The following is a 57,671-nucleotide window of genomic DNA, read 5'->3' as shown; positions in this document are numbered from 1 at the left end:
CCGAACATCAGCCTGGTGGAAACGGATGATATGGAGTATCCCGATGTTTTATTTGAAAATGCCACTGCGCTGATCTTTCCTGCGGTATGGTACGATCCCTTTGGGAGTATGGTCATCCGGGCTTTTTCCAGTGGGCTGCCGGTTATAGCGTCAGGCGCCGGTTATATCCCTGAAATGGTGACACATGGATTTAATGGGTTGCTGTTTGAGGCTGGCAGTGATAAAGACCTGAAATCCAAGATCAGTATATTTGAGGCATTAGACTGGCTGGAATGCAAAAGTTACCGTGCAAATGCATTACAAACCTATCATGATAAATATGGTCCGCAAGGCGCGTTTTCAGATCTCTCCGGCATATACCATGCTCTTGTTCAAAGGCATGCATAGGGTAAATTTACAAACTGATCAAACTTACCCCCATTTTAGGGGATAAGTTTGATCAGTTTTGGGGATATACTATGAATAATGTTATCTCCATATTTGTATTACTCATTAATGATAAACACAGGATGAGAGCAGAGGTAAACGAAACTGGCCAAAGCTGTTAGTAGTGTGAATGTCTTTATCGGTTCAATAAATTTAGTAAGTTTTAGTTCAGTATATGGCTCCTCTACCGGGAGCCATTTGCTGTTTGGACCGGTTTGACCAGTACGGCTATCCCCAATTGTGGGGATAAGAATCCCCGTTTTAGGAGATAGGAGTTAAAAGGGGATATACCGAAATTTGACCTATGGCGGCTACAGCAAAAGAAAAGGCGAATGTTAAAGTGAATGGCTCAGATCGAAGCGATTTCAACGGCATGATGGAAGTTGAATACAGCTATCTTTTTGAATGTCTCAGAAAAAACAAGGAAGATTATATCTATTTGTCAGATCTCATTAATGCCCTGGAGGCAGTGGGGATCAGGGAAAATGACCCGAGGTTAAAGCTGGACCCCGCCGAACTGGACATTGCCCCGCAGGTAGTACTGGACTATGAAAAATTTAAACATATTCTAAAGCACAGCTTCGGCGGACTGATCAAAGATGCGATCCAAGGAAATCTTATTATTCCTGACTTTGCCAGTTTCTGCAGGGAAATTACCGAGATTTATGAGCTGACAAATAAAAATAAGAATGGTAATGTTGCTACCTATATCCCTCAGCTGGGAAGGGTAGATCCGGATAAATATGCAATATCAATCTGTACAGTAAGCGGTCAGCAGTTTTCCATTGGGGATAGCAATGAAGATTTCTGCATCCAGTCTATCTGTAAGCCGATCAATTATTGCATGGTACTTGAAGAACACGGTGAAGATATTGTGCATCAGCATGTAGGAAGAGAGCCGAGTGGGATCGGTTTTAACGGGCTGGTACTCAATGAGAATAGTTTGCCGCACAATCCCATGATCAATGCAGGTGCAATAATGACCTGTTCTATGGTTAAACCAGAAATGGATATGGCAGACCGTTTTGAATATGTTTTAAATTTCTGGAATAAGATCACCGGCAACCAAAATTCACTGGGATTTAACAATTCAGTATATCTGTCAGAGAAAGAAACCGCAGACAGGAACTTCGCCCTTGGCTATTACATGAAGGAAAAAGGTGCATTCCCGGAAAATACCAACTTGTTAAGTACGCTTGAATTTTATTTTCAATGCTGCTCTATTCAAACAGATACAAATGCGATGGCTATTGCTGCGGCCACACTGGCAAATTCTGGTATCTGCCCGATCACGAATGAGCGGGCAATGGAGAACAATACAGTTAAAAACTGCCTTTCGCTGATGAATTCATGCGGAATGTATGATTTTTCAGGGGAGTTTGCTTTTACGATCGGACTGCCCGCAAAAAGTGGTGTGGCAGGAGGGCTGATGCTGGTTATTCCCAATCTGATGGGAATTGCAATATGGTCGCCTAAACTGGATAAATCGGGCAATTCGGTAAAAGGTATAGAATTCTCCAAGGAATTGGTAAAGCGTTATAATTTTCACATTTACGACAGCCTCACCCTAAATAATCCCGATAAAAAAGATCCCCGTTTAAAGAGGAACGAGGCCAAAATTGACGGTGCAATCAGCTTAAACTGGGCTGCATCTGAAGGTAATCTGCTGGAGGTTCAGCATATTTATGCCCGCGGGATCGATATCAATATGGCCGACTATGATGGCAGAACAGCGTTACATCTGGCGGCATCTGAGGGGCATGAACATATCATTGCTTACCTGATAGATAAAGGCGTCAATCTAAACCCGCGTGACAGGTGGGGCAATACGCCGCTGCAGGATGCCTACAAAGGGAATCATGATGCTACCATCCTGTTACTGGAAGCTAACCATGCCCTGAAATAAAATGTCCCCGCTATTGAGGATAAGAAATGCCGCTTTTGGGGATATAGCCTGAGTCTAATGAAACGATCATGATCTTTCAGATGATATAATCAACTGTTCCAGGATCCTGATAGCTTCATAACCGGTAAAAAAAACAATATCATCTAATGAAAATAAATTCAATGTATGTGGGCCTGATTAGCGCGCATACATTGAATTTATATTTTACCTTTGAACAATATTTTAAAATCAGTGGTTTAGGTTGAGTAGTTATTTATTGGAATTTATCAATTTTAGTAATTTTACTTTCAATTAATATTCCTATAAGGGATACTCGCCTTATATTTAGAAATTTGCAATAATGAATTACTTGGGTAAATTTAATATGCATCGCATAATTCTGGTGTTCTTTCTGCTATTTGTAAATTCATTTTATAGTGTTGCGCAGCAGGAAGACCGTTATTTTTATTCAATCAGTACGGATAAGGGTCTGTCACATCATAAAGTAAATACGATATTTCAGGATAGCCGCGGATTCATGTGGTTTGGTACTGAGGATGGGCTGAACAGGTATGACGGCAAGTATTTTACCGGATACAGCAATGATATAGCGAACAGGAGCTCCGTCTCCGGGAATATCGTTACTGATATAGTTGAAGATGAACAGAAATTTTTATGGATCTCGACCGCTGAGGGAGGGTTAAGCCGTTATGACTTCAGGCAGCCGGCACTGAGCCAGTTTAAGCAGTTCAGGCACGACGAGAATAATAAATACAGTATCCCTGAAAACCGGATAAATTATATTAAAGATGATAAAAGAGGGCACCTGTGGCTTGCTACAGGCCGTAGCTTCCTGGTACGTTTTAACAAAAAAACCGAACGTTTCGACTCGCCTATTCCTGTCGGATCACGCGGGATCTCCGGTTTATGCCTCGATGAAAAAGGAATTCTCTGGGTAGCCAAAGTTGGCGGCGGTGTACTGAAGATCAATACAGCAACGCTAAGTTATGAGCTGGCCCCTCATGAATCAGTATTCAGCAAGCATGTATCACTTACACGTAAGGCCTTCGCCAGGGATGAGATCAAATGTTTTGCTGAGGATAGCTCCTATCATGTCTGGATGGGTGGAGTGGAAGATTCCGGTTTGAAGATCTATGACAGAAAAACAGGAAAGTTCAGCAGTTATCTGTACAATCCCCTTAAAGAAGGATCCTTAGTAAATAATCATATCAACTGCATTTTTGTAGACCGCTCGGGTATTGTATGGGTTGGAACGAATAACGGGATCAGTGTGTTTAACCCTTTGTACCAGCCGTTTGAAAAGATGTATCTGCCGGGTCAGAAAAATGATGTTGTCATCTACGATTTTTACAGGGATGCAACCGGCCACCTTTGGATAGGTACCAGTGACGGCCTGTTTATCAGGGACCTCCGGTCCGGAAAATTTGAGCACCGGAAATTAATGTATAAAGGAACCCCGCTTGCGGTTACCAAGTTTTATAGTGACGTAGACGGAACTTTTTACCTGGGAACAAATTATTCGCTGTTCACCTATGACAGGCAGAAAAATATCCTGGCAGTGCTGCCAAATACGGAGCTGGATCCTGTAATGAGCAGAATTACAGACTCCAGGATCGTTTCTATTGTGAGGGATACTATCGGCTCGCATCCCGTCCTGATCGTTTCCCCCTACGGGCAGTATATTACTTATTATGATTTTGTAGATAAACGCTGGGTCTCAAAAGCAGACCCGGTAAAAAAGATCATCAAAAACTTCAATCTTAAAGACAACCTGATCCATAAATTATATAAGGCAAATGATGGAGATATCTGGGTGGCTACTGCAAAATATGGCCTGGGCGACTGGAATCCGAACGGTGCAGGTAAAATTAAATACCAGCGGGAGAACAGGGACACAGCAATCTCACTGAATGAAGATGACGTATTTGATGTACAGGAGGGGGCCAACGGCAATCTTTGGGTGAGTACTTATGGTGGCGGGTTAAAATATTATAACTCTTCAACCCATCATGTTTTTCATATCAATGAGTCCAGCAATTTATCGGAAGGAATACAAACGGATGCTGACGGCAGTATATGGATGGTCTGTAACGGCCATATGCATAAATATGACCCGAAAAAGGTAGAATACAGCTGTTATGAAGCTCCGGGTTTGCACCGGGACAGCGGCCTGAGCGGCTATATTTATAAAGACGGCGATGGTAACATGTATGTTGGAGGAACGAATTACTTTATTGTTTTTAATCCTGCCACGGTTGCAGATATTAATCATTCTCCTAATGTTTATTTTACTGATTTTAAGGTATTTGACACTTCATTTAATGAGCTGCTGTCTGAAAAGAATATTGAGCTCCAATATGACCAGAAGTATTTTTCGGTAGAGTTTTCTGCCCCGGAATATGATGGAGACAACATCCAGTATGCTTATATATTGGAGGGAATGGATAAAAAATGGATCAAATCCGGTAAAAGGAATTACGCTGTGTACGCTAACCTGCCGGCCGGTGAGTATATATTCAAGGTAAAAGCAGGTAACTGGCAGGGCACCTTCGGAAATAATGTAACTGCCATCAGGATAACTATTCTTGAACCGGTCTGGGCAACGTCATGGTTCTATACACTCATCGGATTGTTCATCATCGGTATTGCAGTTGTTTTATACCGTTACCGGATTAAGGAACTGCTGAACAGGCAGGAAGTCAGGAACCGTATCGCTGTAGATCTTCATGACAATATTGGCTCTACTTTAAGCAGTATTTCTGTATATAGTCAGGTAGCCAAGATATATCAGCAGCAGCAGAATAACTACCAGCTGGATAAGGTACTGGATACCATTGGCGAAACCGCTAGCGAAATGATCAGTGAAATGGGCGATATCGTTTGGGCAATCAACCCTAAAAATGACCACCTGAGCAGTATTTACAGTAGGATGGATTCTTATGCAAGACCGGTTTGTAAAGCAAAAAATATCAGTTTCGACCTGCATACCGACCCTAAAGTGCCATTCCTGAAACTTGAAATGAATGTCAGAAAGAACATTTACCTGATCTTCAAAGAAGCAATCAACAATTCCCTGAAATATTCCGAATCCACTGCCATAGCCGTTAAATTATATCTTAAAGACGGAAACCTGATCCTGAGTATCTATGATAATGGAACCGGCTTTGACCAGAACGAGCGCAGCGAGAACGATGAAGCTTCGCTCTCCGGCAATGGCATGAGAAATATGAAAATGCGTGCAAATGAGATCAGCGCACAACTGAAAGTTTTTAGCTCGAAAAACGGGATGGGAACCTTGATTGAAGTGCGTTATAAAATCCCGTGATAATATCTTAATCATCCAATAAAAAAAATATTATGAGTTTACGAGTAGCAATTTTTGACGACAATAAAAATATTAGGCAAAGCATAACTTTACTGATCAGTACCAATCCGGATATGGAAGTAGTCGGATCTTTTGGTAATGTCCTGAACTGTGTGAACGACTGTCTGAAGTGTGAGCCTGATATTGTACTGATGGACATCCAAATGCCCGGAATGAGCGGCATTGAAGCGGTACAGATACTTAAACATGAACTGCCCACGATCCAGATCCTGATGCAGACCGTTTTTGAAGATGACGACAGGGTTTTTGATGCCATCTGTGCAGGCGCTTCAGGATATGTATTAAAAGACGACCTGAAGAACAAGCTGATTGATGCTATTAAGGAATTGCATTTCGGAGGTTCTCCTATGAGCCCGAGCATTGCCCGCAAGGTGATCAATAAACTGCAGATCCCTGAGAAGATCAATAAAGCATCAGTTAATGAATACAAGCTTACGCCGAGAGAGAAGGAAGTATTGCTCTGTATTGTTAACGGATTGAGCTATAAAATGGTTGCTGCTGAACTTTTTATCAGTTATGAGACAGTACGTAGTCATATTAAGAAAATTTATGAGAAACTGCACGTAGCATCACTGACGGAAGCGGTAGCAAAAGCGATCAAACAGGGGATCGTTTAGATCCCTTTACATAAACATGAATTGTATGCCAGCAAAAGGAAAAATTATAACTTCTGACGGCGATCTGGAAAAAGCTGCGGGGATAATTGTCCGGGAAAAATTCCTGCACGCCGGGCAACATTGCGCTGCTCCTGACTATGTGCTTGTTCAGGAAAAGCAGAAAAATGCTTTTGTTGCACAGCTGATGTTGAAAACCAGGGACCTTTACCTCGAGAACAGTTATGAGCTGAACATGGACCGCTATTGCAGGATCAAAAATGACGTACATTTTGAACGGCTCAGGCAGATATTAAATAATGCGGTGAGGCAGGGGGCCGCGATGGTTATGGGAGGTACATTCAATGCCCCGGAACGTATCTTCCATCCAACTATTTTTACGGATGTACCTGATGAAAGAGAGATCTTGAAGGAAGAGATATTCGGGCCGATTCTATTTGTACTCACTTATCAACATATGGACGAACTCGTCCATCACAGCGATCTCAATGCTGATCTTACCACGGGCAGGTGACCGGCCTGTAAATTCTATTTTGCAGTATACCCATGTCATCCAGGCAGACTCAGCTTTGGCCGGAAATCTTACCAATGCTTTGCAGGTGGCAATGGACCGGAACAATAACCTGAACAAATTTATGTGCAACCTTGCTGATGTGGTGCGTTTGCCGGAGCCAAATAAGATGCCGATGGATATCCATGAACTTGTTTTTGCTGTAGCGATCTTAATGGCAGAAACTGCATCGAGAAAGGGAATTGATACTGAAGTTGCAGGGAATCTCTTCAGTCCATTTTTCAGCACCAAAGCCGATGGTCAGGGGTGTAGGTTTGACGCTGATCAAAGATGTGCTGATCAAAGATGGCTTTCAGTTTAACCTGGCCGGGAATGCCGATGGATAAACTGAGTTACCATCACCGTTTAAATGTTATTCAGCGTGTAATAAAAAAAGCAGTCCAACCGGACTGCTTTTTTTATTTGTCAATAGATATCTCCAGGGGAAGAGCATGCTTTAAGTTCTCCCGCTGATCTTTTTACAGGCCGAATGAATATGCTACCCTTAATCCGAGTAAGCCATTACTGCTGCCGTTATCAGTAAATTTACTGTTGTTTTCATACCTGAAACCAGCATCTATACTGTTTTTTCCGCCTACGTTAAATACATAACCGATTTGCGGCGCATAAACAAATGTGGTGGATTTATTGAATCCTGCGTCTGATTTGTTGGTGATAAATGTGGCACCAGCCTCACCCTGTACATAGAAATTTTTAACGGGGAAGTATTTCAAACCTGCTTTTACAGGAATTAACTGTAAATCTGGTCCGCTATTGCTGTTATCTGCAAATACATTATTGAAGCCTGCATTTACTGTATAGTACAACTGCTCCTTAATGATCGGGAAATCTGCCTGTACTGATCCACCCAGGCTCCAGGTGTAGGCATTGGAGAAATTGCCGACAGGTAATCCTGCATCAGCACCTACACTTAATCTGATTCCTGATCCGTAAGTAACTGCTTTTGGCGTGGTATCCTGTGCGTTTGCACTGATGGTAAAAAATGCTAAAAATGAAAGAGCTAAAACACTGATTTTAATCGAATTTTTCATGATATTAATTGTTATATATAGTATTACTGTTGTAATCTTTTTTATCTGTAAATTATACTGAGAACCCTAAAGATCCCGAAATAAACAGGTAGTAATTTTCCTTTAATGTTTTGTATATTTTCTGAGTTCATGAGCTGTTGTTTCGTATTGACATGTCAAAGATAGGACGGATCTGAAGGCACAGCAATACCAATAAATCGGTTAGAAAGACCAATTTTTCTGATTATTCACCTGCTGTATCACAACAGTGTCAGTACAGGGATTATTTGCTGTTTTTGAACTGGGAAGGATTGAGCCCTGCGAATCTTTTAAAGAAACGGCTGAAGTGTGAGCTGTTATCAAATTTGAGCTGGTCAGCTATTTCTTTTACACTCAGAGAGGATGAGGACAGGAGATACTGGGCTTCCAGAAACAGTCTGTTATGGATGATATGCAAAGCATTCTGCCCCGTTTCGTTTTTAACAATTTCGGTCAGGTGTTTAGCAGATACTGACATTAGACTGGCGTATTCCTGTACCGTTTTAAAAGTCAGGAAATGTTCCTGTACTAATTTTTTAAATTGATTTACCAACTGGTACTGCCTGCTCAGGTGCCGGGTAGAATTTATCAGACATTTTTCACATGCCCGGTTCATTTCGTACAGGAGTTCCATGAGCATTAAACGTATCATCGGCAATTGAAATGCATTTTCTAACTGGCTTTCATGCCTTATCTTTTCATACAGTGCTTTAAGGGCAGTGAAATGCTGTTCGGTAACACCATAGATGGGAGGGTAATCCGGATTTACTTCCAGCAGGTTATCCACGGTATTTTCTTTGAAAAAATTATTGGTAAGGAATTCCTTTTTGAACAATACACGGTATAGCACAAGATCCTCCGAAGGAGCTTCACTGGAATGGATAAATGCAGGGGAAAGCAGATGAATGGAATGCGGGTAGACATCAAATATAAAAGGACCTATGGTCTTTTTATAAGTTCCGCTCAGACAAAAAACAAGTTCATAATAGTCTGTCTTTTCCGGTGCCTGATCATAAGTGGGATGATGGTCAAATAAAATAGCGAAATCTTCAATTGAGCTGCCAGGTTTGGGAATTTCCTGTGTAACCCGGGGAATATTTAAAACTGATAAACTCTGGTCCATGTTAATTGTCTTTTGTAAAAATAAACAACAATTACTGCCGATTTTTTATCATTTGAACCTTTAATCCAGAAATGATACTATCATGGCATATCTTATAATTAGCATTCTATCAGAATCGTATCTTTTGGTGTATGATATTTATTAATAGGTAGCAATATTGTTGTTTTTTATTTAAAATGTAATTATTAGTAATTAATTCGATTGAATTTTAATAAATTAGATGTACAAGTAGAAACGTTATACTAACAGGATAATTATTGAAAAAGGGAAATAACTAAAATAAGTTAAATCAATAAAATTACGCATGGCCGTTCAACACTATGAAAGTAAAGATATAATGCCGATGGTCCTATCAGTATTAACTATTGCAGTGTTTAATCTGACGCATGTTGCTTTTAAGGTGGCAATTGAAAAAGAATTCCCGGATATCAAAGGTTTAATCTCTACAGATATACTTGATAAGCCAGCGCTGGAAATGTTAGAGACCATGCCTGAAAATGAGTGGTCTAAATTGATCAGCGAATGCATCCATTCGATAGAGAATAGTATTACTACACTTGCTTTTTATTATGATCAGGACTGGCACCAGGAATTTAAAAAGACAAAACCTATTGATATGTCGATCGATTTTTTAAAAAAGATAGGTTTTTACAGAAATGACGATGAATTTGAAAATCACTGGGATGAACTGGAGAACATTACCCGGTTCTGCAGTTATGTATTTTATCTGCTTTGCAAAATAATTCTTTCCGGAAGGATAGACTTCGATGTTTATTATGAAGGGTACGATATTGATTTTGCAAGGCTTTACATGGAAGATCTGGCCGTTCTGGCCAATGGAAACCAGCAGGATGTACTTGTACTGAGCAACCTTGGGTTTGAAATGCTGGATTATTATGTAAGACTGGTGCAATTGGAGAGCAGGGATGGTTTGCATTGAGGAAATGCAGAGGTGTTACTCAACTTTAACCCATCCTATTTCATTGGACGCGTATCTTACCAACTGATAAGTTTGAAAATCTCCAAGCAGTTCGACGGTACTCCCTGGCTTGAGGTTTGATTTCAGGCATCCGGAAAGACTGTCCGGATGATCATACAGTTCTTTCGCCGAGCTGAACTTTAGTTTACGCAGTGGCTTGATGATACTTGCAAGGACTTTGCCGGGAATAAATCCTGGTTTGCCGTCGGGCAGTTCTACTTTATACCAGTTGCTGCTTGCTGCATTGACCTTAACTATCGTACCGGATTTTAAGGAAATGATTTTCCGGGCATTGCTTTCAGGAGATGCATAGATAAATGACGCGCCGGACGTACGCAGTGTTGCATTTAAATTGATGAGCGAGGCACTGACTTTAGCGGCAGTTTTAACGGTCGTATTCACAAAGGGGAAAGGGTCTACCGTTCCGCCGGAGGTATATATTCCGAAATGCAGGTGGGGCAGGGTCGTCTTTGCATTCCCGGTATTGCCAACCAAACCTAAGGTGTCACCGGTAACCACAACCTGTCCTTCTGCTGCCAGCTGCTGATCCAGATGGGCATAATATAAGATATAGTCTCTATCTTTCGGCCGCAGCCAGACTACCTTACCGCCAAGCTTATTGTCATTCACCCTGACCACGGTTCCTTCCGCTGAGGCCACTACCGGAGTATGATAGGGGGCGAAAATATCTATTCCTTCGTGTTTCCTGGAATTTGCATCTCTACCATCACCAAACAAGCTTTTGATATGGCTGCTGTTTGACGATTTCACAGGGAAGGCCAGGGAAGGGCCTGCCGTGATTTCAAGGGTATACTGGCCGCTGCGTAACAATTCCGGCTGAAGCCTGATAAAAATCATTCCTCCGGTTTTTACGTCAAACATGAGGGCGTTGCCAACCGTGTCAGCAGAAACGAGGTGTTTCATCTGACCATCTTTTGACTGTTCCCATACGTCAGTATAGATCATAAACTGGTTTTCTGGTTTTTTTGAGATCCTGACGCTGATTTTTTGCCCCTGGACTACACTTAAACGGTATGCCGCTGCAGGAACAGTTTCAGCAGCGAAATAACCGGTTTCTCGATAGGGGAGCTCAACAGTTAATGCCTTCTGAAGAATGGACAGGGACGACACAATCCAGGCAGAGCCAATGGCCGTTTTATCAAGACCAGCCGAAACAAGTTTATGCTGGTACTGCTCATGCGGGGATGTAGGTTTGAAAAGATTTACTGTTCCTGACTTGCATGAAAACAGCAGGATAGAAAAAACGGTCAGATAAAGTTTAACCATGTGCAAACTGGCTTGTGTAGAAATGCATTTTGTAATCATAGGGTAGCTCTTGTGTTATAAACAACAGTAAAGCAACGAAGTTTTTGAAATTCTACGGCAGGGTGGATGGTTTTAATGAAAGATTTGATAGTCTTTATTGGAAATATCATCAGCTTATCTATATGAATGTGTTCAAATTCGTAAAAAATAAAGAATCACAGGATATCCTTCAAGATGTGTTCGCCACGCTGTGGGAAAGCAGGAAAGCATCAAACGAAAATTAAGGCACTCTGCTGCCCAGGATAAGGTATTATCTGTATATCATGCACATCATGAAGAGGAGGATGCCGATTAAGCGTGTGTTCGCTACAGAGAATCCTTTTTGGCCTTTTTGCCGGTTTCAGGAACTTTGTATTTTTTCTCGGGATAGATATTCCAGTCTGTACCCAGATCTGTCTGAAAGCCTTCAAGGCATGAGTCTTCAATTTCAACCAAAGCAGTGTTTGGTAAAAGGCTGCCATCCAGTACACGTACACCATGTGCATTTAATATCGCGGTCATTTTTTTGATGTCCGGTTCGGTGGTTTCCTTATGTTTTAGAATGAAGTTCGTCATTAGGGTATAACATTCCTTTTCCTTCAAAGTTAGCACCAAATCCTAAAAGTTTTGTATAAATCGCAAGATATTTCACCATTTCGTCTGCCCGGATCTGATTTCTGGCCATATTGAGGATTTGGGGGTTGCCAGCCAGTATACGGGCGGCCATTCCGGTGGCGGCGGGGCAGGCCATACTTGTACCGTCCATGATTGCATAGTGATCGCCGGGATAGGTAGAGATGATTCCGACACCTGGGGCGGTAAGGTCAGTTTCGGAACCCTGGTTAGAAAAGTCTGCAATAAAATTATTTTCATCCTGTCCGTAAGGCTCCTGAACGGTACCTGATTGTATGCTGTCATCAGGGAAGGTACCTTTTCTGCCCATGGCAGAAACAGCAATGGCCAGGCTGTATGCCGCCGGAAAGCTCAGGGGGCCACGATTATCATTGCCACTGGCGGCAAAACAGAGGATTCCTGCGTTATACGCATCTTTAATATAACTGCTGATCGCTTCATCGTCATGCGCTTCTCCCAAACTCATATTGATCAGGTCACACTTATCCTTGATGGCCTGGTCGATGGCTTTCATTATATCAAAATTGGAAGCTCCCTGTCCTTTCGGGAAAACACGGTAACTCATGATATCCGCACCCACGGCTACTCCCTTAAGATTGCCCAGGGCCCCTATGATCCCGCCAACATGTGTTCCATGCCCCTCATCATCATTGTAATCAGCTTCATTTTCACCCCTGACCATATTCCGGCCACCAAGTATCTTCAGGTCTTTATGTGGCCCAACACCGGTGTCTATAATTCCTATCTTTACTTTATGTTCAATGGGCGCCCATCCTGAAGTATCATAAAAATACCTTAGCGCATCTGTATGGCCTTGCGAGATTGGTTGCAGTTTAAAGGTCATCTCACTGCTGAGCGCCACGTTTGTCTGAAAACATCCCCAGTAGCTGTGTTCAGAGTAGATATAGACCCTTTCGGCGATTTTACTGTTGATTTTCAGGACAACTGTTCCTGTCTTGTCGGTAATGCCGGAAGCACCTCTGCTGGCTTCAAAATCGCTGAAAAATACGGCAGTGGCACCTGCTATGGCTTTGTTTTCCTGGTCGGTAATCTTCAGGGTAACCGATGCAGAAGCCTGCGCCTGGCTTAACTGGATCTTTATTCTCTCTCTGGCGCATACGGCAGGCCTGTAAAAGCGTTCGGGAATGATTCTTATACCGGGGTAAGAGAACCTGAAGTTCGCTAGTTCTTCATTGCTGATGTTGATCAGTTTGGCACCTTCGGTATCAATGGAATCCAATACTTTAACGGCAATTTCATCGCCGGGCTGTGCAGCACTTTTCCGTACATTTAAAGTGATCGTTGTGGTTGCTTCAGAAGATGACTGAAGCTCAGTAAAAAATTTTGCTACTTTCGGACTCTCTTGTGGGTTCACATGTGTTTTAGATACGGGTAGCAGAATGTAATTTTCCGAAAATTTGCTTTGGTTTTTCATAGAATTAAAATTTGAGAAATGCGCTTAAATAGACTTACTACCATTTGGTGTTGAACCGCCTTGGATATCTTCGGGTTTGTCGCAAGCCGGCAGGTTGTATATCGCCCGTACCTGCTTTTCCTATGACCTGGTTTGTTCCGGTAGCCGTTGCGTAAATAAGAAAGCCGTTTAAAAGGGCAATGATATATTTAAGTAAATGGCCATCGTTAGTCGCGGTAACAGCGGCCGCGAGGAACGAGATGAGGATGGAAACCAGTAATGCCAGCCATTTGGGATTGTAATTAAATACCTGTTGTATGGTTCCGCAAATGATATATACGGCACCTGTAGCACCTGCTAATGTGCCAAGGGAGGCAGTTGTGAAAAAATCTCCGGGAATTCCCGGTTGAGGATCAAGAACTTGCATAGATTGAATTTAAATAGTTTATAATACTGCCGGGTCATTCAGGGAAATCCCTGCTCATGATGGTGCCAAAGGCGTACTTGGCAGTTATGCCGAAGGATAGCCGCTCATGGAAACGGTCTGTGCTGTGCAGATGATTGAAAAGGTCGTTAGACTGCGCGTAAAGTCCTCCGGCAAACTTTCCTTCACTTTTGTAGAAGTTAATTGCTGTACCAGCCTGGATGACCTTATTGATCCGGCTTTCGTTTAAGGGAAAGATCCAGCGGGTATATAAAGTATTCCATACCAGCCTGTATGCATCGCTTACTTTTGCAAAATATAAGGCATCTGTTCTAAAGTTAACCCTGTTGTAAGCAACATAATCTCCACTGTAAGCATGGTATTTCACTTCGGTAGACAATTGTGAATTCCCGATAGTAGTGATATTGGTCAGCTTATAATCTGTACTGAGCAGGGAATCGATGTTGTTATAGCGTTCATAACCTGCGGATATACCAAGTGTCCATCTGGAACCATATTCATAATTGATACCAATGTCTGCAAATGCCCCGCGAAAGCTGATGTTGTTAAATCTGGCCGCCAGTGAACTGTTATCCTGATCAGAATAAAGCTTGAAATTATCAGTATTTAACCCAGTATTTAGATAGATATCCAGCGCTTTGGAGGGCTGTTTTTTCCGGCCGGCCTTCACCTGCTCATTCAGCTGCCTGATCACATTCATGGCTTCCTCATTTGGAAAGCCTTCTGATGTCTGAATTTCCCGGATCCTTTTCAATAACTCAAATGCTGAAGTCTGGTAACTCTTCCTCAGGCCGATGAATCCGCTGATCCTGGATTTCGGGGTAAACTGGCCGCCGTTGAATAACTCAGACAGGCCCTCGCTGTTACTGCCCCTGGCTGACAGGCCCCAGAGTATTTGCTGTGGCTTTTCTATAGCCAGGTTTCTAAAGTTATTCCAGTTTGCAGAAAGTGCTGCTTCTGAAAGGTTAATGGAAATGCTGGAAGCATTGAGCAGGATAGAAGATTTGCCACTGGCATCTTCAGCTACCAGTTGTCCGGAGGCCGTCAGGTGTATGCCTGCCGCCAGAAGGAGGATGATGAAAAATGCTTTCATAAGGCTCAGCTGATCAGGTTATCATAATCCAGGTGTCCCTTGCCATCAGTTTCTACGCTGACAGGATTGGCGGCAACTGCCTTTCCGTCGATCTCGAGTTCCAGTGTCCAGAAATCACCGGTCTTTCCTTCGGCATACAGTGTTACCCGGAGGCCGCCTTTTTCCATCAGGCAGCGATAGGATTGTGCTCCCTTTGTTGAAAAACCATTGGGGTCAGCATCCTGGTCCTTTTGAAGATCAATATTTACATAACCAATGCTGAATCCATTTTCGAGGATGGCTGCAAAAGCAGATTTCTTTAATCTATAGGTGACGGAAACCGTTTTCCCGGGAGGTTTTACCGCTTCAGTGTGATTTTGTTTCAAGGTTCTCATACAGTCCGTTTTGGTACCTATTAAGTTAACAAAAACGAAAGATAAAAACAATAGTTTATGTTGTTTAGGTCAATTTTATTGAAAAATAAAATTGTTTTATTATAAATAATTTTATCCTAAGGTTATATGTCGCTATGTATAGCGCATTTCTGTCTGTTTAGGGGATAAACCCGTCTGCTGCTGCATCCTGAAAACAGCCTTGTCAGCGCAAACCGAAACCCATTTTAATACCGCAAACAGAAAAAGCCTTTTCTTTTTAATACCTTAATGCCCGGTAAAGAGGTTGATCATGAATACCTTTTCATAATGAACGAAAACATGGGTTTAGAATTAAACGGAAAGCTCTGGATAGAACTGAACGGCACCAGATTAATAGGACCGGGCAGGGTGGAGCTGCTGGAGCGTATCCGGGAATGCGGATCTATCCGTCAGGCGGCTATTCAGATGAGCATGTCGTACAGGCAGGCCTGGCAAATGATAGAAGATATGAATGCCCGGCTGGATTCCCCGGTAGTCGTTTCACAACGTGGTGGTAAGGGCGGGGGCAATGCTATAGTTACTGAAAAAGGACTGCAGGTTATTGCAGAATTTAAGCTCTTTTATACGAAGTTCCAGCAGTTTCTGGAAAAGAACACCCTGGCTATTAAACTATAGAATTTTTTTATAAAAATTAAAACAATATCTTCATCTTCGTTATTCCTGAATATGTATAACGAAGCGCTATGAAGAAACAACTACTCTCAGCTATTTTCCTGTTTGTTCTAACCTTAGCTTACTCAGGCTTAGCTCAGGCACAAACTATTGATACTACCAGGTCATCCGCAAAGAAAACTCTCAAACCGGCAAAAATACAAGATACACTACACAGACTTTCTGAAGTAGTAATTACTGCCTCCAGAACGGAGGAAAGTATTCTGCGTTCACCTGTAAGTATAGAACGTGTGGATACTTCGGCTTTTAAACTTTCGGCAGCACCCTCTTTTTTTGATGCCCTTGAGAATATCAAAGGCGTTCAGATGATCACCCCGAGCCTGGGTTTCAGGATCATCAATACCCGTGGTTTTGCAAATACTACTAACGTCAGGTTTACGCAAATGGTGGACGGTATTGATAACCAGGCACCACATATCGGTGCCCCGATCGGAAATGCAATGGGTCCCAGTGATCTTGATATCGAACATGTGGAAATTATTCCCGGCACTGCGTCTGCACTATATGGCCTCAATGCCATCAACGGGCTGGCTAATTTTATGACTAAAGACCCATTCACCAGTGAAGGGATCAGCATTCAGCAAAAGGTGGGTTTGAACCATGTAAATGACCAGGAAACTTCGGCGAAATTATTTAATGAAACCAGCATAAGGATTGCCCATAAGATCAGCAACCGGCTGGCCTTTAAAGTTAACGGTACTTTTACCAAGGGGTACGACTGGATCGCAGATGACAGGACGGACCTGAATGCGAAGGCGAATACCGCGGTAGGTATTGCAGGCGGTACCGCAAACCCGGCCTACGATCCTGTGAGTGGCTACGGAAATGAATCCTCTAACCGCAAGACGGTCACACTGGACGGCAAGCAGTATGTAGTTGCCAGAACCGGCTATTACGAAAAAGAAGTGGCAGATTATCACCTTCAAAATATAAAGGCAGATTTTACCCTTGCTTATAAAATCAGTCCTAAAGCATTGCTAACCTATACCTACCGTTTTGCTGATCTGGATAATATCTACCAGCGCTCTAACCGGTTCAGGTTACAGGATTACCTGTTGCAGCAGCATGCCGTAACTTTTAAAAATGATATCTTCAGGGCAAGTGCTTATGTAACTACCGAAAATACGGGTAAATCTTATAACCTGCGTTCTGCGGCAGAGAATGAAGACAAAGCGTTTAAGTCTGATACCCAGTGGTACTCAGATTTTACCAAAGGTTTTAATCAGTCGAGAGCCCTCGGCATAGCAGTGCCACAGGCGCTTACGGCAGCAAGACAGACTGCAGACCTGGGCAGGTTACAACCCGGTACCGCTGCCTTCCAGAATACGCTAAACGAACTTTCTGAAGTAAACAACTGGGACATCGGATCTGCATTACGTGTGAAGGACCAGATGTTGCACGTGGAAGGACAGGCAGATCTTTCCAAACTGATCGGGCCGGACTTTAAGCGCCGTACCGGTTTGGACCTGCAGGCAGGCTTCGACCACCGCAGTTATTTTATTCAGCCGGACGGAAATTACTTTATTAACCCCGATCCGGCAAAAACCGGGCAAACCTTTTCGTACAGTAAAACAGGTGGTTTTATCCAGGTTGGAAGAGAATTCTGGGACAATAAGCTGAGGCTTACCGCAACCCTCAGGGCAGACCGTAACGATTACTTCAGCACTAAATTCAATCCCCGTTTCACAGCCGTTTTTTCTCCTGTAGAGGAACAGAATATCAGGGTATCCTTCCAGAGCGGATACCGTTTTCCGAGTATCTTCGAGGCTTTTTCCAACGTGAACAGTGGCGGGGTGAAACGGATAGGTGGGTTGAAGATCCTTTCCAATGGGGTGCTGGAAAACGGTTACCTGAAAAATTCGATAGATGCTTTCCAGGCCGCGGTCACCAATGATTTCAATGCGGGCTTGTCTACCAGCGCCGCAATAGAAAAAAATAAAGGCCGTCTGGTCAAAAACTCTTATGATTATATTAAACCTGAGCATATCAATTCATTTGAGATAGGGTACAAATCTTTGTTTCTCGACCGTAACCTGAAACTTGATGCAGATTTTTATTACAACAAATACGAAAACTTCATCGCCCAGGTGGAGATGAGTGTTCCCAATACCACTGTTCCCGATTCTATCCCATACGCGCTGAATGACAAAGCCAAACAGAGCAGATATAGGGTTTGGACAAACTCTCAGAGTACGGTTTATAACTACGGAGGAAGTTTTGGGCTGTCTTACCGGATCATGAGGAAATATACGCTCGGGGGGAATGTTACCTATTCTAAGCTTGACCGTACTACCAATAACGACGGCCTCGAAGATGGCTTTAATACACCTGAATGGATCTACAACCTGTCCTTTGGCGGAGAAAGATTATACGGGAGGCTGGGTTTCAATGTGTCTTATAAATACCAGAGCAGTTATTATTCACAAACATTTTTGGTGAACGGAACGGTTAAAAGTTATGGAAATACGGATGCACAGGTAAATTATGATCTTTTCAGTCACAAGCTGAACGTGAAGGTTGGCGGAGCAAATGTTTTCAATAAATACTATTATTCATATCTCGGCGGCCCTTCTATAGGAGGTTTTTATTATACTACCTTTACTTATAGCATGTAACCTCATTCTGATTTAACTTTTTACCAGCATCGATTATATCCTGATATTAAATGGAATTTTAATAAATTAGGGCTATACTATTTTTGATGAACGTTGGAACCAGAATTGTAGTATTATTGCCGACATACAGTGTAGAATTAGCTTAGATGAGTAAAGTATTTACAATTACTGAAGGTCTGGAGAACATGGGAGCATTGCGAACAGGTGGCCAGGGTTCAGTATATAAGGGGCGGCGTTTTGGCCCCATTATCACTGCAGTAAAACTGCTGCCTACGCCTGTTCATATGGAAAACACTGAAGATAAGAATTTCAGGAGTTTTCAGAACGAAGTAGAAAAACTAAAGAAAGTAAATGAGGAGCCCAATCCGAATGTGGTCAAGATCCTGAATTCAGGGATTACTGAAAGCGGGTCTTTCCCTTTTATAGAGATGGAATATATTGACGGCCCTGACCTGGAGGAACTGCTGAAGGAGCCCCATGAACGGATCTTTACGGTGAAAGAGGTGATCAAGGTGGCCGATCATCTGGCAAATGCCCTTGCGCATTGCCATAAAGTGACCGTGAAACACGGTGATATCAAAAGCAATAACGTAAAATTTAACATCCATACCGGCAATTATGTGCTGCTTGATTTTGGCCTTGCGGCCATGTCTGACGAACAAAGGAGAACCAGCATCAGGCATGCCGGCGCCATTGAATTTATGGCACCTGAGCAGAGTGAAGGGCAGATGCTGTTTGAAACGGACGTCTATAGCTATGGTGTGATCCTGTATGAATTACTGGCAGGACAGGTGCCTTTTCCTTTAACGGATAACGGACAGAAGTCGCGCAATGAGGTACTTGTTGGCCACCTGGAATTAGCTGTGCCCGATATACTGGAGTTACGGCAGCGCAATATACCCGAGAGCTGGTCCGAAGCAAAAAAGACGCATGAAATGCAGGTACCGGGCTGGCTGCTGACCGTGATTGAAAGGTGTCTGGAAAAACTGCCGCAGAACAGGTACGCTGATGGCATAAAATTGCAGGAATCAATTGTGAAAAACAGTATCGCAGATGCCGGAAATACCGGTACAGCTGTCCGTATTGCTGATGCACCTGATACCTCTTTGCTGCAAATGGAGAATGACAGGCTGCAAACGCTGCTCCGCAATTACCAGGATACAGCCGGTGGAAAAGCAGATTCTGGCATAGTAGTGATCTCTAAACCTGTATTTTTTGTGCTGATCATGGGCGTAGTGCTCATGGCCGCATTTCTCAGTTACTTTTTATTGTTTAGAAACACAGATCAGAAAGTCAGGAGATCACAACCCGACCGCGTAGTTGTTCCTGATACTTCGGGCAAGTCTGAACGCAAGGGCTACAGCTGGGACAGGGAAAAGGAGCGCGATACAACTGATGCAGATACGACAGGAAGGGCTTATTATGAAGGAGAAGCCAGACCGGTGCAATTGAAGCCCGTCCCGCAACCAAAACCTGATACCACCGCGATGGACCTGGATACAACAGTACATTTTTAGGTTTTATAAACAGAATTAAATGGCAGAAAAACCAACCTTTTGGAAAAAGACAGGCCTTCAGGACCTCTTCCTTCCTTCAGAAAAAACGCAGAAGAAACAGATATACAGATCTTTAACGCCGGATGAAGTGTACAAATATATACTGGACAAATTTAAGGAGTCTATTGCAGAGCTGTCTTTCGCAAACCGCATTGTTTTTTATCATGAATATATCATCTGTTTTAATGACGAAGATTACAAAGAGTTCCTTGCCCATAAACAGGGGCTTTTCGGGATTATTGTTCATGAATCAGTAAACCAGTTCTACCAGTTGCTGGATGAGTACCGCAAGGCGGGAAAAACGGTTGAGCCATCAAGCTCCAAATGGGTATTCCGGCTGGTCTCTCATCCCGATTATGAAAGGGGAGATAAAGGCTTTATCGGAAAACTTTTACCAGGCACCAATCAGAAGGCTGAAAACCTGCGGGTTACTTTTATTCCACGGCAGACCGGCGTTGCCGAAACACTTGATGTGAACCAGGAAATATTAAACGGCTTTACCTACTACAGTGAAGGGTATTATGAAATACCTTATGCGCCGGATTCCGGAAGCAGCAAACAGGCAGATCAAACGCGGCAAAAAGGTTATGCCAGGCTGGAAACCATTATGCCTGACGAGAATTTCAGGGGTAAGAAACTGGAATACCTGATGAACAGCGAACAGATCACCGTCTCAGGTAAGGACGAAAGCAGGAAGGAGCCTTCGGTTTTCATTGTTCCGTCCGACTGGGTGAACACCCCGCACCTGAGCATCCGCCATCAGGGAGAGGGCAAATTTCAACTGGCTTCTTTTGGTGAAAAAACGATCGTGAATGAGATTGAAGTACCGCGGAGTGAAGAGGATGCCCCGGAATGGGTTGATTTACCCTTCAACTCCCGGATACTGCTGAACGGAATTATTGGCATAAATATTTTTAAACCTTAAAGGATGGTAAGTTATTTGTTTGGCATTACAGACACCGGTATGGTGAGGGATAATAATGAAGACGTATTCATTGCGCAGGAAGTAATGGATGCGCGGTTCCTGATTGCCGGTGTAATTGATGGGGTAGGTGGTTATGAAGGAGGAGAGATTGCGGCAGCGCTGACGAAGGACGCAGTGCTGACTGAACTGACGGTGATCGGGCCTGATGTGCTCACCCAACTCGAAATTTCCTTTAACCTGGCCAATGAAGAAATTTATGCAAGGAAACTGGAAGACAAACAGCTGGCGAATATGGCTTGTGTGGCCACAGTTGCGGTGCTTGACAGGCAAAATAATCTCCTGCATTATATCCATGTCGGAGATACCAGGCTCTACCTCTTCAGGGACAATTCTTTGATCAAGCTGTCCAGCGACCAGTCGCCCGTTGGTTTCCTGGAAGATTCCGGGCGTATCTCAGAGGAGGCCGCAATGCAGCATCCTAAACGGAATGTCATCAACCAGGCACTCGGACTCGGTACACAGGACGAGATGGCTGAAAGTTATTTTGAAACCGGATCCTCACCTTTTTTACCCGGAGATCTCATCCTGGTCTGCAGTGATGGCTTAACTGATATGGTCAATAAAGAGCAGATCATGGCGGTACTCAGTACTTCTGCACCTTTAAAGGCAAAAGCGGAGAAGCTGGTTGCAGCAGCAAATGCGGCTGGCGGAAATGATAACATTACCATTGTGCTGGCTAAAAATGATAAGGTTCCCGTGGTGCACCCCGTTTTAAGGCCTGTGGCAGATCTGTTTTCGCAGGGCACCCATGATGTTCCTGCTCCTAAGGCAATAACAAAGGAAAACGATCCTGTTGTAAAAGAAAATATGGCAGCAGAGGATAAACGTTCTGAGATTTCATCTGCTGACAAGGGAGCTGAAGATATTAACGCAATGCCAATGGATAACAGTCCCCGGATTGTGCCGGTGGAAAATGATAATGTAGAAATAAGGCCGGCTAACAGACAAAACAATCCTTTTTTAAAGCAGGAACATGCTGCTGCCTCAGGTAGCCTTGCAGAAAGTGCGCATGGTTTGCCCAAGAGCAATAAAGGCCTGCTGATCCTGCTTTCGGTATTGTGCGTTTTGTTTTTGGCCAGTACCTCCTGGTTGTTCTTTACCAATCCCCCGGTAAAACTGAAAGGTTCCGGCAGCCTTAACGCTGTACAGGCAGCCGGCCCGAACAGACAGGAGAAAATGATCAGCGATACCTTGTCCAAACTAAAGGGAGACACATTAACGCTTTCTGCAGCGCTGTTTAAAGGCCCGGTACGTCTGAGCCGCTCGTTAACCATTAACCGTGATACCCTGCTGATCAAAACCTCCGGAGACGTAATCTTTCAGCGCGACTCCGTATATAAAGGGCCTGCGCTGGTGTTGTCCCCGGTATGTAAATATATAGTGATTGACGGACTGGTGCTGGAGAATTTCGAAACCGGGATCATATCCTATAAAAATGTGCTGGATTTGAAAAATGTCCGCTTTAACAATTGTAAATACCCGCTGCAGGTATTATTTGAATTTCCTGACCATTCCTATGTCAATGGAAGGGTCTCTAAACGTGCTTTCCAGGCAGATTCGCTGGTAAAGAAATAATGATGGATAAACAACAAAAGCAGTCTGGCGGAAGGATGCAGGAGCGGATCAGTATTGTGCTCATCGCAGTGGTATTACTGGCAGCGTTCTTCAGGCTTTCCGGGGTATTGCAGGAACGGATGAAAGATGTGAATAAAGGTCTGGCAAACGGAACGGTTGTTAACCTGAACGCCCCTGATCCTGCGAATGCAGTTAAAGCATTGCTGGCCACGGGTTATTATCTGGATGACCCTGCCGATATTGATATGATAGGGGCAGTAATTGCCGACAGGCAAATGGCTGATCCATTCAGTAACATCGGCGACCTGAATAAAAGAAAATTTAACGTGTCAGCCGATGAAGCGGCAAAACATGGCGGCATCTCTTTTAAAAAAAGGGTAGCTGTATCAAGAGCGCTGCTGGGCTTCACGGGCAATGATGAAAAACGTTTTGAGCAGGAACTCAGTGCCCCGCCATCCATGCCTGCTGTGCAGGATCTTGGATCGGGAACAGGGGTGCTAAAGGGAAACGTTACCCATGCAGGAACGGAAGTACCCGGAGTATTGCTGCGGCTCAGGACGGTTTTACCGGCTGACAGTGTAGATGCAAAATCCTTTACGGCTTATGCCAGAACTGATGCAGACGGGCACTATGAATTTACCGGGCTGCCTGAAGAAAAAGCCTATGAAGTCATCCCTTTAAAACCAGGTGCCGAATTCGGACAGGTGAAAGGTGTTCAACGTTTAAACGGACATAAAACACTGAACTTTTCTGAAAGTATCCACACCATCCGGCTGCTCTCCTCTAGAGATTTTAATCACCTTAAAAATGATGCTGCGCTGGTAGTACGTACACCTGAGGATTTTAACAGGTGGTACTGGCTGCTTGCCGGTAGTATATTGTTTTCCTTTCTGCTGTTGCATATCCTATTGTCTTTGCGTTTTCCGGCTGCAGACCAGGTGATACTGCCCCTGTTAATGCTGCTGACAGGCTTTTCCTTTCTCACCCTTCTGAGTTTGCAGGACCCTGTGCGCGACCGCTTTCTGGCAACCGGCTCCCTGCTGTTTCTATATCTTGGCGTGGCAGGGATTTGTATATTGTTATCATTTAACTTGAAACACTTTACGGCAGATTCAAAGTTGTACAGGCTATTTCTTTTTACAAAAAAACGTTCGGCAGCCAATGGCTGGCCATGGATTACCCTTGCTATTGCCCTGCTAACGGTCATGCTCCTTTTTGGTGCGGGACCTGAAGGAAGCGGCGTGAAGGTGAATTTGCTTGGCATTCAGCCCAGCGAGGTGGTGAAGTACATCGTTGTACTTTTCCTGGCCGGGTTTTTTGCCCTGAATGAGCAGTTTATTGCTGCATATTCCAGTTGGAAAAAACGCTGGTCGTTCTTTTCATTTGCACTCGGTGCCATCGTATTTACCCTGCTGCTGTTTTTATTGCTTGGTGATCTCGGCCCCGCAATAGTGATCTGTTTTACGTTTATAGTGCTGTTCTCTTTTTCAAGAGGAGATTTTATGGAAATGGCCGCTTTTGTGATCCTCTATATCATCGTGGCCTGGTTTATACAGAACGTATGGCTGGATGCGCTGCTCACCTTTGCTGTATTGTGCCTGTACCATGTGCTGAAGAAAAAATCTTTCAGCGAATCGGCGCTGATGGCGCTGCTGGTGATCACCGCTTTCCTGACGATCGATAAGATCCCTTACCTGGACAGGATAGTTCCCGGGCCGGTAGAAAGACTGACAGACCGTAAGGCCATCTGGCAGGACGCCTGGGACAATGAGGTGTATGGTGGAGACCAGGTGGCAAACGGGCTCTGGGCAATAGCCAGTGGCGGCATCACCGGGCAGGGAACCGGCAAAGGTTTTGCAAAAACCATTCCTGAAGCACATACGGATATGATCCTGCCGGCTATAGGGGAGGATTTTGGCTGGCTGGGCATCGCCTGTGTTTTTGTGCTGTTCCTGATCTATCTGCACCGTTCCATCCTGATCGGGAGGCAGACGGGCACGCCTTTCCTGTTTTATATCTGTGCCGGAATCGGCATCTGTACCTTCATCCAGTTCCTGCTGATCGCAGGTGGTTCGTTAGGTGCATTACCGCTGTCAGGCGTTTCACTTCCTTTTGAAAGCTACGGAGGCTCTTCGCTGGTGATCAATTTTGTGGCCGCAGGTTTTCTGCTGTCGGCTTCATCGCTGAAAGGAACTGAAGGACAGATGAAATATATCACTGCACAACAGGACAAAAACCTTGTGCCGGCTTTACTGGCCGCTTGTATAGCGGTGTTATTACTGCTGGTCAACGTATCCAGGTACAGCTTCAGGAATGCACAATGGGTAGTTAAACCCGCCCTGGTAGCCGACAGGGGCGGAAGCAGGATGTTTAGCTATAACCCCAGAATAGGAATTCTGATGAAAAAGCTGGAAGCCGGTACGGTGTATGACAGGTCGGGCTTAATCCTGGCGACGAGTAACCCGCAGCTGATCAAAAAACAGCAGCAAAAGCTGAGGGATGCCGGTGTACCGGGCTATGACCTGGATTCTGCGAAACACAGGAGGCCGTTACGATACTATCCGTTTGAAGAACAATTGTTCTTCTGGACGGGAGATGCAAATACCGGGGTTTTCAATGGTGGCATCAACGGGTATTTTGCAGAATATGAACACGCGGCGGAGCTGAGAGGCTTTAGAATGCCGCTGACCAGTTATAATTTGATAGCTTCCCGCTACCGGGAAGACCGTTTTCTGCCCCGGGGGCGAAAGGAAATGACCGTTGTGAAGCGGGATTTCTCTGCTTTGTCTGCCCTGCTGATCTCGGGACTGGACACCAGTGAAATTGCCAGGTTTAAAAAAAGAAACAGGGATGTGAAACTGAGCGTTGATGCAGACCTGCAGACACATCTGCAGGCTGCACTTGCGGCCGATCCTGCTGTGCGGGATAACAGGGTATCTGTGGTCGTGATGTCATCCGCAACAGGTGATGTGCTCGCTTCTGCAGTATACCCTTTACCGGCAATAAAAAACTGGGAGCAGCTCACGATGAGTACTGCAGATCAGAATAAGCTGGCGGACTGGACCACCACTGCCGATCTTGGATTTACCGTAGCCACGCAGCCAGGATCTACCGCCAAGCTGCTTACGGCAATGGCAGCATTCAACAAACTCGGGCCTGCTGCCGCAAGGCAGACTTACCTCGTGAAAGCCAATGAAAGGATCCGCAGTGGCGGACCGGAACCTGACGAGACCGGTAATATTGATATGGAAAGGGCAATCGTAAAATCCAATAACGTGTATTTCATAAAGCTGGCCAATGAGCAGCATTTGCAGGAACCGATGGGAGAGCTGTACCTCAAGACCGGGATGTTCCTGCATGGTGCAGGCGGGTATTATTATGGCAGGACGTCTCCGGATCCGGAGCAAGAAGAGCACTGGTTTGCGCTATGGCGCAGAACTGAATTCAAAAGCCCCTATAACCCTAATAACATCTACAGGAACAGGGCAACGGGTATTTCCGGTATGGCATGGGGGCAGGGGGAGCTGATTGCCACCCCGGCATCCGTCGCGCGCCTGGCTTCGGCAATTGCCAACCAGGGGAAACTGGTGCCTAACCGTTATGTACTGAAGCTGAATGACTCAACGGTAAACAGTAAAGAGGGGCTGGCCCTGGCCAAAGATCCGGCTGCTGCAGCTTTGCTAAAGCAGTACATGATAGCGCAAAGCGCGGGCAAAGCAGGTGTATTTGGCCTGTCCGTAGCAGGGAAAACAGGCACGCCTGAGAGAATGGTCAAAGGCAGGAAAGTGAATGACGGCTGGTATGTGTTTTTTGCACCTGAGACCAATACTGACGGATATACGGTAACTTGTATCCGCATAGAGGCTACAAAAGGTTCATCTGATGCAGTGAAGCTGGCCGGGGATGTGGTCATACCGTTGCTGGTACAAAAAGGGTATATAAAAAGTATAAACTGATAAGAGCTATGTTTGATTTTTTTAAAAAGAATAACAAATTGGATGCAAAGGGCATAAGGGATACGTTTCTTCAGTTCATTAAAGAAGAACTGCAGCAGCTGGACGGTGGTGAGGGATCTTCACTGGCTGTGATTGCTGTTGCTGTTGCGCCTGCTGAAGAAGAACGGTTTCTCTATGAGGCTGCCCTGTATAATGGAAATACAGAAAAACTGCAGGAGGATATCCAGCGGATTGCAGATAATTTTGCGCTGGACCTGCCCTCCAACTGGAAACTGACATTGGAATTTGCGGATGAACTGCCGGCAGGTATGATCCGGACGAATGAAATAAAAGCGGGCCTAAGGCTCATCATGTCAGCAGCCGGAGCTGCCACAGCCGATGCTGTAGTGCTGAATGCAAGGCTAAAGATCCTGAAAGGCAAAGCCGAACAGGAGGAATATGTGTTGCATGCCGGGGATACCAGACGTATCAACATGGGCAGGGAGGCTCGTGTTCAGGCGAAAGATGGTTCATTCAGGATCAATCATATTGCTTTCCCTGAAGATCCTGTATACGAGACCAATAAATATATCAGCAGGCAGCATGCCCATATTGAATGGGATACCGCAGCTGCGGCATTTAAACTGTATGCAGATGAGGGCGGACTGCCCCCGGGAAACAAAACAAAAATCAGGACTGCGCGGGACGAATCTGTATATAAACTCAATTCAACCCAAATTGGCTATCCCTTAAAAGATACTGACCAGATAATTTTGGGCGATGTTGCCGTATTGGAGTTTACTATTAATTCATGATCAATCTGTTGATGTAAATTTATGCTCGTCTGGCGTTAAATACGTTTCTAATTATTTATGTTGGAGAATTACCTGCCTATTTTTCTTAGTTTAGGTAGCGCATGCCGATTCTGAGATCATAAATATGACCATAAAAACGTTGTACCTGTTGCCAGTAGTTTTTCTCTTTATCATTTCAAAAATCCATGCACAGCCGAAACACACCATCAGCGGGTACATCAGGGACGCACAGACAGGCGAGCAGCTGATCGGCGCAACAGTACGTGCGGAAGGGGCGCTGAGTTTTAGCACGGCCTCCAACGAATATGGATTTTTCTCTCTTACTGCACCGGCCGGTACCTATAAACTGCTTGCAGGATCTGTAGGATACCGGATCAAATCCAGCAACCTTAACCTGAATAAAAATATTCCGCTCAGCATCAAACTGACCGCAGAGGATACCCATCTTTCTGAAGTGCTCATCTCTGCAACCGGCAAAGACGAACACGTAAAATCTGCAAAGATGGGTGTTGAAAGGCTGAGCATGAAGGAAATTGAAAAGGTGCCTGTTATTTTTGGCGAACGGGACCTCATCAAAGTGATACAGTTGCTGCCGGGAGTGAAATCCGCCGGAGAAGGCAGCAGCGGCTTTTTCGTCCGCGGCGGAGGGGCAGACCAGAACCTGGTCCTGCTGGATGAAGCAGTCGTATATAACCCCTCGCATTTACTGGGTTTCTTTTCCACTTTCAACTCTGATGCGATTAAAGACGTTACGCTGTACAAGGGCAATATTCCGGCTCAGTATGGCGGCCGGTTATCTTCTGTCATGGATGTGAAGATGAATGACGGCAATAACCAGAAGATCAGTGTAAATGGCGGCATTGGTATTATTGCATCGAGGATTACGGTAGAAGGGCCGATCGTAAAAAATAAAGGGTCTTTTCTGCTGAGTGCCAGGCGTACCTATGCCGACCTTCTGCTGAAAGTGAGCAGTGACAGCGTTGCCAAACAAAGTGCCCTGTATTTTTATGATGTGAACCTGAAAGCCAACTATCAGCTGACGGCATATGACAGGATCTATTTGTCCGGGTATCTGGGGCAGGATAAACTGGGCTTAGGCGGCTTATTCGGCCTGGAATGGGGTAATAAAACAGGAACCCTGAGATGGAACCACCAGTTTAGCCCCAAATTGTTTGCAAATACGTCGGTGATCTATAGCGACTACCGCTATCATATAGACCTGTACAATACCGATAGCTTTGAGGCACATATCAACTCACAGATCAAAGACTGGAATATCAAGGAGGAGTTCAGCCTCTATCCGGATACCAGAAACACCTGGCGGATGGGACTGAATTCTGTTTACCATACCATCCGGCCGGGAGAGTACAGTGGTGACCTCACATTAGTCAACCAGCCCTATACCTTTAGCTGGGAGAATAGCGCTTACATCAGCAATGAATGGAAAGCATCCGGCCGGCTTAAAATTGAATACGGGCTACGCCTGAGTGCTTTCTCTGTACTGGGTGGCGATAATAATTTTTATGCACTGAATGCGGAAGGGGCAATCACCGATACGCTGAACTATGCAAAAGGAAAGATCGTCAGGACGTACTTTAACCTGGAACCCAGATTTTCTGCCGCTTACCAGCTGGGGGCGGCCGCTTCCCTGAAGGCCGCATATTCGCGAAGCACACAGTCGCTCCATCAACTGTCAAGTTCCGCAACCAGCAGCCCTACCGATAAATGGGTGGCTACCAATAACATTATTACACCCGAAATAGCTGACCAGGTATCATTCGGCTATTTCAAAAACCTGAAGGATAACAAGTATGAATTCAGCGCGGAAACTTATTATAAGCGGATGCAGCACCAGGTAGATTATAAGGACGGGGCAAATATCAGGAGCAATGATCCTATCGAGCCTCAGCTGCTTTTTGGCAGGGGCAGGGCTTACGGACTGGAATTGCTGCTGCGCAAAAAAACCGGACGGCTTACCGGCTGGATAGGGTATACCTTGTCCCGTACAGAAAGACAGATTGATGGGATCAATGAGGGCGACTGGTATAATGCGCGGCAGGACCGTACCCATGATATCTCCCTGGTAGGGATCTGTGAACTCGATCACAAATGGTCGCTATCCTCCACTTTTGTTTATGCCACCGGGAACGCTGTATCCTTCCCAAGCGGCAAATATTATATGGATGACCAGGTGGTGTTTTTGTATACCCGGCGGAATGCTTACCGCATGCCGGCTTACCACAGGCTGGACCTTAGTGCCACCTGCAAACTGAAGGAGCGTAAGAATTTTTCTTCAGAACTCACCTTCGGTGTGTATAACGCTTACGGCCGGGCAAATGCTTATGCAATTACTTTCAGGCAGAATGCTGAAAATCAATCGAAAACAGAAGCAGTTCAGACTTCTTTATTTAAATTCGTACCATCGGTCACCTACAATTTTAAATTTTAACGCATGAAGTGCAGGAAATTTGTTTACCTGGCCATTCTGCTGCTGTTTTGCTGCAGCTCCTGCGAAAAGGTGATCAGTGTCAGGCTGGATTCATCCAGTCCGCATATCGTGATTGAAGGGGAGATAACGGCGGCGAAAGGTCCATATGTGGTGAGCGTTTCAGAATCAAAGAACTTTGAGGAGGATAACACTTTCCCCGGACGTGACGATGCACTGGTATCCATTAAAGACCTGACCTCAGGAGTTTCAGAAACGCTGAAAAGCGCCGGGTCCGGCAAATACCAAACTGCTACGTTACAGGGAACGGGCGGACATTCCTATCAGCTGACCGTGGTATTAAGCGGAAAAACTTACACAGCAACCTCTGCCATGCCTCAGAAAATCATCAGGCTTGACATGCTGTATGCTGCCGCATTTTCAATAGATGATGAGGAGATTTTCATGGTCCCGGTATTCAGTGATCCACCCGGCAAAGGGAATTATTACAGGCTGAGGCAGTGGCTGAACGGTACACTGATCAGGGGATCCTATGTAAGAAATGACGAAGCATCGGATGGACGCGTCTTTGACGGACAACTTTATTACAGTACCGATGCGGCAGACGGCAATCCGCTGATTAAGAACGGGGACGTAATGACCGTGGAGCTACAGTGTGTAGACAAAGGAGTGTACGACTATTTCAGAACCCTTGGCACCACTATTGCACAAGATGCATCTACACCTTCCAATCCGCTTACCAATATTTCAGGCGGTGCCATTGGTGTTTTTAACGCCTGTCGTTCCAGTAAATTAACCGTAACAGCCAGGTTCTAAACCTAATCAAATATAGTAGAACATCTACCTGTCTAACCATGAAATCAACCTCTATATTGGCCATCTCTTTGTTTTTGCTGCTCAGCTCCTGTACAAATGCACAGCGCCCCGGAAAAACGCCGTCAGATAAAGACACACCAAAAAAGAATGTTCCTGCAAAGCCCGCCCCAGTCAGGGCTTTTGCCCCAAACCCCAGCCTTTTCAAAAACCATCTGGGGATCAATGCTTTTGAATGGGACTTCTCCGATGATGATAATTCTTTTATTCCTGTGGGAAGAAAGGCTGTGATGCGCTCTTTCGGCGGATTCAGGCATTATATGGACTGGGAAAAACTGGAATCTAACGAAGGACAGTATACTTTCAACCCCGTACACTCCGGAGGCTGGAATTATGATATGATCTATGAATGGTGTAAATCAGAGGGGATAGAAATACTTGCCGATCTGAAGAGTTGCCCGGACTGGCTGCAAAATACTTACCCTGAGGACAAGCGAAATGCGGAAAACGTACCCGCCCCATACGGACTGGACAGGAGCAACCCGGCCTCATATGTGAAACAGGCCAGGGTAGCCTTCCAGTTTGCGGCAAGATACGGCCATAATAAGGGAGTGCCGCGCGGACTGATGTCTGTATATACCAAAACCCGCTGGCCGGATGATCCGCAGAACCATATCAGGGCAGGACTGGGTTATGTCAGTTATATTGAATGCGATAATGAACGTGATAAGACCTGGAAAGGTCCTCAGGCACACCAGAGCGCCGAAGAATATGCCGCGAATATGTCGGCCTTTTACGATGGGCATATGGGCAGGCTTGGCAAAAATGCAGGTGTGAAAACTGCTGATCCCGCTATGAAGGTAGTGATGGGCGGATTGTCTGACCCCGATGTGAAATATGTGATCAAAATGATTGAATGGTGTAAGAAGAACAGGGGTTTAAAAGCTGACGGTTCTGTCAACCTATGTTTTGACGTGATCAATTACCATGCGTATAATAACGACTACCTGCCGGGCGGAGATGCCACCGTAGGAAAACCACCGGAACGATCACAGGCCGGTAAGATCGCCGACGAATTTGTGGCCATGTCAGAGAAATATGCAGGAGGTACTGAAGTATGGAACACCGAGTCTGGTTATGACCTGAACCCAAAAAGCACACAAAGGGCTATTGCCATTGGCGCCAAACCGGCGCTGATCACGCAGGCCGACTGGATGTTAAGATCTGCCTTGTTGTATGTGAGGCATGGAATCAAACGCTCCTTCTTTTATATGCTGGACGACTTTGATGCCAAAAGCACCACGCAATATGCCTCGGCCGGATTTGCTGAGGGGCACATCAAACGACCCGTTGCAGATTATTTTTTACAGGCTAAAAAGCTGATAGGCAACTTCCATTTTATAAAAAATATGAATGCCGATCCTATTGTTGATGTTTATAGTTTGAATGACCGGAAAATATTTGTGATGTTTGTACCCGATGAGAAGGGCAGGAAAGCGGTTTATAATCTGAATTTGGGTGACGCCTCTTCTGCTAAAGTGTATACACTGGTTCCGGGAGCGAACAGCATGAGTTCGAAAATTGTTGCTGCTCCTAAAGGGATGTTAAATATAACGCTTACAGAAACACCTGTTTTTGTAGAGCCTGTCACAAGCCGCTAAGCATACATGAAGGCGTAGAAACGTGCGGGGCGGATAAAAATTAAATGCTAATAATATAATTATAAGGTGAGGAAATAAATGGATAAGTCGGAAGTTGAATACGTATTGATCACAGTGAAATCGGGAACGGAAGAAGCCCTGAACATTAAAATTTATAAAAACGGGATTCTGGCACGCAGGGGCTGCGGAGGTTTACCCGGCGTCAGTATTTCAGGAATGAGCTTTACGGGCAGTTCGCAGTACTTTGATCAGCTCATGAACAGTGTGTCACAGCAGATCCTTGACCAAAATATAAACCATGAGGAGCAGATCAAAACAGGCTCTCTTGAATATCTGGTTGCCTTTTATGGTATAAGCGGCAATGGCGATCATGGGGAGCGTGCAGAATGGACAAGATCTACCGGACTGCGGTTTTTTATGGACGAGGGAACAAGCTACAGGCATAACTTGCTGGGATTTGCGGATGGCTTTGCCATTGAAGCAATGAAGCTGACAAACGCCTGGTACTTTGATGTGGTGATGCTGGCACTGGAGAATATGCGCTCAGATGCACTTCCTGAACAAACCCTGGTAAATGCACCTAAAACCGAAGCCGCACTCAACAAGGATTTCCAAAGTTATTTTGAACAGATCAGTAAAAAGGAGCTTCCTGAATTCATAAAGGACAAAACCTATGCAGATCAGGCCGGTCAGCCTCATTTTATAGAACTGGATATTCAGGGACAATCTATCACGTATAAGTTCGGCGTAAAAACTAACTGAACAGGTTTAACAGGTCATTCCTGGTAAGTGATTTCAGCAGCGATCCGTCGGTCTGGATGAGGTCGCTCACCAGTTCTTTTTTAGTTTCCTGCAGTTTCATGATCTTTTCCTCAATCGTATCGGGGCAGATGAGTCTGACGGCCACTACGTTCTTTTTCTGGCCTATGCGGTAACAGCGGTCTATTGCCTGGTTTTCGGCCGCAGGGTTCCACCATGGATCTACCAGGTACACATAGTCTGCTTCTGTGAGATTCAGGCCTGTGCCGCCGGCTTTCAGGCTGATCAGGAAAACACGGACCCCTTCATTCCCCTGGAAGTTCTCTACTTTGCCTGCCCTGTTCCGGGTTTGCCCGGTAAGGTATTCAAAGGAGATGTTCCTTGTCTTCAGTTCTTTTCTGATCAGGTCAAGCATTGATACAAACTGCGAAAACACCAGTATCTTATGCTGCGGGGCATGGCTCTCAATTTCTTCCATCAGCGTGTCGATCTTCGAGGAAGCCAGGCCATGAAGCAGGTTTTCGCCGAGCAGCGATGGCGAGTTACAGATCTGCCTCAGCTGGGTAAGCCCTTTCAGCACATGCAGGGAATGTTTGGGCAGGTCTTCTTCCTTTTTGCCCATCAGGAAATCAATATACTCATTTTTGCAGGCATCATATGCATTTTTCTGTTCAGTCCCCATTTCACAGTAGATCACCATTTCTGTTTTATCGGGCAGTTCTGCTGCAACTTCTTTTTTTGTGCGCCGGAGGATAAAGGGGCTCACTTTTTTCTTCAGCGCTACAGCCCTGGTATTGTCTTTGAATTTGTCTATCGGTGTAGAATAATGGTCCCTGAAGAACTGTTTGCTGCCCAATAAACCCGGACAGGCAAAGGAAAGCTGTCCGTAGAGGTCAAAGGTATTGTTCTCTATGGGCGTACCCGTCATGGTAATCTTATTGCGGCTCTGTAACAGCTTGACAGCATGGTAACGCAGGGATTCCGGGTTTTTTATGGTCTGCGATTCATCAAGAAAGATATAATTGAAGAAGTACTTCTTTAGCCAGCCAATATCATATAAAAGCGTTCCGTAGGAGGTAAGTACCACCTCATAACCGTCAAATTCACTGATAGCTTTTATCCGGTCTGCCCCGTAGATCGTACGCACTTTAAGGTCAGGTGCAAATTTTGCGAGCTCTGCCTGCCAGTTAAATATGAGCGTGGTGGGTACTACCACAAGGTTGGTATTCTGATGTGCTTTTTTTCGTTGTGACAGGATGAAAGCGATGATCTGTATCGTCTTACCCAGGCCCATATCATCGGCAAGGCAGCCCCCAAAGCCAAATTCATCAAGGAAATTCAGCCAGTTGAGCCCCTCTTTCTGGTAATCGCGCAGCTCTGCATTCAGTTCTGACGGCACCTCTAAATTTTCAATATGCCTGAAATTCTTGATTTTTGCTTTATAGGCCGATAGTTCCAGCCTTACTTCTGCAGAAAGGACATCTTTATCGTACAATTCTGTGATACTTGAAAAGTTTGTTTTAGGCGTGCGCAGGGTATCTTCCACGATATCCCCGGCAATAAACCAGGCGGTAAATTTATCTATCCATTCCTGCGGCAGAACTCCCAGGGTGCCGTCGCCGAGCTGGATAAACCTGTTCTTGTTTCGGATAGACCGGTGTAAATGTTTCAGTGACACCTTCTGGCTACCGAATTTAACTTCAAAGCTGGTGTCAAACCAGTTCAGTCCGCTGTTTACGGCAATACTTATTTTGGCCTGGTTGGGATTGATGTTGTTCCCCTTCAGGTCGTTGAAACCCAGGACTGTAATGCCCAGTTCCTGCCATTCCTCAAAAACGGATAAAAACCAGCCTTCATCAAGAAAGCGTTTTTTATGGAGGTAAAGCGCTTCTCCATCCAGCTGTTCCTCAAAATGGGGGTGCTGGCGGCTGAGGGCAGTGATAAACCTGAGCTCATCATCCTGGTCGCGCGCTACTGAAAACACGTTGCCAGACTGATCTGTGGCATAAATCTGTTTACGTGACAATACAGGGACTTCTACTTTTCCGTATTTCATTACGGGGGTGATCAGCACGTAATTCTCTGAATCTGACAGGTAAATGATCTTTTCCGTGGAATGGTCAAAGTCATTATCCCGGATCTGCTCTTCCGTGGCGGGCTTCAGGTACGAATAGGTCACGTGTATCCTGTTCTCCAGCTTTGAAAGAATATCGTCCCGGAAGACGTTGAATTTTGATTCGTGGATAACGAGATGGTTGTTGTTCTGTCTGAAGAACTCAATCACCTTTAAAAAACCTGCATCATCGATCAGGTGCATTACACCATTATATAGTACAAAATATTTATACTTTATATTCAGCATTTTGAGGTCATAGGCCTTATTGTCTAAAACCGCTTCGCCAGTTATGGTGTAAAAGTCCTTTTTTAAAGAAACAAAAAGGTTAATTTCTATTTTTTGATGTTTCAGCCTGACAGGAATAATGGAACTCAGGGTAATATTCGGGGAGATCTTTGCATCGTGATAAAAGATATCAAGCTGCAGCGGATTTTTAATCAGGGCTTTCAGGCCTTCTATCTCAATTTCAGATTTTTCAGCTTCATAACTTTGCTGGAACTTTGAGATCGCCGTATAAAATTTCAGCTCATCTATGTTTTCGGTGCCCCAAAGGTAATCCATCGGGTTTAGCTGCGTAAGCGGATTTTTTGGTTTACCGCTGACGGTTAGGGTGCATGCCAGAAGATCGGCCTGAAAATGGGTATAATAACGGTGCTGTTTTAAAACCAGTATTTTGCTTTGACTATCCCTTTCATGTGCCGGATAGGGGAGGCGGCTTTTCGGCAGAAGCAGTTCCTGTAAAGCGGTGTTTTTTTCTTTGGTAACTGGCAGAAGATCCTTCACTAAGGAGATGATTTCGTATTTTTTATGGTCATACTCCAATCCAAAGAAATCTTCCGGTTTGGGTTCGTTCTCCAATCCGTATGCTGCTGCAAATGCCTTCATCTTTTTAAGCCTCAATGGCCGGTCAAAGAAAATACGGATCTCCTGGCGGTCCATTAAATTGAACAATACACGGACCTGATGTTCGCACAGTTTATTTTTATCGGCAGTACAACGGCAGGATAAGATCAGTTCCCCATTATTTTGCCGCAGGCTCACCTGCGGGAACCTGATCTGGCTGTCCGGATCGGTGAAGGAAGCAAAGTCTACAGATATATGTGCAGGCTGAAGGTCGAAGTAGCCTTTTACGCCGGAATCAACAGGGCCTGCGCTGTGTTTGAGTATAAATACCAGACTCAGGTCAGTCATTTTAAAATCGCTCAGTACAAAGGTATCAGGAGCATTTTTCGCAGGTTCGAATAAGTTGGGCGTATATGACATGGCTTGGCAACTAAGATAAGGAATTAAAAAGTTATAATAAATTCTACTATTTAAGTATACATTATTATATTTGCTGAAGGACAGGAAATTTACCCCTCTTCATAGTCATGTGGCCGAGTGGTTAGGTATGGGTCTGCAAAACCTTTAACGGCGGTTCGATTCCGCCCATGACGTCAGCTGTCATTTTGATAATGATAAAACGTATTAGATTTTGGTTAGATCTAAGTTTTGTTTTGTTGATCCCCCGGCCGGATAGCTCGGGGGATTTCTTTTATAGCGGTAAAATCACGTGGTAACCTTTCATTCGTGTAGGTAAATGACTAGTTGGTGTAATATTATTTATTGAATGACGGAACTTTTCTAAGTTTACCGGCAAGCTAGGTTTAACAAGTTTAATCATTTGGCACTTGTACATAGATGGCGTTCTCAAAAATTGGTGTGTTTGATATACTGGAGGGGGATAAGTTCCCCTTCAGCTATATGTTTCAGGATTCTTTTCTAACCAAATACTACCAGTTATTGTCCGGGCACGTATATTGCATCTAATGCCAGATCAAAGATGAAAAATATACTTAAATGTGTGATTGTTGACGATGAGCAGCATGCGATTGATCTTTTAACAGATTACATTGCTGAACTGCCCTCGCTTTCCCTCCTTAAAACTTTTAGAAACCCCTTTCTCGCGCTGGATGGGATTACCCCGGAAGATGAAATCGATATCATTTTTCTGGATATCAACATGCCGGGCATCTCTGGCCTGGAACTCGCAAAATCATTACGTAATAAATCTAAAAAACTGGTGTTCACTACCGCGCACGCGCAATATGCACTGGACGCCTTTGAGGTAAGGGCCGATCATTACCTGCTCAAGCCCATCAGAATCAGTAAGTTTGTGGGTTTAATGGCGGAAATTGTAGACGATCTGGCCAGCGCTGTAAAACATACAGCCGCCGCCGATAAAACGAGTTTCTTTTTTATCAAAGGGGATGAAAAAAGTAAGTTCATCCGTATTGATACCAATGATATTGTTCTCGTAGAGGGGTTGAAGAACTATATCATCATCTATACAAAACAGGAAAAATTTACTACCTATCTGACCATGACGGAAGTAGAAAAGGCATTGGAGGCTGACGGGCAGTTTATGAGAGTCCACAAGTCCTTTATTGTTAAAGTGGAAGAGATCAGAAAGGTGCTCGGGAACACCATCCTGCTGAAAAACGAAAGGCAGATTATACTCGGCGTCTCTTACAAGGAAAGGTTTAACGCATATTTAAAAGAGAATACCCTGAGGACAGGGCGGAAATAGCTTTGGAACGCATACTTTATCAATTCCCAAAATTTATCAACCGGTACAGAATCCATATTTTGTCATGGAGTATCTATATCTTTTACGAGGTGTTCATCGTTGAGCTGATCAGTGGTACCAGGGGCTCCCTGAGTACCTATATTGTCCATTATATGTTTAACATTGTCCTTTTCTATATCCACGCGCATGTGGTGCTGCCTGAGGTGTTTAAAAAACCGCGGCAGGTCTTCTGGCGGCTGCCTGCGGGCGTGGCCGGGGAGGTTATTCTCTATTTTCTCACGCTCTATGCGGTAGATTATCTGCTGATGAAGTATTTTCACCTGATGGTAGAAGTCACCCTTACACTGAACAAGCTTTTCTTTGTGAAGATCATCTACCGCTCCTTCTATTTTATCGGATTTTCTACAGGTTACTATTTCCTGATCACCTTTATAAAGGAGAGAATACTGAATGAAAAACTTGAAAAGCAAAAGTTAAATGACATCATCGACCAGCAGAAGGTGAAAAATGAACTCAATACAGCCGTTAATGCCTATCTGAAAGCGCAGATCAATCCTCATTTTCTATTCAATACCCTGAACTATATCTATAACAATATCCGGAAGACCGCCCCTAAAGCAGCCGAGGCCATTATTACCCTGTCTGATATGATGCGGTACGCGATTAAGTCTGAAAACCCGGAAGGATTGGGACTGCTTTCTGATGAAATTGAGCAGCTGGAAAATCTGATCGTACTGCACCAGCTACGGCAGGAAGATGCCTTGTATCTTCACCTCAATTATCCGGCGGGCAACTGCGAGATCAGTTTCATTCCACTGATCCTGCTCACCCTGGCGGAAAATATGTTTAAACACGGCAATCTGAGCAAAATTTCCTGTCCCGCGCTGTTTACTATCAAGGTAAACGAAAGCGGTCTGGAGATCAGCACTTCCAACCTGATCAATGAGGTCAGTGAGGTTGTAAATACACATCTGGGATTGGAAAATATTAAACAGAGGCTGCATCATACTTATGGGGAAAGGGCCGCTATACATTATGGTGCGGATGCTGAAAACTATTTTCATGTAAAGGTTTCGCTGAATTACGATTGCCGGTAATTTAGATCCTGTAGTAAATAATTGCCAGTTTGGGCCTGTATTTGCAGTGTGTATGTCTGGTTTTGACTACACAATTTCTTCATACAGCTTCTTGTTAACATGCATAGATGTATTTTAGTTTTCATTCTATCTTTTGTTGAGGTTTTTTGAATTTTGTTTATACACGGTCATGTTTTGGTATGTGATTTGTAAATATTCAGGTATCTAACTTGAAAAATAAAATTATGAGCACAAACGATTTTAACTACCAGCTTTACAGTTACAAAGACTCTTTACATTCCTTCGCCATATCATTTACCAGGGATGTTGAAGATGCAAATGATTTGGTTCAGGACACCATGTTAAAAGCCATTAATTATTCCAACCACTTTAAAGAAGGGACGAATTTCAAGGCCTGGCTTTATACGATTATGAAGAATACCTTCATCAACAATTACCGCAGAGCCACAAAAACAAATTCTATCATGACTGTAACTGATGAGATCACTTCAGACAAGCTCCACTACAGCGCCAGTGTTAACGATAGTGACGGTAAGTTTGTGATGGAAGATATCTACAAGGCCCTTTCAAAACTTCAGCCTGAATATTATGTTCCTTTCCTCAAATATTTTGAAGGCTTTAAGTATTATGAAATTGCCGAACAGCTGGATATCCCTATAGGAACAGTTAAAACAAGGATACATGTGGCCAGGCAACTGCTTAAAAAAAGCTTAAAGATGCATTATCAGAACTTTTTACCAAAAGTAGCTTAGTATAACTATCTAATAATAATCAGAAGATGATCAGTGCTGGTTTTTTTGTTTAATTTGATTACCATTGTGTACTCATTTTAGAATTCAGCTATGCCATTATCAATGAACATTACAAGACTCGATGCACATCATAAATTGTTCATTTCACTTGTTACAGCACTGATCATCTTTTTTATTACCCACAGTAAGTTTTCTATTGAGACCAGCCTGGTCTGTACCTGGATAACCTTTGCCCTCACCATGATGGGCCTCTATCTTTCAACCATCTTAACGGTCCATCCCCTGGAAATGAAAAAGATTGCGAAAGTTCAGGACAGCAACCGTACCCTAATTTTCTTTTTTATACTAGCTGCAGCAATCGCCAGCCTCTATGTAGTTGTGTTGCTGCTCAGTTCAACCCGGCAATTGAAAGGAACTGAACTTTCTCTCCATGTTTTTCTTTCTGTAACAGCCGTTGTCTGTTCCTGGGCGCTGGTGCATACGGTATTCGTTTTCCGTTATGCCCACTTGTTTTATGAAAATGCGCATAAAGGTACTTCAACTTCAAAATATGTGGAAGGATTGGAGTTCCCGGAAGAAAAAGAACCTGACTACCTTGATTTTACTTATTTTTCTTTTGTGATCGGGATGACGTTCCAGGTTTCTGACGTGGAGATCAGCTCAAAACGTATCCGTCGCCTCGCCCTGATGCATAGCCTGGTTTCTTTTGCTTTTAACACGATTATCGTTGCACTGAGCATCAACATCATCTCAGGGTTGATTTCAAAATAATGGCTGCTCCCATATGCCTGTAGCATCGGCGTCAATGATCTTGCGGTAGCAAAGCTGAATGATCCGGTTAGACAGTCAATAATGAAATTCCACCGGTAAGCCCACACTGGTTTCCGGCAGTTGTTTTTTGAATTAGGGAAAACCATTTATCTGTAGTCGTGTTAGATTGTAGAAAAACTAAAAATCTGTCCTATGATTCCTATTAAAAATTTGGCGCTGATGGGCTGTGTTCTACTTTCTGTAGCCGCCTGTAACCAATCCCGTACTGACAAAACAGAAGGCACTACCACGCTTTCTGCAGATACCGCGATCACCACTGAATCCAAAGACCAGGTAAAAAATGACTCTTCCAGTCTGCAGCCTGCTGAAACGGCTTTCATCCAACAGGCAGCCATTGGCGGACTGATGGAAGTGGAGATGGGAAACCTGACTACCCAGAAAACTAAAAGCGATAAGGTCCTGAATTTTGCAAAACGGATGATCAAAGACCATAATGCAGCAAATAAAGAGCTTCAGCAGATCGCACAGAGCCTTGGAGTAAAAGTTCCCGAAGCCCTTCCTTCTGCAGAACAGAGCCACCTGGCTGCCATGCGCCAGTCGCAAGCCAATGAGTACGACCAGAGTTATATGGATATGATGGTGCAGGACCATGCCAAAACTATAGACCTTTTTAATGGCGCCAGCACTTTTAAGAATGATCAGCTGCGTTCATTTGCTTTGAAAACACTTCCTGTATTGCAGGAACACAATAAAATGGCTATAGGTATCGATTCAGTGATTAAAGTTAAAAAACCAGATAGCCGCGGGGATGACCTGCCGAATGTGGATAAAAAACACAAGAACTAATGACCAATTCTAAATGATAAACATGGAAAATCAACAATTATCAGCCAATCCCCATGACAAATACCCTGTTCCTCCTTTTCCAAAACAGGACCAGAATGCACCTTGAACTGAGAATCAGATGCACCCGGCTGCAGATCATGGTGAACAATCTTATAAAGGTTCAGGAAAACTGGAAGGAAAGAAAGCGGTTATTACCGGTGGTGATTCAGGAATAGGCCGTGCAGTGGCTATTGCGTTTGCCCGCGAAGGTGCCGATGTGCTGATCAGCTATCTTGACGATGCGGAAGATCAGGATGCCGAAGATACTGCCGAACTGGTGAAACGGGCCGGCAGAAAAGCCGTCCTGGTAAAAGGAGACCTGAGAAGTGAATCACATTGTAAGGAAGTAATAGCAAAAGCTGTGGCGGAATTCGGGCAAATAGATATCCTGGTGAACAACGCCGCATTCCAGATGGCCAGAAAAACACTGCAGGACATCCCCGCTGATGAATGGGAACGTACATTTGATACGAATATCACCCCAATGTTCTATCTCTGCAAAGCTGCTGAGCCGCATATGAAGCCAGGCAGCAGTATCATCAATACCACATCGGTGAATGCGTACTCACCAAGTTTCCAGCTGCTGCCTTATGCAGCTACAAAAGGTGCCATACAAAACTTTACCGCTAACTTAAGCCAGATCCTGCTGGGGAATAAAAAAGGTATCAGGGTAAACGCAGTGGCGCCGGGACCAATCTGGACTCCCTTAATCCCTTCAACGATGCCGGAACCCGAAAACTTTGGTTCAGACACACCTATGGGCAGACCAGGGCAGCCGGTAGAAGTTGCACCTGCATATGTTTTCCTGGCCTCAGACGAGGCGAGTTATATTGCAGGAGCTACAATTCCTGTTACCGGGGGAAGAATTACGATATAAGTTTGTTTAATTTGAATGGAATCGCTGAAAACTCATTTTTTCGGCGATTTTTTTATGTTTATTTATTTATTCCATGGAAAATTTTTATAATGACTGGTTTGTTAATAATTATTTAACATTAATCTGTCATGCTGTATTAACAAATGTGATTTTTTTGAATGTTGTGCAGGGTAATCATGTGGTATTTATTAAAAAATAGATTTTTAACATTAAAATGGCATTAAAAATTATACTTATCCAATTAACACATTGTTAATATTGACTTAATGCACGACATTTACTTTAGTGCCGTTTTCAATAAAGAAAACGCCAGTCAATAAAGACGAATGAAAAAAAAACTACTTTTAATTTTATTGCTCATTACAACGGTACTAACAGGTAATGCTGTTTTTGCCCAGGGTGTTACTACAGCCTCCATCAATGGAGTGGTAACAGACGGTAAAGCCCCGGTTCCGGGAGCCACTATCGTACTTACTCACGTTCCTACAGGAACGGTTTATTCCGCAACTACCCGTGCAAACGGACGTTACAATTTAATCAACGTCAAGGTCGGCGGACCATACTCATTAAAGATCACCTATGTTGGGTTCAATCCTTTTGTACGTGACAATTTTTCACTGTCCATCGGCCAGGATGAGGCCATCAACGCCAAACTGGAAGACGGAGCTACAGACCTGAAAGAGGTAAGTGTAGTAGGTACACAAGGTAAAGTGATCAACTCTTCGCGCACAGGTGCAAGGGAAACCATCACGCGTGCCCAGATCGATGCACTGCCTACGATCAACAGGTCGCTGTCAGACTTTACCAAGCTGACACCTTCTGCAAGTTCAACCAGTCCTTTAAGTTTTGGTGGAAGAAGCAGTACGTTTAACAACATTACTGTTGATGGTGCTTTGTTCAACAACTCATTTGGTCTTTCAGGTACACTGGGCGGGCAGGCAAGTTCACAGCCTATCTCTCTGGATGCGATTGACCAGATCCAGGTAGATCTTGCTCCTTATGACGTCCGTCAGGGATTTTTTACCGGTGCGGGAGTAAATACGGTAATCAAATCAGGTACAAATGAGATCAAAGGTTCAGCTTATTACTATGGTCGCGGTACTGGTTTAACTGGTTATAAAGCCGGAGCCACAGATGTGACCAAAGTTCCTTTTGATTACAATTCAAGAGGTTTAAGCATCGGTGGCCCTATCATCAAAAACAAATTATTCTTTTTTGTGTCTGGTGAGCAGGAGCGGATCAGCAACCCGGGTACTACTTTCGTAGCTGCCAGAGATGGTGTAAGTGGTGCAACTGTATCACAAGCTCAGGCTTCGGTACTGGACAATATCGCAAATACGCTTAAAACGAAATATGGTTATGATCCGGGGCCTTATGAAAATTATGCCTACAAAACCCAAAGTGACAAGATCACCGTTAAGTTGGACTGGAACATCAATAAAAACAATACTTTAAGTGCTAAATACTTTTACCTGAAATCATTTAAAGATCAGCCTGCAAGTAATTCAGGAATTACGAATAATAGGGTAGGTTACGGAACAACACGTGCACCGGGAGTAAATACCCTGCCTTTCTATGGATCTGGTTACACGATCAATAATAACTTTAATATTGGTATGTTAGAGTTAAACAGCAAAATCAGTAATACAATCTCCAATAAACTAACAGTTGGTTATTCTGCACTGCGTGACTACCGTTCATCATTGTCTAACAGCAATGTACCAATGGTGGATATCGGTAACGGAACCTCAGACGCAAACGGTACGGTGCTTACTGCTGCCAATCAAACGATGACCAGCTTTGGTTATGAGCTGTATACCGCAGGTAACCTATTGTCCTCCAATATCGGACAGCTGTCAGATGACTTAACGATTTTTGCCGGTAAACATGAATTTACCTTTGGTACAAGCAACCAGTCGCAAAGTTTTACCAATGGCTTTGCACCGGACTACAACGGTTTATACACTTATAATTCCGCTTCTGATTTTATCAACGGATTGCCCGCTGCTGCTTACACTTACCGTAATTCAGCTAAAGGCGGCGACCAGCCATTGGCAAAGATCAAATCTTATAACTTCAGTTTATACGCACAGGATAAATACCGTGCTACTGATAACTTTGTACTTACCTACGGTCTAAGGGCTGATTATAACTATTATCCAACAAATCTTGAAGCCAATCCAAACGCTGCAGCATTAACCTTTCAGAGTGGTACTCACGTAGACGTTTCGAAACTGCCGAAAAGCAAAATCCAGTTGTCGCCCCGCGTTGGTTTCAACTGGGATGTAAATGGCGATCATAGTACTCAAATCCGTGGAGGATCTGGGTTGTTCTCAGGGTTAACACCTTTTGTATGGATTTCCAACCAGGCATCAAACGGAGGAACATTGTTTAGTTCTGGTACCGTTACTAAAGCAGCCAGTCCTAACGATCCGCGTTTAGTGTACAATCCGAATGTAGATGCCAACCGCCCTACAGGTGCTGTTGCAGCGAATACTTCATACGAGCTTGATGTTACTGATCCAAACCTGAAATTGCCAAAAATATGGAGAACGAACATTGCTATTGATCAGCAATTGCCATTTGGTATCATTGGTACCATTGAAGGTGCATATACTAAAGATATCAACGCAATTTATACAAAGAATTTAGTGATCTCTGATGCAACCACTACATTACCAGGAGTAGAAGGGCAGATTCGCTATACCAGTGCAAATACTACAATCAACAGTTCGCCGGTAAGTGCTGCGAATCCAACAATTACTGGTTTATATTACATGACCAATACCAATAAAGGTTATTCTTATTTTGTTACCGGTCAGTTACAGAAAAATTTCCTTAGCGGTTTTTATGCCAACATTGCCTACACACACACTGTATCTAAAGATGTGAATGATGGCGGATCTACTGCTGGTACGATCTGGAGTTCCAGGACTGTATCAGGAGATCCAAATGGAAACAACCTGTCTAACAGTTCATACGTAATGCCAAACCGCTTTATTGCCTCACTTGCCTACAGGAAAGAATATGCAAAGAATTACGCAACGTCTGTTGGACTATTCTTTGAAAGGGCTAATAACGGTGCTGTATCTTATATCACCAGCGGCGATCCAAATGGTGACGGCGCTACTAACGATTTAATGTATATCCCTAAAAGTCAGGGTGACATCATCCTCGTGCCAGACTTTGTTGCATCCGGAACTACTCCTGGTGATACAAGAACTGCAGCTCAGACATGGAACCAGTTAAATGCTTTCATCAACCAGGATAAATACCTGAGTCGGCACAGAGGTGAATTTGTTAAAAGAAATGGTGTGATCCTGCCTTATTTCCAACGTGCTGATTTAAATATCACACAGGATTTCTTTGTGAAATCAGGTAAAAACAGGACTACCAGGAATACTATACGTGTTGAGTTCAACATTATTAACTTAGGTAACTTTCTTAACCGTAACTGGGGACTTTATCAGAACGCATATAATGGATTTAATAACGGATCCGTTACTGTGTTAACCTATAAAGGACTTGATCCGGCTACAGGTAAAGCAACCTATTCATTCCCATACCTGGACAAGAACAACCTGATCCCGGTGTCGTCATCTACTAAAGTAAACACTGACCAGATCTCGCGCTGGCAGGCACAAATCGGGGTGAGATATATCTTTAACTAATACCGGTTAATAATTCTAAAAAAGCAGGCTATCCTTTCGGGCGGCCTGCTTTTTTTGTTTTGTTGCCCGGATGTCAGGTTTTTACTGATTACCCAAAATGCCCTATTCTACATTGAATAATGACAAAGTTATACATTGATTTTGGGGACAATTGGCTAAGTTTACGGGTATATAATAACCTATAGATAAATTACTATGGAATATCCAGAACCTAAAATCATTTTTTTTGACATTGGCGGAGTCTTGTTAACCAATGGATGGGGTAACGACTCCCGTAAAAAGGCAGCGGAAAAGTTTAACCTGAATTATGATGAGCTGAATACGCTGCATAATTATGTGTTTAACATTTTTGAGATCGGTAATATCACGCTCGACGAATATCTGGACACCGTTGTATTCAATCACCCGAGAGAATTTACAAGGGAAGATTTTAAAGAATTTGTGTTTTCAAGATCAACAGAACTTCCCGGTCTGCTGCAGTGGTTAAAGGAATGGAAAAAAGAAAGTGGCTTCAGGATTATTTCAATCAATAACGAAGGCAAAGAACTCAATACCTACAGGGTAAAGAAATTCAAACTGCACGAATGTTTTGATGCATTTGTGTCTTCCTGTGACGTAAAAATGCGGAAGCCCGATCCTAATATATTCAAGCTTGCGTTGGGAATAGCGCAGGCCAGGCCTCAGCAATGTTATTACTTTGATGACAGGATTTTCCAGGTGGAGACCGCAAAGGCAATGGGCATGCATGCCTACCACCATACCAGTTTCGAAGAGACAAAAGCTATTCTGGAAAGCATTTGTATTGACGCCGCAAAGGTATAGTGCACAGTGATGCTTAGTTGCTGACAACAGGTCAATTGATCTGCGATTCAGTATCTGCTATCCCTTTTACCAGGCTTTTCCATTGCGGGTAGGAGAGGCCAATTTTCGCTGTCCAGCCCACAAGTGTATTTCTGATGTTATCAGCCAGATGTGAGGTGTCTGTATTGGGCACCTCATTTCTTCCATGCTCTTCTGCATAAACTAAATTACCGGTTCTTTTTACCTGGAAGGTCGAAGTGGCCAGCGAGGTAAAAAAGTGAGCGGTAGATGTATCATCACTCGCAGGGTTTGCGGCAGGCCTGGCCTGCAGGCTTACAATTTCACTATCAGCTGAAACCTCCTCCTCAATTTTTTCTATTCTTACCCAGTCGAAGCTGTCCCCCGAATGTGTTCCCGGTCCGGGAATATCTATCTTCAAATAATCACCTTCCCTGGCTTCTCGTGTAAGCGTATTGCCTTCAGTATCCGTCAGGGTAAAGGTAGACAAGGGTACTTCACAGATCTCAGCCCATTTTGATGGGTGTAGCAATCTTCTTTTGGCTATCTGGTAAAAGTCTTTTGCGTCTGCAGCTGTTAGAAATTCAGCTTTTGCAATGGTATCAAGCTTTCCGCCTGTGTGCTGTTCTGGAATCTGATTCTTCATCGTGCTTACTTTCAGGCCTTAACGGTCAAACATGAAGAATTGTTTTTTGATAAATTATTTGAATACCCAATAGCCAAGTGCAAGCCAGATCAACCCCTTGACCAGGAAGAACAGAAATCCCCAGAAGCCGATCCGTTTGATCCACTTGATGAAAACGTCCTTTTTTGAATCCTTGCGTTCTGTATTCATGACCATGTAAAAGTAGGTAAAATCTTTAAAATGACAGATGATCAGGAAAATTTCAGTTTTTCTTTCCATGACGAAACGATTTAGTAACTTATTTTTTAGATTTAAAAACTTTATCGCATAGGGGTTGTTTTTAATTTGAAAAAAACTTCAAGACCATGAAAGATCAGATAAAACTTCAAAGTACCAGCGACAAATTTCAGCAAGAATCCTTATTTATCGGAGATCAAATGCAAAATCAGGAAAGTGTGAACTCATCAGCATTTAAAAATACTGATAGTTTGAAAAGAACATTACCTTTAGGTATGCAAAAGAAGATCAATCCAAGACTGCTGATCCTGTAATCACTGGCTGTGTCTGCTAACGTACATCTGTACAATAACATTAACGGATAAAGAAAAAAAAGGAGTTTCGAAAAGATGCTCCTTTTTTTATGCCCTAAGGTCTGGAGCTCAACTCCTTTTTGCCTGCCGGATATGACATCAAGGAATGGTTCTAAATTGGAATCATATTCCTGCATTTGCATGCATTATTTTAGCTTTGCGGCAAACAAAATATAAATGTCAACAACAAAACTAACCATCAATAACAACGGATCAGTGAAGATTGAAGGCGATTTCGAGATCGTAGATAAAAATGGAAATGCCTATGGATTACAAGGCAGGGACGTCCTGACGATCTGCCGCTGCGGACTTTCACAAAACAAGCCTTTTTGCGATGGCGCTCACAAGGGGCATTTTGAGCATGAGGCAATTGCTTTTGACCTTCCTCCCAAAAAAGTCTTATAATTTTAGAAAGCCGTTTTTGTTAGCACGAAACGGCTTTTTTTATGCCTCATTTCAATAATATCATAACCTTAACCACTGCAAAGGCCGCAGTCCGTAGTTCCTTAATATCATGATTCTTAAGGGGGAAAGGGTAATTTCAGATTTCATGTTAATGCAAACCTCAGATGAGCTGAGCATCGCGACGCGCAAACAGGGTAAAGTAGTGCCAAAGGAAAGCAGCTATGTAGCCGGGATGGCCCTTAAAAACCTGGAAAACCTAAGGTTTACAGTGTCCTCAGCCGGAGTACACGTTTTTTAAATGATATTTTATGTATTTTCTTTGTTAAAGAGCCTGAAACTTCTTAAAAAGTTTAGAAAGAATAGGTTTTGCAAGATCTTTTGATTTATTTAGGACTTCATTTTGATCGCCCGATCAAAATAGCTTCATCAATAACCTGATCATCAAAAGATATGAGAAAATTCCAACTGCATTTTTTTTTATTGCTGTTCTTTTTGGCAGCCTCATTAAACCTTAAAGCTGCCGGTGGACGCAGGGTACACCTCATCCCGGAGCCTGTATCGGTTAAAGAGCAGGCCGGCGAATTTACGCTGGATAATACTGTTTCCCTGGAATTGAAAACGAAAAACAAGCAGCTGCAGCAAAGTCTGAAGTGGTTTAGCCAAAAAATTCAAAATGCTACAGGTATTGATGTCAATAAGGGAAAGGGTAGCAGAAAGATCCTCATCGTCCTGAATACAGATTCTGATACCGTAATCGGCAGGGAAGGCTACCACCTGAAGGTAAGCCCTGAAAGTGTGACCCTGACAGCAAATACCGCTGCGGGTGCATTTTACGGATTGCAAAGCATTATCCAGCTTCTACCGGCAGAGATTGAGGCCAAGCAACAAAACGCCCCCCTTCACTGGACTATTCCGGCTGTTGAGATCACAGATTATCCGCGTTTTGGATGGAGAGGCCTGATGCTTGACGTTAGTCGCCATTTTTTCACGAAAGAAGAAGTAAAAGGATTTATCGATGAAATGGTTAAATACAAATACAATACTTTTCACTGGCACCTGACCGACGATCAGGGATGGAGAATCGAAATTAAAAGTTTACCTGAACTGACAAAAAAGGGTGCTTTCAGTGTGAAAAGAACAGGCCGATGGGGAACATTCCTGCCAGCTCTCGCCAATGAAGAATCTACCTACGGAGGTTTTTACACACAGGAAGATATCAAAGAGATCGTGAAATACGCGCAGGACAGGTATGTCACCGTACTTCCTGAAATTGATGTTCCCGGACATAGCCTTGCCCTGATCACTACTTATCCTTCACTGAGCAGCACCCGTAAACAATACAGTGTGAATTCAGGATGGAGAACCGCAGCACAGGACGATAATTCCCTTGATCCTTCCAACGAAGATGTTTATAAAACCCTCGATAAAGTATTCACTGAGGTTGCAAAACTTTTCCCATGCCAGTATATCCACGTCGGTGGTGATGAAGCTTATAAAGGTTACTGGGAAAAAAATCCTGCCTGCCAGAAGCTAATGGCCGACAAGGGATTGAAAAATGTAGAGGAACTGCAAAGTTATTTTATCAAAAGACTGGAAAAGATATTACAGTCTAAGAGCAAGAAGCTGATTGGCTGGGATGAGATCCTGCAGGGCGGACTTGCACCTTCGGCTACTGTAATGAGCTGGAGAGGAATGAACGGCGGGATTGAAGCCGCAAAAATGGGACATCCTGTAGTGATGACCCCATGGGATTATGTCTATCTTGACCTCTACCAGGGCGACCCCCTGGCAGAACCGGATACTTACGGCCTTTGCAGGCTGAGTGACAGCTATAACTATGAGCCTGTTCCGGCAGGGATTGATGAAAAGCTGATCCTAGGAGGACAGGGAAACCTATGGACGGAATCTGTACCCACCTACAGGCATATGGAATATATGGTTTGGCCACGTTCTATTGCACTGTCTGAGGTTTACTGGAGCCCGAAATCTAAAAAGAACTGGCCGGATTTCTTCAGCCGCCTGGAGAACGAGTTTACACGCATGGATGCCGCTGATATCAATTATGCCAAAAGCTGTTACAATGTGATCTTTAAACCCGCTAAAGAAGCTGGCAGTGATGTTTCATTGACGATGGCTACCGAGGTGCCGGGCCTGGAAATCTATTATACTTTTGATAATACTTTTCCTGACCTGCATGCAGCAAAATATGATGGTTCGGTTTTAAATTTCCCTATGGGTGCTACGCAGATTGATGCCATTACCTACCGTAACGGTAAGCCCATCGGCAAACAGATCAATATCAAAAAGGAAGAGCTCATCAAAAGAAGTGAGACTGCAGGCCACGTCTACTAAGTAATAATTAAGTACAATATGAAACGATACCACTACCGTAAAATGATCTGTCTCGCCTTAATTTTTGGCGCGTGCATTTTTAACGGTGTTCAAGCAATTTTACCATCACCACCCAAACACTGATTGTATCTGCCGACCACCGCTTTGACCATGAAGCGGCACAGCTCAACCTGCTGCTGCAGCAATACCTGGGTAAGCCGCTGAAAAGGAGTATGGGCAATACCACTGCAAAGGCCATCGTGCTGAAGTATGATGCGTCTATTACCGCCCCGGAGGGGTATCGCTTAACGATTACTACAAGCTCGGCAATTGCAAAAGCAGCCTATACGGTTAACAGCGTGGTGCTGCCTGAAAAAGCAGATGCACCAGCATTTGTGCTCAAATACCAGGGTTATCTGGATATCCCCGCTGATGGGATCTATAGCTTTTACCTGAACTGTGAGCCGGATCATCCCAGCCCACGCTTCGCCCGTTGTTCTATGATGTAGATGAATGAACGAACAATAGCTTTGTAATCCCTTTTATTTCAATATAAAAGACCATATTTCAAAAGGTTGTGATATGTTTTTTTTGAAATATAACTAAGGTTTCCCTACCTGATATTTTTTTAATATTAATCCAGGATCTGAATTGAGGTTAGATAGAATTGAGACTGTCTGATCTCTTCTAAAATAAATAAAGCCTGTTTTCCTAACGAAAACAGGCTCTCTGTAGCATCGCCTGGGCTGCTATAGTACAGTCAGTTCCCTGATCCAGATATTACGGAAACTTACAGGCTCACTTTTATCTCCATGTGCCTGTAGTTTAACAGGAAGCGGGCCATGTGCCTGGCGGTAAGCGGCAGGACCGACATACTGCGTTGGGCCTTTCAGCTCAAATCCGTTTTGTACCAGTACACCGTTAAACAATACGGTAACCTTTGCCGGGGTATTTACCGAACTATCAGCCTTAAAGGTAGGTGCTGTCCAGATCACATCGTAGCTCTGCCATTCTCCGGCTTTCTTTGAAGGGTTTACCAGTGGGGAAGTTTGTTTGTAGATACTTCCGGCCATACCGTTAGTATAGGTTTTGTTGTCGTAATTGTCCAGGATCTGCAGTTCATATCCCAGGTCTCCCTTACCCATGGAAGCCAGGAAAAGTCCGCTGTTGCCTCTTGCCTGTCCTGTACCTGTAATGTTCTGAGGTACACGCCATTCAATATGCAGCTGGTAGTTGCCGAATGACTGTTTGGTTTCAATGTTGCCGGTTTTTTTGTTTACGGTAAGGATGCCGTCAGAGACGATCCATTGTGCGGGCTGCGTTCTGTCGTCCGTCATTACCCACTGGTCAAGGTTCTTGCCATTGAACAGGATAACAGCGTCAGAAGGGGCTTCAGTAGTAATTTTTCCCGGAGTTACTTTTTGGGGAACCGGTGTATAAAATTCGGTATCCTCATGTTTGGCCTGTGCGTTTGCATTTGAAAGAGCGAATGCTACAATGCAGGCTGTAGCAATGATAGTTTTGTTTAGGTGCATGTTCAAAATTTTAGTTCATATTGGATTTGCAAGATGAATATAGGATTATTAATTCTAATAACGGGGCAGTGCTTAACCGTTTTAGGTAAAATTTTCTTTATACAAATTAATTCCGGGCTTGCTGCGCGGCAATAAACCGGTCCAGGTCCGGAAGGGTATAAGCAGGGCAAGCGCCTGATTGTCCGGCGATAAAGGCGCCCATTGCCAGTGCATAATCCAGTGTCTGGGGGATGTCTGTACCTGTTAATTTTTTATAGAGGAATGCGGCTAAAAATGAATCTCCGGCACCGACCGTGTCTGCAACCGTAACTTTATAAGCTTCGCCTGTATAAGCGCTGGTTCCTGAATAATAGCTGGCCCCTTCACCGCCTTTTGTTACAATGATCTCTTTAATGCCATAGTTTTGCTGCAGAAAACTGATGCTGTCGTTCTCTGGCGCCCCGCTTTTGTAGAACCAGCCGGTCAGTAATGTCAGTTCATCATTGTTCAGCTTCAGCAGGTCCGCTTTTGACAGCAGAAGATGCAGTATCTCTTTTGAATAGTTCGGTACCCTCAGGTTGATGTCCAGCACCCTGAATGTTGCTGATTCAAGCGTCTGCAGCAGGGTTTCCCTGGATACGCTGCTTCTGGCGGCGAGGCTGCCGAAAACAAAGGCATCGGCATTGGCGGCCAGTTGCTCCAGTTCCGGGGCAGGGGCAATAAAGTCCCATGCTGCACCGGGCAGGATGTCATAGACCACCTCGTGGTTATCCATCACTTTGGCGATCACTTCACCTGTAGGATGGTCGGGATCGGTTTGCAGGAGATCAGTAGGGAGACCTTTCTGCCTTGAAAAATCAATAAGGCCGGCCCCGGCAGGATCGTTACCGATACGGCTGATGAGCTGGCTTTCCGCGCCGCTGCGGTTGAGGTGATAGGCCACGTTCATTGGTGCGCCGCCGGCTGTTCTGCCGGATGGAAGATTGTCCCACAGGATCTCACCAAAACAAATAATACGGGGTTTAACAGATGATTTATTCATAATTTAATCCAATGTAGGAAAATATTTTTCATATTTTAGAATACATCGTAACATTTAGATGTGTATATTTATCTGGTGGTGATACTGTATTTACAAAAAAATGATCTTTTGACAGTAGAATACCATCAGCAACTACTATTATAAACTAAATATAACCTATGAAGAAATGCTTTAACCGAAGGCCGTCCGGCCATGAGGAAAGCAGGTGTTTTAATTGCCTGTAATTTCCGGAATTCAAATCCTAAAATCATCAAACGTTAAACATCTAAACTAATTCCAAGAAACAGAAAGAATCCCTATTTATCTATTATTTAACCTAACCAAATTAACTTATGAATGCGTTTATATCACAAAGGTGGTTTGCCGGTATCGGCAGGCCGCAGTCTCTGCTATGGCAGAAAATAGTTTTTTTTTGCTTCACCCTCTTTCTTTTTAACATGTCTGCTTATGCGCAAACGACTTTGCGCGGTGTGGTCACAGATAATGAAAATAATCCTCTGCCTGGTGCTACCATCGCCGTTGCCGGCAGCAATGTGAAAGCGCTTACCGATGTTGCGGGCAAGTATACGATGATCGTCCCCGCTTCGGGAAAACAGCTGATCTTCAGTTTTGTGGGGTTGAAATCCCAAACGGTGGACATTAATGGCAGAACCGTCGTGAATGTAACCCTGTTATCAGGCACAGATCTGGAAGTGGTTACCGTAGTGGGCTATGGATCAGTAAAGAAAAGCGATCTGACCGGAGCCGCGGCAACGGTGTCTGCCAAGGATTTTAATAAAGGGCCGCTGATCTCGCCTGACCAGTTGATACAGGGCAAGGTATCTGGTGTGCAAATGATCAACAACAGCGGGCAGCCGGGTGGGGCAACAACGGTAAGGATCAGGGGTAATACCGCAATGACAGGTACCGGTCAGCCTTTATATATTGTAGATGGAGTTGCTCTTGACGGCAGATCTGCCAGACCAACTGCAAGCGGAGGCGTCGGTACTGTTGCCGGAGGAAATCCCCTGAATTTCATTAACCCGTCTGACATCGCAAGTATGGAAGTATTGAAAGATGCATCTGCAACTGCAATTTATGGATCAAGAGCTGCCTACGGTGTGGTGCTGATCACCACCAAAAGAGGTCAGGCCGGCGGTACTAAAATTGATGTAAGCGGTTCTGTGGGTGTAAGCACCCTGGCCAGAAAAATTGATATTTTAGACGGCGACGAATACCGGGCTGCATTGACACGTTATGGCCAGACAACCGGGGATTATGGAGGCAATGTTGACGCACTGGATGCAATTACAAGAACTGCCTATAACCAAAATTATAGCGTTGGCATCAGCGGCGGAAGCAACGGAAATACTTTTCGCGCCTCCCTGGGTTATCAGAATCAGCAGGGGATTTTGCTGAAAACAGATTTCAAGAAATACAGCGGTGCTTTCAGCGGAAATTTTAAATTCCTGGAGAGTAAAAAACTGGGCCTGGACATCAACATGATCAGTAACCAGTATACTGAAAATATTGCGCCGATCACAACAGATGCCGGCTTTACCGGAAGTTTGATCAGTCAGGCTTTAGCCTGGAACCCGACAAGATCAATGAGAAATCCGGATGGATCTTTGTTTATCGAGCAGGGCTCAACAATCATTAATCCGCTGGTATTGTCTGAAGCGAGCAGCGACAAATCTAAAGTATCTACTATTCTCGGAAGCGTGTCTCCTTATTACAAAATTACACCCTGGTTGGAATACAGAATGCTGGCCAGTATCAATTACAGTACCGGGATCAGAAGAGCGTCAACACGCAGTTTCCTGAATTTGAGCGGTATCCAGGCCAATGGTGATTTCCTTGGCGGATATGCCAGTTATTCCAATACTGAACTGATTACCCAGCAATTTACAAATACGCTGAATTTTAATAAGAAGGTAGTTGGTAAACTCAATCTGAATGCAATTCTGGGGTATGAATATACCAATTATATCAACAAAGGGGTAACAAGTATTGGTAAAGGTTTTGGTGATATTGCGGTTGATTATACTGACGCACTGGCGGCCGTTGCACCGGCAAACCGTACGATTACATCTTATAATGATCCAACAACGCAGCTGCAGTCTTATTTTGCAAGGGCAATCTTCAATTATGACGATAAATATTTGCTGACAGCGACTTTCAGGGCGGATGGTTCCACTAAGTTTGGTTCTGAGAACCGGTACGGATATTTTCCATCTTTCGCCGCTGCCTGGAACATTAAAAATGAAGCATTCATGAAAGATGTTTCATGGGTAAATCAATTGAAAGTAAGAGCCGGCTACGGAAAAACCGGTAACCAGGAATTCCCTTCCGGTTCTGCATCACAGCGGTATAATATTACGTATTCCAGCGGGCAGCAATCTCTTGTAGGCGTGAACAACGAAAATAAGAAGTTGAAATGGCAATCAGACAAGCAAACCAACATAGGTGTTGATTTTGCACTTTTTGGAAGCATAATAACCGGCTCTGTGGATTACTTTGATAAAACAACAACGGATCTGTTATTTCCTCAGATTCCTCTGGTTCCTGCCAATGCCGGTGTTACTGTTACCTGGGTCAATTTACCGGGACAGGTATCCAACAAAGGGGTAGAGATGAATTTGAATGCCAACGTGCTGACCAGAAAAGATATGTCATGGTCGGTTGGTGCAAATGCTACTTTTATAAAAAATAACGTTTCAGGCATCACCGGAGTGATCAAAACCGGTGCATTGAGCGGACAAGGTTTATCTGATGTTACTGCAGAGGTCATCCAAAACGGACTTCCGTTGTTTGCTATGGTAACCAGGAAATATAACGGCTTGGATGCCGCAGGTTTTTCTACATATACAGATGATGGCTTTACTTACTATTATGTGGGTAACCCGAACCCTAAGGTGATACTGGGCTTTAACACAAACTTTACTTACAAAAAGGTATCATTTACTGCAAACTTTAATGGCTCTCTTGGTCAGGATATTTATAACAATACTGCCAACTCAGTATTGCCGATATCCAATCTGGGAACAGGCAGAAACGTAGCTTCCGGTCTGTTAAAATCTTCCATTCAGGAATCTCTGGCAAATCCGATAGCTGCATCGTCAAGATATATTGAAAACGGTAATTATATCAAACTGGCAAATGCAACAATCAATTATACGATTGGAGATCTGGGCAAGTCAGTTAAAGCATTGAACATTTTTGTAAATGGACAAAACCTGTTTGTAATTACTAAATACAAAGGTTTTGACCCCGAAGTGAATGTAGATAAGGGTATCAACGGAGTTCCGTCAGCCGGAATTGACTATGTCACCTATCCGCCTGCACGTACCTTCAATTTCGGTGTAAACTTTTCTCTGTAATCTTAATAAGAATTAAAATGAAAACAAGATATCTGATAGCCTTTACGGCATTAACAATAGCTCTGTCCGGATGTACTAAACTGGATGAGAAATTAAACGGACAAATTGGTAACAGCGGGGTTTCGTCAGGCAACGTTTCCGCACTGTTGAATGCTTCATATACTGCTATGCGGAACCCCTTTCAGGGTGCTTACGGGTGGTGGGCTTTGCAGGAATTTCCTACAGACGAAGCTATTGTGCCTACCAGGGCGGGCGACTGGGATGATAACGGTGCTTGGAGAGCATTGCATTTACACCGATGGGCGGCAGACCATGCCAGGATATCTGAGGTTTTCAGAAATCTGAATAGCGTAAGTTATGTAGCTACCAATGTTCTTCAGTTTAGTCCTTCAGCGGGCCAGTCGGCCCAGGCGCGTTTCTTGCGCGCATTTGCACAGTTCGCTATCCTGGACGGATGGGGACAGGTTCCTTACCGTGAACCCGGAGAAGATGTAACACAACCTTCTAAAGTGAGAGCTGCGGCGCAGGAGATGGATTACCTGATTGCTGAATTGAATGCAGTTCTGCCTGATTTGCCTGACGGGCCTGTTTTTAATGCAAATAAGGATGCGGCAAAAATATTACTGATGAAATGTTATCTGAATAAAGGTGCGTTTCTAAACCGCAGCGCTCCAACATTCGATCAGGCAGATATGGCCAAAGTCATTACGCTTGCAGATGAGATCATTAACACTGGGAAATATACATTAGCATCAAAGTACTATGATAATTTCGCTCCTGCGAATGACCAGTTATCAAAAGAAAACATCTTTACCGCACAAAATATCGGCGGATCTGATGCTGGCGGCCTGAACAGTATGTGGATAGCCGGACTGCACTATAATCAGACGCCTAACGGGAATAATGGCTTTGCAACACTGTCAGATTTTTACGACAAGTTTGAAGCAACGGATCAGCGCAGGGGCGGTCCCTATGCCGGCGTTTCCAATGTGACCGGAGTAAATGCCGGCTTTTTAATTGGTCAGCAATATAATGGAGCAGGTACAGCTTTGAAAGACCG

46 protein-coding genes and 1 tRNA gene (2 of these 47 cut by a window edge) are annotated in these 57,671 nt (G+C 44.1%); 34 read left to right on the top strand and 13 right to left on the bottom strand.

Annotated elements, in window-relative coordinates:
• From BLW16_RS06775 to BLW16_RS06750, 6 genes are all read left to right on the top strand, one after another.
• Positions 1–387, top strand: partial view of a glycosyltransferase gene (locus tag BLW16_RS06775; RefSeq protein WP_090555815.1) — the 3' portion only. Its footprint begins 774 nt before the window's first position; the window shows 387 of its 1,161 coding nt (coding positions 775–1,161); its start codon lies beyond the left edge, outside the window; it ends in the stop codon at positions 385–387.
• A gap of 343 nt (positions 388–730) precedes the next feature.
• On the top strand, positions 731–2,332 hold the full coding sequence (gene glsA, locus BLW16_RS06770; protein ID WP_217631525.1) for a glutaminase A: 1,602 nt from the start codon (positions 731–733) through the stop codon (positions 2,330–2,332).
• 364 nt (positions 2,333–2,696) lie between these two features.
• On the top strand, positions 2,697–5,657 hold the full coding sequence (locus BLW16_RS06765) for a ligand-binding sensor domain-containing protein (protein ID WP_090556128.1): 2,961 nt from the start codon (positions 2,697–2,699) through the stop codon (positions 5,655–5,657).
• 32 nt (positions 5,658–5,689) lie between these two features.
• Entirely contained in the window at positions 5,690–6,334 is a 645-nt protein-coding gene (locus tag BLW16_RS06760; protein ID WP_090555814.1) for a response regulator transcription factor, read from the top strand.
• A gap of 25 nt (positions 6,335–6,359) precedes the next feature.
• A complete protein-coding gene (locus BLW16_RS06755; RefSeq protein ID WP_175470497.1) occupies positions 6,360–6,845 on the top strand; it encodes an aldehyde dehydrogenase family protein in 486 nt (161 codons plus the stop codon).
• A complete protein-coding gene (locus BLW16_RS06750; protein ID WP_090555812.1) occupies positions 6,820–7,203 on the top strand; it encodes an ATP-binding protein in 384 nt (127 codons plus the stop codon). The genes BLW16_RS06755 and BLW16_RS06750 overlap by 26 nt, the downstream gene beginning before the upstream one ends.
• Positions 7,204–7,360: 157 nt before the next feature.
• On the opposite strand, the gene BLW16_RS06745 is transcribed toward BLW16_RS06750, so the two are convergent.
• Positions 7,361–7,933 carry an outer membrane beta-barrel protein gene (locus BLW16_RS06745; RefSeq protein ID WP_090555811.1) on the bottom strand — a complete coding sequence of 191 codons (573 nt, stop codon included), beginning with the start codon at positions 7,931–7,933 and terminating at the stop codon, positions 7,361–7,363.
• Between the two features lie 262 nt (positions 7,934–8,195).
• The gene (locus BLW16_RS06740) at positions 8,196–9,074 is read right to left on the bottom strand and encodes a helix-turn-helix domain-containing protein (RefSeq protein ID WP_090555810.1); all 879 of its coding nucleotides are present in this window, start codon (positions 9,072–9,074) and stop codon (positions 8,196–8,198) included.
• Between the two features lie 304 nt (positions 9,075–9,378).
• Between BLW16_RS06740 and BLW16_RS06735 the strand changes: the two genes are divergently transcribed.
• Positions 9,379–10,014 carry a hypothetical protein gene (locus BLW16_RS06735; protein WP_090555809.1) on the top strand — a complete coding sequence of 212 codons (636 nt, stop codon included), beginning with the start codon at positions 9,379–9,381 and terminating at the stop codon, positions 10,012–10,014.
• A gap of 15 nt (positions 10,015–10,029) precedes the next feature.
• On the opposite strand, the gene BLW16_RS06730 is transcribed toward BLW16_RS06735, so the two are convergent.
• The 6 genes from BLW16_RS06730 to BLW16_RS06700 all read right to left on the bottom strand — a co-directional run bounded on the left by BLW16_RS06730 (position 10,030) and on the right by BLW16_RS06700 (position 15,317).
• Positions 10,030–11,340: a M23 family metallopeptidase gene (locus tag BLW16_RS06730; protein WP_175470496.1), complete on the bottom strand. Its 1,311-nt coding sequence runs from the start codon at positions 11,338–11,340 to the stop codon at positions 10,030–10,032.
• A 345-nt stretch (positions 11,341–11,685) separates the two neighbouring features.
• Positions 11,686–11,934 carry a hypothetical protein gene (locus BLW16_RS06720; RefSeq protein WP_090555806.1) on the bottom strand — a complete coding sequence of 83 codons (249 nt, stop codon included), beginning with the start codon at positions 11,932–11,934 and terminating at the stop codon, positions 11,686–11,688.
• Complete coding sequence (locus BLW16_RS06715) at positions 11,909–13,426, bottom strand: S8 family serine peptidase (RefSeq protein WP_090555805.1); 1,518 nt, start codon at positions 13,424–13,426, stop codon at positions 11,909–11,911. Before BLW16_RS06715 ends, BLW16_RS06720 begins: the two co-directional genes overlap by 26 nt.
• Before the next feature lie 37 nt (positions 13,427–13,463).
• Positions 13,464–13,832, bottom strand: coding sequence for a hypothetical protein (locus BLW16_RS06710; RefSeq protein ID WP_090555804.1), 369 nt, complete (start codon positions 13,830–13,832; stop codon positions 13,464–13,466).
• A gap of 34 nt (positions 13,833–13,866) precedes the next feature.
• Positions 13,867–14,943: a hypothetical protein gene (locus BLW16_RS06705; RefSeq protein ID WP_090555803.1), complete on the bottom strand. Its 1,077-nt coding sequence runs from the start codon at positions 14,941–14,943 to the stop codon at positions 13,867–13,869.
• Between the two features lie 5 nt (positions 14,944–14,948).
• On the bottom strand, positions 14,949–15,317 hold the full coding sequence (locus BLW16_RS06700) for a hypothetical protein (RefSeq protein WP_090555802.1): 369 nt from the start codon (positions 15,315–15,317) through the stop codon (positions 14,949–14,951).
• A gap of 318 nt (positions 15,318–15,635) precedes the next feature.
• Here BLW16_RS06700 and BLW16_RS06695 point away from each other — a divergent pair, with 318 nt between their 5' ends.
• The 11 genes from BLW16_RS06695 (at position 15,636) to BLW16_RS06645 (ending at position 33,191) form a co-directional block, all read left to right on the top strand.
• Positions 15,636–15,971 (top strand): winged helix-turn-helix domain-containing protein, encoded by a 336-nt coding sequence (locus tag BLW16_RS06695; protein WP_245735157.1) that lies wholly within the window; start codon positions 15,636–15,638, stop codon positions 15,969–15,971.
• 68 nt (positions 15,972–16,039) lie between these two features.
• Positions 16,040–18,643 (top strand): TonB-dependent receptor, encoded by a 2,604-nt coding sequence (locus tag BLW16_RS06690; protein ID WP_217631524.1) that lies wholly within the window; start codon positions 16,040–16,042, stop codon positions 18,641–18,643.
• A gap of 146 nt (positions 18,644–18,789) precedes the next feature.
• Complete coding sequence (locus BLW16_RS06685; RefSeq protein ID WP_090555800.1) at positions 18,790–20,160, top strand: serine/threonine-protein kinase; 1,371 nt, start codon at positions 18,790–18,792, stop codon at positions 20,158–20,160.
• A gap of 19 nt (positions 20,161–20,179) precedes the next feature.
• On the top strand, positions 20,180–21,124 hold the full coding sequence (locus tag BLW16_RS06680) for a hypothetical protein (protein ID WP_090555799.1): 945 nt from the start codon (positions 20,180–20,182) through the stop codon (positions 21,122–21,124).
• A 3-nt stretch (positions 21,125–21,127) separates the two neighbouring features.
• The gene (locus tag BLW16_RS06675) at positions 21,128–22,759 is read left to right on the top strand and encodes a PP2C family protein-serine/threonine phosphatase (RefSeq protein ID WP_090555798.1); all 1,632 of its coding nucleotides are present in this window, start codon (positions 21,128–21,130) and stop codon (positions 22,757–22,759) included.
• Positions 22,759–26,715, top strand: a complete 3,957-nt coding sequence (locus BLW16_RS06670) for an FtsW/RodA/SpoVE family cell cycle protein (protein WP_245735156.1) — start codon at positions 22,759–22,761, stop codon at positions 26,713–26,715. The genes BLW16_RS06675 and BLW16_RS06670 overlap by 1 nt, the downstream gene beginning before the upstream one ends.
• Positions 26,716–26,723: 8 nt before the next feature.
• Positions 26,724–27,509, top strand: coding sequence for an FHA domain-containing protein (locus BLW16_RS06665; RefSeq protein WP_090555797.1), 786 nt, complete (start codon positions 26,724–26,726; stop codon positions 27,507–27,509).
• A gap of 124 nt (positions 27,510–27,633) precedes the next feature.
• Complete coding sequence (locus BLW16_RS06660) at positions 27,634–29,958, top strand: TonB-dependent receptor (protein ID WP_090555796.1); 2,325 nt, start codon at positions 27,634–27,636, stop codon at positions 29,956–29,958.
• Positions 29,959–29,961: 3 nt separating this feature from the next.
• On the top strand, positions 29,962–30,771 hold the full coding sequence (locus BLW16_RS06655; RefSeq protein ID WP_090555795.1) for a DUF4249 family protein: 810 nt from the start codon (positions 29,962–29,964) through the stop codon (positions 30,769–30,771).
• A gap of 38 nt (positions 30,772–30,809) precedes the next feature.
• Positions 30,810–32,429: a hypothetical protein gene (locus BLW16_RS06650; protein ID WP_090555794.1), complete on the top strand. Its 1,620-nt coding sequence runs from the start codon at positions 30,810–30,812 to the stop codon at positions 32,427–32,429.
• A gap of 78 nt (positions 32,430–32,507) precedes the next feature.
• On the top strand, positions 32,508–33,191 hold the full coding sequence (locus tag BLW16_RS06645; RefSeq protein WP_090555793.1) for a hypothetical protein: 684 nt from the start codon (positions 32,508–32,510) through the stop codon (positions 33,189–33,191).
• On the opposite strand, the gene BLW16_RS06640 is transcribed toward BLW16_RS06645, so the two are convergent.
• On the bottom strand, positions 33,184–36,567 hold the full coding sequence (locus BLW16_RS06640; RefSeq protein WP_090555792.1) for a DEAD/DEAH box helicase: 3,384 nt from the start codon (positions 36,565–36,567) through the stop codon (positions 33,184–33,186). The two genes, BLW16_RS06645 and BLW16_RS06640, sit on opposite strands and share 8 nt — an antisense overlap.
• 103 nt (positions 36,568–36,670) lie before the next feature.
• Between BLW16_RS06640 and BLW16_RS06635 the strand changes: the two genes are divergently transcribed.
• The 9 genes from BLW16_RS06635 (at position 36,671) to BLW16_RS06595 (ending at position 46,748) form a co-directional block, all read left to right on the top strand.
• Positions 36,671–36,741: transfer RNA gene (locus BLW16_RS06635), tRNA-Cys, on the top strand.
• A gap of 385 nt (positions 36,742–37,126) precedes the next feature.
• Positions 37,127–37,873, top strand: a complete 747-nt coding sequence (locus tag BLW16_RS06630) for a LytR/AlgR family response regulator transcription factor (protein WP_090555791.1) — start codon at positions 37,127–37,129, stop codon at positions 37,871–37,873.
• A gap of 59 nt (positions 37,874–37,932) precedes the next feature.
• Positions 37,933–38,970 carry a sensor histidine kinase gene (locus BLW16_RS06625; protein WP_139298269.1) on the top strand — a complete coding sequence of 346 codons (1,038 nt, stop codon included), beginning with the start codon at positions 37,933–37,935 and terminating at the stop codon, positions 38,968–38,970.
• 224 nt (positions 38,971–39,194) lie between these two features.
• Entirely contained in the window at positions 39,195–39,722 is a 528-nt protein-coding gene (locus BLW16_RS06620) for an RNA polymerase sigma factor (protein ID WP_090555789.1), read from the top strand.
• A gap of 102 nt (positions 39,723–39,824) precedes the next feature.
• Positions 39,825–40,493 carry a DUF1345 domain-containing protein gene (locus BLW16_RS06615; RefSeq protein WP_245735155.1) on the top strand — a complete coding sequence of 223 codons (669 nt, stop codon included), beginning with the start codon at positions 39,825–39,827 and terminating at the stop codon, positions 40,491–40,493.
• A 192-nt stretch (positions 40,494–40,685) separates the two neighbouring features.
• Complete coding sequence (locus BLW16_RS06610) at positions 40,686–41,339, top strand: DUF4142 domain-containing protein (protein ID WP_090555787.1); 654 nt, start codon at positions 40,686–40,688, stop codon at positions 41,337–41,339.
• Between the two features lie 118 nt (positions 41,340–41,457).
• Positions 41,458–42,255: an SDR family oxidoreductase gene (locus tag BLW16_RS06605; protein ID WP_245735154.1), complete on the top strand. Its 798-nt coding sequence runs from the start codon at positions 41,458–41,460 to the stop codon at positions 42,253–42,255.
• Positions 42,256–42,581: 326 nt separating this feature from the next.
• Positions 42,582–45,926 (top strand): TonB-dependent receptor, encoded by a 3,345-nt coding sequence (locus tag BLW16_RS06600; RefSeq protein ID WP_090555786.1) that lies wholly within the window; start codon positions 42,582–42,584, stop codon positions 45,924–45,926.
• A 195-nt stretch (positions 45,927–46,121) separates the two neighbouring features.
• On the top strand, positions 46,122–46,748 hold the full coding sequence (locus BLW16_RS06595; RefSeq protein WP_090555785.1) for an HAD family hydrolase: 627 nt from the start codon (positions 46,122–46,124) through the stop codon (positions 46,746–46,748).
• A gap of 31 nt (positions 46,749–46,779) precedes the next feature.
• On the opposite strand, the gene BLW16_RS06590 is transcribed toward BLW16_RS06595, so the two are convergent.
• Positions 46,780–47,391, bottom strand: coding sequence for a hypothetical protein (locus BLW16_RS06590; protein WP_090555784.1), 612 nt, complete (start codon positions 47,389–47,391; stop codon positions 46,780–46,782).
• A 54-nt stretch (positions 47,392–47,445) separates the two neighbouring features.
• Positions 47,446–47,649: a hypothetical protein gene (locus BLW16_RS06585; RefSeq protein ID WP_245735153.1), complete on the bottom strand. Its 204-nt coding sequence runs from the start codon at positions 47,647–47,649 to the stop codon at positions 47,446–47,448.
• Positions 47,650–47,735: 86 nt separating this feature from the next.
• On the opposite strand from BLW16_RS06585, the gene BLW16_RS06580 reads away from it, so the two are divergent.
• The 5 genes from BLW16_RS06580 to BLW16_RS06560 all read left to right on the top strand — a co-directional run bounded on the left by BLW16_RS06580 (position 47,736) and on the right by BLW16_RS06560 (position 51,205).
• The gene (locus BLW16_RS06580) at positions 47,736–47,921 is read left to right on the top strand and encodes a hypothetical protein (RefSeq protein ID WP_090555783.1); all 186 of its coding nucleotides are present in this window, start codon (positions 47,736–47,738) and stop codon (positions 47,919–47,921) included.
• A gap of 216 nt (positions 47,922–48,137) precedes the next feature.
• A complete protein-coding gene (locus BLW16_RS06575; RefSeq protein ID WP_090555782.1) occupies positions 48,138–48,365 on the top strand; it encodes a CDGSH iron-sulfur domain-containing protein in 228 nt (75 codons plus the stop codon).
• Positions 48,366–48,516: 151 nt separating this feature from the next.
• Entirely contained in the window at positions 48,517–48,663 is a 147-nt protein-coding gene (locus BLW16_RS23185) for a hypothetical protein (RefSeq protein ID WP_175470495.1), read from the top strand.
• A gap of 152 nt (positions 48,664–48,815) precedes the next feature.
• On the top strand, positions 48,816–50,717 hold the full coding sequence (locus tag BLW16_RS06565; protein ID WP_090555780.1) for a beta-N-acetylhexosaminidase: 1,902 nt from the start codon (positions 48,816–48,818) through the stop codon (positions 50,715–50,717).
• Between the two features lie 212 nt (positions 50,718–50,929).
• A complete protein-coding gene (locus BLW16_RS06560; protein WP_090555779.1) occupies positions 50,930–51,205 on the top strand; it encodes a hypothetical protein in 276 nt (91 codons plus the stop codon).
• 240 nt (positions 51,206–51,445) lie between these two features.
• Here the strand turns inward: BLW16_RS06560 and BLW16_RS06555 are convergent, their stop codons facing one another.
• On the bottom strand, positions 51,446–52,231 hold the full coding sequence (locus tag BLW16_RS06555) for a 3-keto-disaccharide hydrolase (protein WP_090555778.1): 786 nt from the start codon (positions 52,229–52,231) through the stop codon (positions 51,446–51,448).
• A 106-nt stretch (positions 52,232–52,337) separates the two neighbouring features.
• The gene (locus tag BLW16_RS06550; protein ID WP_090555777.1) at positions 52,338–53,252 is read right to left on the bottom strand and encodes a carbohydrate kinase family protein; all 915 of its coding nucleotides are present in this window, start codon (positions 53,250–53,252) and stop codon (positions 52,338–52,340) included.
• Positions 53,253–53,584: 332 nt separating this feature from the next.
• On the opposite strand from BLW16_RS06550, the gene BLW16_RS06545 reads away from it, so the two are divergent.
• Together BLW16_RS06545 and BLW16_RS06540 are read left to right on the top strand one after the other, a co-directional pair.
• The gene (locus tag BLW16_RS06545) at positions 53,585–56,611 is read left to right on the top strand and encodes a SusC/RagA family TonB-linked outer membrane protein (protein ID WP_245735152.1); all 3,027 of its coding nucleotides are present in this window, start codon (positions 53,585–53,587) and stop codon (positions 56,609–56,611) included.
• 17 nt (positions 56,612–56,628) lie between these two features.
• Positions 56,629–57,671, top strand: partial view of a RagB/SusD family nutrient uptake outer membrane protein gene (locus tag BLW16_RS06540; protein ID WP_090555776.1) — the 5' portion only. Its footprint extends 469 nt past the window's final position; only the first 1,043 of its 1,512 coding nucleotides appear in the window; its start codon is at positions 56,629–56,631; its stop codon lies beyond the right edge, outside the window.

Source organism: Pedobacter hartonius, from assembly GCF_900107535.1.
GTDB classification, from domain to species: Bacteria; Bacteroidota; Bacteroidia; order Sphingobacteriales; family Sphingobacteriaceae; genus Pedobacter; species Pedobacter hartonius.
This window is presented reverse-complemented; position numbering and strand designations above follow the sequence as displayed.

Excerpts from the sequence above, each read along its gene's own strand:
- glsA (WP_217631525.1), top strand. The coding sequence starts at position 731 with ATGGCGGCTACAGCAAAAGAAAAGGCGAATGTTAAAGTGAATGGCTCA.
- BLW16_RS06765 (WP_090556128.1), top strand. The coding sequence starts at position 2,697 with ATGCATCGCATAATTCTGGTGTTCTTTCTGCTATTTGTAAATTCATTT.
- BLW16_RS06760 (WP_090555814.1), top strand. The coding sequence starts at position 5,690 with ATGAGTTTACGAGTAGCAATTTTTGACGACAATAAAAATATTAGGCAA.
- BLW16_RS06755 (WP_175470497.1), top strand. The coding sequence starts at position 6,360 with ATGCCAGCAAAAGGAAAAATTATAACTTCTGACGGCGATCTGGAAAAA.
- BLW16_RS06750 (WP_090555812.1), top strand. The coding sequence starts at position 6,820 with ATGCTGATCTTACCACGGGCAGGTGACCGGCCTGTAAATTCTATTTTG.
- BLW16_RS06745 (WP_090555811.1), bottom strand. The coding sequence starts at position 7,933 with ATGAAAAATTCGATTAAAATCAGTGTTTTAGCTCTTTCATTTTTAGCA.
- BLW16_RS06740 (WP_090555810.1), bottom strand. The coding sequence starts at position 9,074 with ATGGACCAGAGTTTATCAGTTTTAAATATTCCCCGGGTTACACAGGAA.
- BLW16_RS06735 (WP_090555809.1), top strand. The coding sequence starts at position 9,379 with ATGGCCGTTCAACACTATGAAAGTAAAGATATAATGCCGATGGTCCTA.
- BLW16_RS06730 (WP_175470496.1), bottom strand. The coding sequence starts at position 11,340 with ATGGTTAAACTTTATCTGACCGTTTTTTCTATCCTGCTGTTTTCATGC.
- BLW16_RS06720 (WP_090555806.1), bottom strand. The coding sequence starts at position 11,934 with ATGACGAACTTCATTCTAAAACATAAGGAAACCACCGAACCGGACATC.
- BLW16_RS06715 (WP_090555805.1), bottom strand. The coding sequence starts at position 13,426 with ATGAAAAACCAAAGCAAATTTTCGGAAAATTACATTCTGCTACCCGTA.
- BLW16_RS06710 (WP_090555804.1), bottom strand. The coding sequence starts at position 13,832 with ATGCAAGTTCTTGATCCTCAACCGGGAATTCCCGGAGATTTTTTCACA.
- BLW16_RS06705 (WP_090555803.1), bottom strand. The coding sequence starts at position 14,943 with ATGAAAGCATTTTTCATCATCCTCCTTCTGGCGGCAGGCATACACCTG.
- BLW16_RS06700 (WP_090555802.1), bottom strand. The coding sequence starts at position 15,317 with ATGAGAACCTTGAAACAAAATCACACTGAAGCGGTAAAACCTCCCGGG.
- BLW16_RS06695 (WP_245735157.1), top strand. The coding sequence starts at position 15,636 with ATGGGTTTAGAATTAAACGGAAAGCTCTGGATAGAACTGAACGGCACC.
- BLW16_RS06690 (WP_217631524.1), top strand. The coding sequence starts at position 16,040 with ATGAAGAAACAACTACTCTCAGCTATTTTCCTGTTTGTTCTAACCTTA.
- BLW16_RS06685 (WP_090555800.1), top strand. The coding sequence starts at position 18,790 with ATGAGTAAAGTATTTACAATTACTGAAGGTCTGGAGAACATGGGAGCA.
- BLW16_RS06680 (WP_090555799.1), top strand. The coding sequence starts at position 20,180 with ATGGCAGAAAAACCAACCTTTTGGAAAAAGACAGGCCTTCAGGACCTC.
- BLW16_RS06675 (WP_090555798.1), top strand. The coding sequence starts at position 21,128 with ATGGTAAGTTATTTGTTTGGCATTACAGACACCGGTATGGTGAGGGAT.
- BLW16_RS06670 (WP_245735156.1), top strand. The coding sequence starts at position 22,759 with ATGATGGATAAACAACAAAAGCAGTCTGGCGGAAGGATGCAGGAGCGG.
- BLW16_RS06665 (WP_090555797.1), top strand. The coding sequence starts at position 26,724 with ATGTTTGATTTTTTTAAAAAGAATAACAAATTGGATGCAAAGGGCATA.
- BLW16_RS06660 (WP_090555796.1), top strand. The coding sequence starts at position 27,634 with ATGACCATAAAAACGTTGTACCTGTTGCCAGTAGTTTTTCTCTTTATC.
- BLW16_RS06655 (WP_090555795.1), top strand. The coding sequence starts at position 29,962 with ATGAAGTGCAGGAAATTTGTTTACCTGGCCATTCTGCTGCTGTTTTGC.
- BLW16_RS06650 (WP_090555794.1), top strand. The coding sequence starts at position 30,810 with ATGAAATCAACCTCTATATTGGCCATCTCTTTGTTTTTGCTGCTCAGC.
- BLW16_RS06645 (WP_090555793.1), top strand. The coding sequence starts at position 32,508 with ATGGATAAGTCGGAAGTTGAATACGTATTGATCACAGTGAAATCGGGA.
- BLW16_RS06640 (WP_090555792.1), bottom strand. The coding sequence starts at position 36,567 with ATGTCATATACGCCCAACTTATTCGAACCTGCGAAAAATGCTCCTGAT.
- BLW16_RS06630 (WP_090555791.1), top strand. The coding sequence starts at position 37,127 with ATGAAAAATATACTTAAATGTGTGATTGTTGACGATGAGCAGCATGCG.
- BLW16_RS06620 (WP_090555789.1), top strand. The coding sequence starts at position 39,195 with ATGAGCACAAACGATTTTAACTACCAGCTTTACAGTTACAAAGACTCT.
- BLW16_RS06615 (WP_245735155.1), top strand. The coding sequence starts at position 39,825 with ATGAACATTACAAGACTCGATGCACATCATAAATTGTTCATTTCACTT.
- BLW16_RS06610 (WP_090555787.1), top strand. The coding sequence starts at position 40,686 with ATGATTCCTATTAAAAATTTGGCGCTGATGGGCTGTGTTCTACTTTCT.
- BLW16_RS06605 (WP_245735154.1), top strand. The coding sequence starts at position 41,458 with ATGCACCCGGCTGCAGATCATGGTGAACAATCTTATAAAGGTTCAGGA.
- BLW16_RS06600 (WP_090555786.1), top strand. The coding sequence starts at position 42,582 with ATGAAAAAAAAACTACTTTTAATTTTATTGCTCATTACAACGGTACTA.
- BLW16_RS06595 (WP_090555785.1), top strand. The coding sequence starts at position 46,122 with ATGGAATATCCAGAACCTAAAATCATTTTTTTTGACATTGGCGGAGTC.
- BLW16_RS06590 (WP_090555784.1), bottom strand. The coding sequence starts at position 47,391 with ATGAAGAATCAGATTCCAGAACAGCACACAGGCGGAAAGCTTGATACC.
- BLW16_RS06585 (WP_245735153.1), bottom strand. The coding sequence starts at position 47,649 with ATGGAAAGAAAAACTGAAATTTTCCTGATCATCTGTCATTTTAAAGAT.
- BLW16_RS06580 (WP_090555783.1), top strand. The coding sequence starts at position 47,736 with ATGAAAGATCAGATAAAACTTCAAAGTACCAGCGACAAATTTCAGCAA.
- BLW16_RS06575 (WP_090555782.1), top strand. The coding sequence starts at position 48,138 with ATGTCAACAACAAAACTAACCATCAATAACAACGGATCAGTGAAGATT.
- BLW16_RS23185 (WP_175470495.1), top strand. The coding sequence starts at position 48,517 with ATGCAAACCTCAGATGAGCTGAGCATCGCGACGCGCAAACAGGGTAAA.
- BLW16_RS06565 (WP_090555780.1), top strand. The coding sequence starts at position 48,816 with ATGAGAAAATTCCAACTGCATTTTTTTTTATTGCTGTTCTTTTTGGCA.
- BLW16_RS06560 (WP_090555779.1), top strand. The coding sequence starts at position 50,930 with ATGGGCAATACCACTGCAAAGGCCATCGTGCTGAAGTATGATGCGTCT.
- BLW16_RS06555 (WP_090555778.1), bottom strand. The coding sequence starts at position 52,231 with ATGCACCTAAACAAAACTATCATTGCTACAGCCTGCATTGTAGCATTC.
- BLW16_RS06550 (WP_090555777.1), bottom strand. The coding sequence starts at position 53,252 with ATGAATAAATCATCTGTTAAACCCCGTATTATTTGTTTTGGTGAGATC.
- BLW16_RS06545 (WP_245735152.1), top strand. The coding sequence starts at position 53,585 with ATGAATGCGTTTATATCACAAAGGTGGTTTGCCGGTATCGGCAGGCCG.